This window comes from Pseudomonas sp. SIMBA_068 (assembly GCF_046534705.1).
Lineage (GTDB): Bacteria > Pseudomonadota > Gammaproteobacteria > Pseudomonadales > Pseudomonadaceae > Aquipseudomonas > Aquipseudomonas putida.
This window is the reverse complement of the sequence record NZ_JAWRYI010000004.1, coordinates 1-56,692: the sequence shown is the minus strand read 5'-3', so window position 1 is coordinate 56,692 and position 56,692 is coordinate 1. Positions and strand designations below refer to the sequence as shown.

The following is a 56,692-nucleotide window of genomic DNA, read 5'->3' as shown; positions in this document are numbered from 1 at the left end:
TGCAGATGAAACCGCGAACCTTAGGATGAATGATGGCCAATGTCTGTACCTCGTCAGGTTTATGCCGGGGAAGCGCCGCTTGGGGCGATTCCGATTGATCAGAGGGTGAGACTACCCCCGCAGGTTATCCGACACATATTACGGGGTGATCAAAAGGATGCAAAACCAAGGTTCTCCTGTGCCGGCCTATTCGCGGGCTCGCCCGCTCCCACAGATGGTTCACAACCTCAAGGCCGGTGCAGTACCTGTGGGAGCGGGCAAGCCCGCGAAGAGGCCAATACAGGTCCCCTCAATCGCGACGTCGGCGACGCCCGGTGATCATCGACAACGGCAGGTTCTCGCGCAGGCGCACACTCTCGTAGATGGCCGCCAGCACATGCACACACACCAACGCCAACACCGCATCGGCCAACCAACTGTGCAGGTCGGTCGGCCAATCTGCGCCCCACAGCGCATCCACCTCCTGGGACGCCCAGCCGGTCAGGACCAGCCCTGCGATACCGGTCAGCATCAAAAGCATCACCAGGGCGCCAATCGGCGAATGCCCCAGGCGATGACAAGGCTCGCCGCGCAGCAGCGCACGGGCATGCCCTGCAAGGCGCGCAGGGGTTGGCCAGAAATCGGCCCAGCGCGCGCTGGGTGGCCCGACAAAGCCCCAGACCACGCGCACCACGACACAGGCCAGTGCGTAGTAACCCAGCCACTGGTGCCAGTCGTCACCTTCTTCGTTGAAAAAATAGTCGGCGAAGAACACACCGGCGATGGAGAGATGGCACAGCCGCAGGAGCGGGTCCCACAGCTGCACCGTGCCGTCGCTGTTCAATCGTGGTACTCGGACTTGACCGCCTTGCCGCTCACCGGGTCATGGTAGATCTCGACCTTGCGGCCATCCTTGTCGAGACCATAGATCTCGTAGCAGTTGCCCTTGGTAACCTTGAACTTGTTGATCTTGTAACCCTGCTCCTTGAGCTGGGCCTGGAACTTTTCCTGGTCTTGCCAGGTGCTTTTGTCTGCGGTGGTGCATTGGGTGGCGGCGAATGCTGTGCTGCTGCCGATCAGTAGCATCAAGGCGATGAGGGTGCGCATGAGTATGAGCTCCATTCAGTTGAGTGAAAACAGCACGGAATTCAGCTTAGTTGGATAGAACGCCGAGCGCCCATTGATTTGTTTTTCACATCAATCCGAAAGAAAAACAAACTTAACAAATGAGCCAAAGCCACCGATGCTTGGGCATTACGCCCATCGCACGGAGAACAACAAATGAACGACGTGGTCATCGTCGCCGCTACCCGCACCGCCATCGGCAGCTTCCAGGGCGCCCTGGCCACGGTACCTGCGGTAGACCTCGGTGCCGCCGTGATCAAGCGCCTGCTGGAGCAGACCGGGCTGGCCCCGGCGCAGGTGGACGAAGTGATCCTCGGCCAGGTGCTCACCGCCGGCGCCGGGCAGAACCCGGCACGCCAAGCCGCGATCAAGGCCGGCTTGCCCTACAGCGTACCGGCGCTGACCCTGAACAAAGTCTGCGGCTCGGGCCTCAAGGCCTTGCACCTGGCCGCCCAGGCCATTCGTTGCGGTGATGCCGAGGTGGTGATTGCCGGTGGCCAGGAGAACATGAGCCTGGCCCCCTATGTGATGCCTTCGGCCCGCACTGGGCAGCGCATGGGCCATGGCCAGCTGATCGACAGCATGATCACCGATGGCCTGTGGGATGCCTTCAACGACTATCACATGGGCATCACCGCCGAGAACCTTGTGGACAAGTACGGCCTCAGCCGTGAGCAGCAGGACGCCTTTGCCGCCGAATCGCAGCGCAAGGCCGTGGCGGCCATCGAGGCCGGCCGCTTCGATGATGAAATCACCCCGATCGTGCTGCCACAGAAAAAGGGTGAGCCCAAAGTGTTAGCCCAGGACGAACAGCCACGCCCGGACACCACCGCTGACTCCCTGGCCAAACTGCGTCCTGCGTTCAAGAAGGATGGCAGCGTTACCGCTGGCAATGCCTCCAGCCTGAATGACGGCGCCGCCGCCGTGCTGCTGATGAGTGCCGTCAAGGCCAAAGCCCTGGGCTTGCCAGTACTGGCGAAGATCGCCGCCTATGCCAGTGCAGGGGTAGACCCGGCAATCATGGGCATCGGCCCGGTTTCAGCGACTCAGCGTTGCCTGGACAAGGCCGGTTGGCAGCTGGCCGAACTGGACCTGATCGAAGCCAACGAAGCCTTTGCCGCACAGGCGCTGGCAGTGGGCAAGGTGCTGGAATGGGATGCTGCGCGGGTCAACGTGAATGGCGGGGCGATTGCCCTGGGCCACCCGATTGGCGCTTCCGGGTGCCGGGTGCTGGTGACCTTGCTGCACGAGATGATCAAGCGGGACGCCAAGAAAGGCCTGGCGACCTTGTGCATCGGGGGTGGGCAAGGGGTGGCGCTGGCGATCGAGCGCTGATCAGCAGGCCCGGCCTATTCGCGGGTTCACCCGCGAACGGGCCGGCACAGGCTGCCGAAAATCAAGCGGCAGCCCGGTTCTCTTCCAGTGCAGCAACCAACACCGCCACTTCCTGGCACTTCTGCACGGCCACTTCCACCGGGCTGCGCGTCAACGAGCAGGATGGTGCCAGCCACAGCCGCTCTCCCAGGCGCTCATGGGCATCGTGCAGCAGGTCCAAGGTCTCTCCCAGATTGCAAGGCGCGGCGTTGACGCCATCGACCAGGCCCAGCGACAGCACTTTGTAGGCCGGCAGGCGATCGAGAATGGTCACGTACTGGTCGGGTGCCTGAACCAGGTCGATGTGCAGGCCATCGACCGGCAGGTTCGCGGCCAGGCCGAGGTTGCCTCCAAGGCCACCAGAGTAAGTGGCAATCAGCTTCTTCAAAGGCGCGCGTTGAAGGATGTTATAGACGCGCTCGAAAGCGTTTTTCCAGTCCTGTGGAAGGTCTTCGGCGAGAATCGGCTCATCGATCTGCACCCACTCGACACCCAGGGTAGCCAGGCGGTTGAGATGCTGGTCATACAGCGGCAGCAGGCGTTCGAGGCGCTCCAGCGTGTCGATGCCGTCGTTGGTTTCGCCCTGCCACAGATAGGTCAATGGGCCGATCACCACTGGCTTGACCGCATGACCCAAGGCCTTGGCTTGCGCCACTTCGTCGAAAAGTTGCGCCCAGCCCAGGTCGAACGGTTGGTCAAACCAGGCAAAGTCGCCCACTGGCAGCAGTTCGATGCCGGCCTCTCTCTGCACCTGCCAGTGGCGGGCACGTAGCTCGCTGTCGTGGTCGATGCGTGGAAAGCCCAGGTTGTGTGCCAGTGCCATGTATTGTCCCTTCAGCCTGCATAAATGAATGAGGGGATTGTCCGGTTGAGACCGGTTTGAGACAAACTCATTAAATTTGAGATGAACCCAAGATTTTTTCATGATCATGATGATGTCTCATTCAGAGCACCGACCTGCGCATCCGGACATGACCCCGCCCGCCTTCTGCCGCACAATGCCACCCTGACCACACCAGGTGCCCGGCCACATGAGCCTGCTGAAAACCGCGCTGCGCGAACAGAACTTCGTCTGCGTCATGGAGTTCGTCCCCAAGCCTTCTGCAGAACGCTTCGCCGCCATGGAAGCGATCATGGCCCGCGCGCACCTGTGCGGCTGGCCAATGACCGTGGCCATCGGCGATCGCGTCGGCAGCCCGCTGGACATGTCGCCGCTGGACGCCCTCGCCTCGTTCAGCAACCCGGTACCTGCCCTGCCGCATTTTTCCGGCAAGGACCGCGAGCGTCACCACCTGCTTGCCCAACTGCAACGCATGGACGCCGCAGGCCTCGACCAGCTGTTGCTGCTGACCGGCGACCGCCTGCCCGGCCACGAGCCTGGCCAGCGCCCGGTGCGCTACCTGGAATCGGTCGCCGCCCTGCTGGTTGCCCGCCAGGCTTGCCCGCACTGGCTGCTGGGCGCTGCACTGAACCCGTTCAAGTACTGTGAGGAAGAAGGCGGCGCCCAGTATTTCAAGGCCGAGAAAAAACTCGCAGCAGGCGCCGACTTGCTCACCCTGCAACTGGGTTTCGATGCCGCCAAGCATCAGGAAGCCATGCACTGGATGCGTCGCCAGCCCACGCCCAAGCCGATGCTGGCCTGCCTGATGAGCCTCACCCACGGGCGCGCGGCAATGCTCGACCACGTGGCCGGGGTCACTGTTACACCGTCCATGCGTGACATGCTCGAAGCGGAGACTGCGCAGTCCAAGGCCTTTGCCCAGGCACGCAGCGTCGACCGCCTGGCGTTGCAGATCATTGGCGTGAAACTGATGGGCTACGCCGGTGTGCACCTGTCGGGGGTTCACGAACTGAAGCAGCTGCTGGCCCTGGAAGCCCGTGTCGAGCACTGGCAAACCCAGATCCACACGCTGGAGCAGTGGGCGCCCGCCTGGCAGGCCAGTTGGCAGATGCCCGGGCTGCCGGCCGTGATATTCCACCCGCCACAAGCGGCCTGGCGCCAGGGCGAGTCGCGGGTCGATGCCTCGTTCAAAGAGAAAGCACGCTATCACCTGATGCACGGCATGCATTCACTGCTGTTCAGCCGCCGCAACAGCCTGAGCAAGGCATTTGGCTGGGCGGTACGCCGACCGCTGTGGGCTACGCACCTTGGCGCACAAGTGCTGCACAAGGTGGAACGTGCGGTGAAACGGCCGCTGGTGGGTTGCGATACCTGCGGCCGCTGCCGCCTGGAAGACACCCTGTACGTCTGCCCGGAAACCTGCCCCAAAGGCCTGGCCAATGGCCCCTGCGGCGGTACCGCGCTGAACCGCTGTGAATTCGGCGACCGCGAGTGCATCCACAGCGTCAAATACCGTACGGCAAAGGCAGTGCGGCAAACGTCGGTGCTGACCGAACGCCTGATCCCGTGCATCGAGGTGGAAACCCGCCACCGCAGCTCATGGCCGCAGTGGTTCCAGGCCGCAACGCCGCGCCGGCTCAGCCCGCAGCCAGCGCCTCGAAGCCAGCCCGAATCGTAGCCTCGGGCAGTTCATCGGCGATGAACACCATTACGCTCTCGCGGGCTTCACCCTCGGCCCATTCTGCATCCCAGTCGAAACCGTAAAGCTTGAGCACGCCCTGAAACACCAGCTTGCGGTCTTCACCGGCAATGTTCAGCACGCCCTTGTAGCGCAGCAGCTGTTTGCCGTGGGTTTCCAGCAACTCATTCATGAAGCCGCTGAGGCGGTCGATGTCCAGCGCGGTTTGCGTGCGCAGCACCATGGTGGAGATACGGTCGGGGGTGGCGGGCTTGAGCACCGGGCGAAGCATCGGTTTCAGGTTCGCGCCCAGGTCGGGGTTGAGGTTGAAACCACGCACATCCAGTAGCTCAGCCAGGTCGATGCGGCCGTGTTCGACAACGCGGATGGCGGCCCGGCCATTGATGCGCGCCAGGCGCTCGCGCAGGGCCTGCACCGCAGCCGGCTCGGCCAGGTCGGTCTTGCTCAGCAGCAGGCGATCGGCAAAGCCGACCTGGGCCTGGGCGATGGTCTGGGTCAGGTGCAGTTCGGCATGAACAGCGTCGACCAAGGTGATGATGCCGTCGAGGATGTAGCGCTCACGCAAGTCCTCGTCGATAAAAAAGGTTTGCGCCACCGGCGCCGGGTCGGCCAGGCCGGTACATTCGATTACCAGCCGGTCAAAGGCAATCTCGCCTGCGTCCAGGCGCTCGAGCAACAGGTACAAGGCGCGGGTGAGGTCACCGTGGATGCTGCAGCACACGCAGCCATTGGCCAGGGTCATCACCTGCACCGGCTCGTCGCCCAGCAGTTGGCTGTCGATGCCGGCCTCGCTGAATTCGTTTTCGATCACGGCAATCTTCAGGCCGTGCTCGGCCTTGAGCATGTGCTTGAGCAAGGTGGTCTTGCCAGCACCGAGGAAGCCTGTAAGTACGGTTACGGGAATGGGCGTCTGCACGCAGAACATCTCCTGTGCGGAAAAAACAGTGGCCCCATCGCCGGCAAGCCAGCTCCCACAGGAGCTGCACAGACCTTGTGGCCTATGCAGTACCTGTGGGAGCTGGCTTGCCGGCGATGAGGCCGGACAGGTCAACGCTTAGGGTTCAACAGCATTTGGGCCCGGACTTGCCACCGTAACGGGCTTCCTGGCGCTCGCGGAAGAACGCCTCGTAGCTCATCACCGGCTTGTCCGGATGCGTCTTCTGCATGTGTTCGACATAGTTGTCGTAGTCGGGCATGCCGACCATCAGGCGGGCTGCCTGCCCCAGGTATTTCCCCAGTCGACCCAAGTCGTTGAACATTATTGCAGTCCTCTCGATTACGCGTCAGGCAAGGCCTGGAACGGGGTTTCCTTGTCGCTGCGCTCCTTGCGGCCCCAGGCGCCGTAGCCGACCTTTATGGCGAAGAACAGGATGCTGAAGACCACCAGCAGGAACAGCATGGTCAGGCCCGCGTTGGTGTAGGCGTTGAAGATCACGTGCTGCATCTGCCCGATGTCCTTGGCCGGGGCCAGTACCTGGCCGGCGTCCAGCGCGGTGCTGTACTTCTTGGCCAAAGCCAGGAAGCCAACGGCCGGGTTCGGGTCGAAGAGCTTGATCAGGCCTGCAGCAGTGGTACAGATCAGCAGCCACACGGCCGGCACCAGGGTGACCCAGATGTAGCGCTGACGCTTCATCTTGATCAGCACCACAGTACCGAGCATCAAGGCGATACCGGCGAGCATCTGGTTGGAGATGCCAAACAGTGGCCACAGGGTGTTGATGCCACCCAGCGGGTCGATCACGCCCTGGTACAGCAGATAGCCCCACATTGCCACGCAGCCAGCGGTGGCGAGCAGGTTGGCCCCCCACGATTCGGTGCGTTTGAGTGCCGGTACGAAGCTGCCCAGCAGGTCTTGCAGCATGAAGCGCCCGGCACGGGTACCGGCGTCCACTGCGGTGAGGATGAACAGCGCCTCGAACAGGATCGCGAAGTGGTACCAGAAAGCCATGGTGTTTTCACCTGGCAACACCTGGTGCAGGATCTGCGCGATACCGACTGCCAGGGTTGGCGCACCGCCGGCACGGGCCAGGATGGTGTGCTCACCAATGTCACGGGCGACGGCTTCAAGCTGCTCAGGGGTAATCAGGAAGCCCCAGCTGCTGACCGTCTGCGCCACCGACGCAACGTCTGCACCCACCACGGCGGCCGGGCTGTTCATGGCGAAGTACACGCCCGGTTCGATCACCGAAGCGGCGACCATGGCCATGATGGCCACGAACGACTCCATCAGCATGCCGCCGTAGCCGATGTAACGGGCGTTGGTTTCGTTGTCCAGCAGCTTGGGCGTGGTGCCCGAAGAGATCAGGGCATGGAAGCCCGACACCGCACCACAGGCGATGGTGATGAACAGGAACGGGAACAGGGTGCCCTTCCACACCGGGCCTGTGCCGTCGGTGAACTGGGTCAGCGCCGGCATTTTCAGCTCGGGCGCAATGATCAGGATACCGATGGCCAGGCCAACGATGGTGCCGATCTTGAGGAAGGTCGACAGGTAGTCACGCGGCGCCAGCACCAGCCACACCGGCAGCACTGCGGCGACGAAGCCGTAGCCCACCAGCATCCAGGTGATCTGCACGCCGGTGAAGGTGAACGCCGGGCCCCAGACCGGATCCGCAGCGATCACGCCGCCCAGCCAGATCGAGGCCAGCAGCAATACCACGCCAACCACCGAGATCTCGCCAATGCGGCCCGGGCGGATGTAGCGCATGTAGATGCCCATGAACATCGCGATCGGGATGGTCGCCATCACCGTGAACATGCCCCACGGGCTCTCGGCCAGGGCCTTGACCACGATCAGCGCCAGCACCGCAAGGATGATGATCATGATCAGGAAGCAGCCGAACAGGGCGATGGTGCCCGGAATGCGGCCCATCTCCTCGCGCACCATGTCGCCCAGCGAACGGCCGTTGCGGCGGGTGGACATGAACAGGACCATGAAGTCCTGCACCGCACCGGCCAGCACCACGCCGGCGATCAGCCACAGCGTGCCGGGCAAGTACCCCATTTGCGCGGCGAGCACCGGGCCGACCAGGGGGCCTGCGCCGGCGATGGCAGCGAAGTGGTGACCGAAGAGGATGTGTTTGTTGGTCGGGACGTAGTCCAGGCCGTCGTTGTTGAGCACCGCCGGGGTAGCGCGGCGCGGGTCCAGTTGCATCACCTTGGTGGCGATGAACAGGCTGTAGTAACGGTAGGCAACCAGGTAGATGGCCACTGCCGCGACCACGATCCACAAGGCGTTGATTGCCTCACCGCGACGCAGGGCGACCACACCCAGCGCGCAGGCCCCTATGACTGCCAGCGCCAGCCACGGAATGTGGCGTAGCAGGCTATTATTGTTGTTCATGGTTAGCTTCCAGCTGGTGGATTGGAAAGACCGCCCACCGAGTCTAGGGCGAGTCAAGGCGCATTGCCACACTTGCTTTGGTCTAGAGCCTCTGCGGCCAGATTGCGGTACCTGATGCACATACCCTTCTAACTATAGTCAGGATGTCACTTTAGGACCTACCCGAGGATCCACGCCATGAGCGATCACGACGAACGCCGCCGTTTCCAGCGTATCCAGTTCGACGCCCCGACCAGGCTGTGCCAGGGCGAACGTTGCTGGGAGGTGAAACTGCTCGACCTGTCCCTCAAGGGCCTGCTGGTCGAAAGGCCTAAACCCTGGGATCCCGACCTGAGCCAGGATTTCGAAGCCTACATCCTGCTCAACGACGAAGTGACCGAGGTGCAGATGCAGGTCGAACTGCGCCACGAAGAACCGGACCGGCTAGGCTTCATCTGCCTGTACATCGACATCGATTCGATGAGCCACTTGCACCGTCTTGTGGAATTGAACGTGGCCGACAGCACCGAAATGATGCGTGAGCTGCGCGAACTCATCGAATAATGAAATCTCTTAGCTAGCTAATAGCCTCCCCCCGATGTGTTTCCTGTCTACCCAGACAGCTTTAAGCCTGGGTAGCAGCACTTTGTACACACCCCTCTAATACAGCATTTGGTGAGTTGGTACGCCTTCTGCATTGGGTTTTCGCACATCCGGCGACCGCCCTTGTGCGCGCTCCGATCAAAATATTGTATACAATTCTTGTGGTAATCATTTGCCGGAACTGTCTACAGTAGCGACACAAAAATAAACAGAGAGCCTGCTCCATGACTACGTCCCCTAGCACGTCTCCCGCCAAGCGCCCCGAGGATGAAAACCTCGGGCTTGGTGCCAACCTGGCTTACGGTTTGCAGCATGTGTTGACCATGTACGGAGGGATCGTCGCGGTACCCCTGATCCTGGGCCAGGCAGCAGGCCTCAACGGCGCCGAAATCGGCATGTTGATTGCTGCCTCGCTGTTTGCCGGTGGCCTGGCCACCCTGCTGCAAACCCTCGGCCTGCCGTTCTTCGGCTGCCAGTTGCCGCTGGTGCAGGGCGTGTCGTTCGCCGGTGTGGCCACCATGGGGGCGATCCTCAGCAGCGAGGGCGGCGGTGGCCTGCCAGGCGTGCTCGGCGCGGTCATGGCAGCATCGCTGATCGGCTTCCTGATCACCCCAGTGTTCTCGCGCATCACCAAGTTCTTCCCACCGCTGGTGACCGGTATCGTCATCACCACCATCGGCCTGACCCTGATGCCGGTGGCTGCACGCTGGGTGATGGGTGGCAACAGCGCCTCGCCGGAATTCGGCAGCGTGGCCAACATCGGGCTGGCGGGGCTGACCTTCGCCATCGTGCTGCTGCTGAGCAAGCTGGGCAGCGCGACCATCTCGCGCCTGTCGATCCTGCTGGCCATGGTGCTCGGTACCCTGATCGCCTGGGCACTGGGCATGACCGATTTCAGCAAAGTCACCGAAGGTGCGATGTTCGCCTTCCCCACGCCGTTCCATTTCGGCATGCCGGAATTTCACATCGCCGCGATCCTGTCGATGTGCATCGTGATCATGGTTACCCTGGTGGAAACCTCGGCCGACATCCTCGCCGTGGGTGAGATCATCGACACCAAGGTCGACTCCAAGCGCCTGGGCAACGGCCTGCGCGCCGACATGGCATCGAGCATCCTGGCGCCGATCTTCGGCTCGTTCACCCAGAGCGCGTTCGCCCAGAACGTTGGCTTGGTGGCCGTGACCGGGGTCAAGAGCCGTTACGTGGTGGCCACGGGCGGTGTGATCCTGGTGGTGCTCGGCCTGCTGCCGGTCATGGGCCGGGTGATTGCTGCAGTACCCACCCCGGTACTGGGCGGTGCGGGCATCGTGCTGTTCGGCACGGTGGCGGCCAGTGGTATCCGCACCCTGTCCAAGGTCAGCTACAAGAACAACGTCAACCTGATCATCGTCGCCGCTTCGCTGGGCTTCGGCATGATCCCGATTGCCGCGCCAACCTTCTACCACCACTTCCCGAACTGGTTCGAGACCATCTTCCACTCGGGCATCAGTTCGGCGGCGATCATGGCCATCCTGCTGAACCTGATCTTCAACCACTTCACCACCGGCAACTCGGAAAACCAGTCCGTGTTCGCCGCAGCGTACGAACGCACCATCCAGTACTCCGACATTTCCGCACTGCGTGATGGCGACTACTTCAAGGATGGCAAGCTGTTCGATGCCGAAGGAAACGAAGTGCCATTGCTGGAACTGGACGAGCATGGCAACCAGACGGTCAGGCGTGCGGCAGTTGCCGAGCATTGACCGCTGACTGAGCGGTGAGAGGGGGGCCGACGCGCATCGTCGGCCCCTTTTTCGTTTGACTGTACTGGCCCTTTCGCGGGCTTGCCCGCTCCTTGTAGGAGCAGCCTTGTGCTGCGAAGAGGCCATTGCTGCCCATACAAATCTGCTGGCCATATCGGCCTCTTCGCAGCACAAGGCTACTCCTACAGGTACCGCGCCATCCTGAGGCGGCGAGTCCCCTGACAGGTCATGAATTACTCGAACAATGCATCCAGGGCCTGTTCCAGGCGGGTGACGGCAATAACCTGCAGCCCCGCCGGCGACTCTTTCGGCGCATTGCCCTTGGGCACGATGGCGCGCTTGAAGCCATGCTTGGCCGCTTCCTTCAACCGCTCCTGGCCACTGGGCACCGGCCGCACCTCGCCCGACAGGCCGATCTCGCCAAACACCAGCAGCCCATGGGCCAGTGGCCGGTTACGCAAGCTGGACATCACCGCCGCCAGCAACGCCAGGTCCGAAGCCGTCTCCAGCACCTTGACCCCGCCCACCACGTTGAGGAACACGTCCTGATCGTGGGTGGGAATACCGCCGTGGCGGTGCAGCACCGCCAGCAACATGGCCAGGCGGTTCTGGTCCAGGCCCAGGGTTACCCGGCGCGGGTTGGCCAAGTGGCTGTCGTCGACCAGTGCCTGTACCTCGACCAGCATTGGCCGGGTGCCCTCCCAAGTCGCCATCACAACACTGCCCGGCACTTCTTCCTGGGTACGGTTAAGGAAAATCGCCGACGGATTGGACACCTCTTTCAGGCCCCGGTCGGTCATGCCGAACACGCCCAGTTCGTTGACCGCGCCAAAACGGTTTTTCACCGCTCGCAACAGGCGCAGGCGGCCGTCGGACTCACCTTCGAAATACAGCACGGTATCGACCATGTGCTCCAGTACCCGCGGGCCGGCCAGCGAGCCTTCCTTGGTCACGTGGCCGACCAGGAAGATCGCCGTGCCGCTCTGCTTGGCGTAACGCACCAGCAGCGCCGTGCTCTCACGCACCTGGGCCACGCCGCCGGGTGCCGACTGCAACTGCTCGGTGAAGATGGTCTGGATCGAGTCGATCACCATCACCCGCGGTTTCTCGACGCGTGCCGTGGCAATGATGGTTTCGATGCAGGTTTCGGTCATCACCTTGAGCTTGTCCTGGGGCAAGCCCAGGCGCCGCGAGCGCATGGCCACCTGCTGTTGCGACTCCTCACCCGTGACATACAGCGCCGGCATGCCCACGGCGATGTTGCACAAGGTCTGCAGCAGGATGGTCGACTTGCCGATGCCCGGGTCGCCACCAATCAGCACCACCGAGCCATCCACCAGGCCGCCGCCCAACACGCGGTCCAGTTCGGTGCTGCTGGTGGTGAAGCGCGGGATTTCCTCGACGCTGACTTCGGCCAGGGTCTTGATCTGCGCTTGCTGCCCGGTCCAACCGGCGCGGCCAGTACTGGGCGCAGCGGCACCGCCGCTCTCGATCATGGTTTCGACCAAGGTGTTCCAGGCCCCGCATTCGCCGCACTGGCCGGCCCATTTGGGGAAGGTCGCGCCGCACTCGGTGCAGCCATACAAGCGCTTGGCCTTGGCCATGGATGGGGTCTCCTGGAAAAAAACCGCCATGATAGCCGAGCCGGACGTGTCTCGAACGCTTCGGGATGCGACAAAACTATTCGTTCTAAGCGCAGTCAGTAGCCCTGAACACAACGCATGAAGCGTTTTAGTGGCTTACACTGCGTTAACCTTACCTTTTGTTACAAGGAACCAAACATGGGCATGATCAGTGAGTTCAAGGCCTTCGCGGTCAAAGGCAATGTCGTCGACATGGCGGTCGGTATCATCATCGGCGCAGCCTTCGGCAAGATCGTCTCGTCCTTCGTCGGAGACGTGGTCATGCCGCCACTGGGTCTGTTGATCGGCGGGGTGGACTTCAGCGACCTGGCCATTACCCTGAAGGCTGCCGAAGGTGATATTCCGGCAGTGGTGCTGGCCTATGGCAAGTTCATCCAGACCGTGATCGACTTCGTGATCGTTGCCTTTGCCATATTCATGGGTGTGAAGGCAATCAACAGGCTCAAGCGTGAAGAAGCTGTGGCACCGACTGTGCCGCCAGTGCCTTCGGCTGAAGAAACCCTGTTGACCGAGATTCGCGATCTGCTCAAGACGCAGAACCAGAATCGGCTGCCTTGAGGTTGCTGGGGGCCGCACAGCGGCCCCAAAAGCATTACCAGTAGTTTTCCACAGCCACCTGTCCCGGCCGCTTGCTCAGGCTCAGTTGCAGGTCACGCGCCTTCAGCACCTTGCGCGTCTCGTCGATCATCTCCGGGTTGCCGCACAACATCACCCGCGAATGTTCCGGCGACAGCTCCAGCCCTGCTGCCTTCTCCAGGTCGCCATTCTCGATCAGCGTGGTAATGCGCTCATTCAGTGCCCCCGGGTGCTGCTCACGGGTCACCACCGGAATGAACTGCAACTTGCCGGCGTACTCAGCCAGGTAATCGCGCTGCTCCAGCCCGGCGATTTCATCCACGTAAGCCAGCTCTTTCGCCTCGCGCACCGAATACACCAGCTTGATGCGGTCGAAACGCTCCCAGGCCTCGAAGTCCTGCAGGATCGACATGAATGGCGCAATTCCGGTGCCGGTCGCCAGCAGCCACAGGTCGCGGCCACCTACGAAGCGGTCAAGGGTAAGGAAGCCAAAAGCCTGGCGGTCGATCAGCAAGGTATCACCCGCCCCCAGGCGGCTCAGCTCACTGGTGAACTCCCCGCCTGGCACCACGATAGAGAAGAAGTCGAGGTGCTCGTCATGGGGTGCACTGACCATGGAATAGGCGCGCCACACCACGCTGCCATCGGCTTTGGTCACGCCAAGGCGGGCAAACTGGCCGGACCGGAAGCGGAACCCCGCATCGCGCGTAACCCGCAGGCTGAAGAGGTTCGGCGTGAGCGGCTGAACATCGAGCAGGGTCTGGCGGGTGAACTTTTCGGCGCTAGCGGTCATATCGGGCTCCAGGTTTGACGTGCGCACAGTGTCGCGCAAAGTGGCCCGGATAAAAACCACTGCTTTGTAGGGCCTCATCAGGGGTGATCGTGCCGAAGTTGCAGAAAAACCAGATCGCTATAACAAAATAATCCCAACGCCATGGTAGGTCTTTTCCTACAATGTTCCGGGTACCCAAATGGATTGGATCCGAGACCCCGAGGAGCTTCAGATGCTTCACTGGAATCCCGAACACCTTCATGCGTTCGTCAACGAGCGCAGGCCACGGAAGTTGTTCGACATCGCAGTACATCTGGCACAAGACCTGGGCATGGAATACCTCGGCTTGAATATGCGCATCCAGATCGCCACCCAGACACCCAGGGTGTACCTCTACAGCAACTACCCGGATGAGTGGATCGAGTGCTACCAACGCGATGAGTTCTACAAGCAGGACCCGGCCGCCAACGTCAGCCATAGCTCGACCATGCCGGTGCTGTGGACCGACGAACTGTATCGTGAAGCCCCGCAGTTTCGCGAAGCGGCCTGCCTGCACGGCTTGCGCCATGGCTGGACGCAATCACTGCACGACCTGCAGCACAACGAGAGCCAGATCAGCGTGGCCAGGCCAGCCGAAAAAATCGACATCGTCGAGCTTTACGACAAGGCCGGCAGCGTGCAGTGGCTGTGCCATACCCTGCATGCGGTACTCGGCGAACACCACCTGAATGCACTGTGCCCATCGCAACCGAAAATGAGCGAGCGTGAACTGGAAGTGCTGAAATGGTCGGCCGCCGGCAAGACTGCAGCCGACGTGGCCTGCATCCTCTCACTGTCGCAGAGCACGGTGAACTTCCACATTCGCAGCGTGATCACCAAGACCAACGCCGCCAACAAAGCAGGCGCCATCGCCATCGCCGCCATGCGTGGCTGGATCTGACCTTCAAACCTGCGACCTTGGGCAAAGCCCTGTAGAATTGCCCGGCAAAGCCCGGGGCGAACCGCATCGGGCAGTTTATACCCGAGCCAGACGCCATGCCCCTGTTGACCACCCCCTACGCCGAACTCGACCTGATCCGCCAGCCGGAACAGGCCAACGACCCGTTGCAGGCTTTCGATGCCGCCGACGAGTACCTGCTTGCGCAGTTGCACGAACAGGCACCCGACGCCAACTGCCGGGTGCTGGTGCTCAATGACAGCTTCGGTGCCTTGGCGGCCAGCCTGGCAGGCCGGCTGCAGGTGGTCAGCAGCGGCGATTCGCACCTGGCGCACCTGGCCCTGGAAAAGAACCTGGCGCGCAACGGCTTGCCGTTCGACAGCGTGCCCTTCGTACCGGCCAGCGAACGCTGGCAAGGCCCGTTCGACCGGGTGCTGGTGCGCGTGCCCAAGACCCTGGCCTTGCTTGAAGAACAACTGATCCGCCTGCAGGGCCACCTGGCGCCTGGCGCGCAAGTGATTGCCGGGGCGATGATCAAGCACTTGCCACACGCAGCCGGCGACCTGATGGAAAAGTACATTGGCCCGGTGCAGGCCTCGCTCGCCCAGAAAAAGGCCCGTCTGCTGACCGCAACGCTCGCCGAACGGCCGGTTGCCCGCTCGCCCTACCCGAGCCGCTACCGTCTCGACGCGCCGGCACTGGAGCTGGTCAACCACGCCAACGTGTTTTGCCGTGAAGGCCTGGATATCGGCACCCGGGCATTTCTGCCGCATTTGCCACGCGACCTGGGCAACGCGAGGGTTGCAGACCTGGGCTGCGGCAATGGCGTGCTGGCCGTTGCCAGCGCCCTGACCAACCCGGATGCCCAGTACACGCTGGTCGACGAATCGTACATGGCGGTGCAATCGGCGCAGGAAAACTGGCAAGCCGCGCTGGGCGAGCGCCCGGCGACTTTTGTCGCGGCTGATGGGTTGGCAGGGGTGGAGAAGCAGTCGCTCGATGTGGTGCTGTGCAACCCGCCGTTCCACCAGCAGCAGGTGGTGGGCGATTTCCTTGCCTGGCGCATGTTCCAGCAGGCGCGTGAGGCGCTGGTGGTAGGTGGGGCGTTGTATATCGTGGGTAACCGGCACCTGGGCTATCACAGCAAGCTGGCGCGGTTGTTCCGGGGGGTGGAGCAGGTGGCGGCGACGCCCAAGTTCGTCATCCTGAAAGCCCGCAAGTAAGCCTGTACCGGCCCTATCGCCGGCAAGCCAGCTCCCACAGGTTCAGCGTTGCCCAAGGGCAGTAGCTAACCTGTGGGAGCTGGCTTACTCAATGGGTGGTAAGGCCCGCAGCCCCCATGAAAAGCCGCATCACCCACGCCGCCACCCCCAGGGCTGCAACGCTCATTGCCCAGATCAGCACCAGCCAACCCAGTCGCTGCCACAGCGGTTTCTTCTCTTCCAGGCCATGTTTGCCGGTCATCATGCGGCCCTCCTAGTGATAGCCGTCTTCATGGGTCACCTTGCCGCGGAACACGTAGTAGCTCCAGAAGGTATACATGAGGATGAACGGCAGGATGAACAGTGTGCCCACCAGCATGAAGCCCTGGCTTTGCGGTGGCGCTGCGGCATCCCAGATCGAAATCGACGGCGGGATGATGTTCGGCCACAGGCTGATGCCCAGGCCGCTGTAGCCGAGGAAGATCAGCACCAGGGTGAGCAGGAACGGCGTGTAGTGCGCATGGCGTGCCACCGCCTTGAGCAGCCCGTAGAAGGTCACCAGTACCAGCAGCGGCACCGGCATGAACCAGATCAGGTTAGGCATGCTGAACCAGCGGTCGGCGATCTGTGGATAAGCGATCGGCGTCCACAGGCTGACGATACCGATCACTACCAGCAGTACCAGCGCCAGAGGCCGGGCCAGGTCATGCATCTTTTGTTGCAGCGGCCCTTCGGTCTTCATGATCAGCCAGGTGCACCCCAACAGGGTGTAGGCAACGATCAACCCCACCCCACAGAACAGGCTGAACGGCGTGAGCCAGTCGAGTGTGCCACCGGCAAAATGGCGGTCGACCACCTTGAAGCCTTCGAGGAAGGCGCCCAGGGCCACGCCCTGGAAGAAGGTGGCGACCAGTGAGCCCCCGATGAACGCCTTGTCCCAGATATGACGCTTGTCGGCCGTGGCCTTGAAGCGGAACTCGAAGGCCACGCCACGGAAGATCAAGCCGATCAGCATCAGGATCAGTGGCAGGTACAGGGCTTCGAGCACCACGGCATAGGCCATCGGGAACGCCCCGAACAGCCCGGCGCCGCCCAGGACCAGCCAGGTTTCGTTGCCGTCCCACACCGGGGCGACGGTATTCATCATCACATCACGGTCCTGCTCGCCCTTGACGAACGGGAACAGCATGCCGATGCCCAGGTCGAAACCGTCCATCACCACGTACATCATGACGCCGAAAATGATGATCACGGCCCAAATCAGCGGAAGGTCGATACCCATGGCTCAGTCCTCCTTGCTCAGGCTGGCAGTCTTGGCCTCATGGCCATCATCGGCGGCAGACAATGGCCGCGCCGGCGTGCGTTTCTGGCCAGGGCCGCCCGGTGTGTGCTCGTCGCCTTCGCCGGTCTGCGGCCCTTTGCGCACCAGGCGCATCATGTAGCCAAGGCCGGTGCCGAACAGGGCGAAGTACACCACCACGAAGGCCACCAAGGTGAAACCAAGCTGGGCGTAGCTGTGGTTGGACACACCGTCCGCCGTGCGCATCAGGCCATACACCACCCAGGGCTGGCGGCCGATCTCGGTGGTGAACCAGCCGGCCAGCAACGCAATCAGCCCCGAAGGCCCCATCCATAGCGCCACATACAGGAACGGGCGCGAGGTGTAGAGCGTGCCGCGCTTGCGCAGCCAGAGGCTCCACAGGCCAACGAAGATCATCAGCAAGCCGAGCCCGACCATGATCCGGAACGACCAGAAGACAATGGTCGAGTTAGGCCGGTCCTCAGGCGGAAATTCCTTCATCGCCGGCACCTGCTTGTCCAGGCTGTGGGTCAGGATCAGGCTGCCGAGCGCCGGGATCTCGACCTTGAAGCGCGTGGTCTCGGCCTTCATGTCGGGGATACCGAACAGGATCAGCGGGGTCGGCTCGCCAGGCACATTCTCCCAGTGGCCTTCGATTGCCGCGATTTTCACCGGCTGGTGCTTGAGCGTATTGAGGCCGTGGAAGTCGCCGATCACCGCCTGGATCGGGGCAACGATCAACGCCATCCACATGGCCATCGACAGCATCTTGCGTACCGCCGGGTTGTCACGCCCGCGCAGCAGGTGCCAGGCCGCCGAGGCGCCAACGAAGAACGCCGTGGAAACGAACGCGGCCGTGGCCATGTGCATCAGCCGGTAGGGGAACGATGGGTTGAACACCACCGCAAACCAGTCCACGGGCACCACCCGGCCATCGATGATTTCGTGGCCTTGTGGGGTCTGCATCCAGCTGTTGGAGGCCAGGATCCAGAACGTGGAAACCAGCGTACCGATTGCCACCATCACCGTGGAGAAGAAGTGCAGGCCGCGGCCGACACGGTTCCAGCCGAACAGCATGACACCGAGGAAACCGGCTTCAAGGAAGAAGGCAGTGAGTACTTCGTAGGTGAGCAGCGGGCCGGTGACGGCGCCAGCGAAGTCGGAGAAGCGGCTCCAGTTGGTACCGAACTGGTAGGCCATGACCAGGCCCGAGACCACGCCCATGCCAAAGTTGACGGCAAATATCTTTGACCAGAAATGATAGAGGTCACGGTAGACCTGCTGGTGGGTCCGCAGCCAGAGGCCTTCGAGGACTGCCAGGTAGCTCGCCAGGCCAATGGTGATGGCCGGGAACAGGATGTGGAACGAAACGGTAAAGGCAAACTGCATTCGGGCGAGCTCTAAGGCCTCTATTCCGAACATGGTGCTTCCTCTTCAGATAATCCGGCGTCCGGGCTTGTGGCCCAAGTCGCCCACTGCCCCCACTTGGTCGAGTACGGCGCGTTGGAATTGTTCTGTTCGATCGCAGGGATTCCGGCCCAGAGGGCCAATTCGTTGAATCTGGAACGATTGACCCAGATCAACGAATGCTAGAAAGCATAGTCCCGAATAGACCGGCGGGCCGTGTGGCTGTTTGCCGCGTGACCGGTTGCCCCACCCTCTTTCATAACGCGTGAAAAAGTGCAGATCCGGGCAAACAGTAACCGCTTGTTACAAACAGGTGATACGCTGCGCCCCCCTCTACTGCGCCGAGGCCCCTGGTTTCCGATGTCCGATTCCGCACCGCAGTTGTTGCGTCACCACCGCCCCTTCCTGGCCTTCTGGCTGGCCCGTGTATTCACCGCCAGTGGCTTCCAGATGCTCACCGTGGCCATTGGCTGGCACCTCTACCAGTTGACCGGCAATGTGCTGGACCTGGGCCTGGTCGGCCTGGTCGAGTTCGCCCCGCGAGTGCTGTTCATGCTGCACACCGGGCATGTGGCCGACCGCTATGACCGGCGCAAGGTCGCCGCCCTGTGCCAGAGCCTGCAGGGGCTGATCGCCCTGGCGCTGGCGGTGGGCAGCGCCACCGACAACGTCACCCGCGAGCTGATCTTCGCCCTCGCCTTCCTGCTGGGCGCCACGCGCTCATTCGAAATGCCGGCGACCCAGGCGCTGTTACCTAACGTGGTGCCGCCCGGGCTGTTCCCGCGAGCGGTGGCGGCTTCGGCGTCGGCTACCCAGTCGGCAACCATCGTGGCGCCGGCGGTGGGCGGCTTCCTGTATGCCTTTGGCAGCCTCTGGGTGTATGGCCCCACCGTGGCCCTGTATGCCATCGCCTGCGTGCTCACCCTGAGCCTGCAGGCGCGCGGCCAGGTGGTGCAGCGCGGGCGTGCCAGCATCGAATCGCTATTGGCCGGCATCCGCTTCATTCGCAGTCGTCCCGACATCCTCGGCGCCATTTCGCTGGACCTGTTCGCCGTACTGCTGGGTGGGGCCACCGCGCTGCTGCCGGTGTTCGCCAAGGACATCCTGCTGACCGGCCCGCTGGGCCTGGGCCTGCTGCGTTCGGCGCCAGCGGTGGGGGCATTGTGCATGTCGCTGTGGCTGGCGCGCTTCCCGTTCGAGCGCAACGTCGGGCGAACCATGTTCACCGCAGTCGGCGTGTTCGGCGTGGCCACTATCGCCTTCGGCCTGTCGACCTCGTTCTGGTTCTCGCTGGCGGTGCTGGTGGTGCTGGGCGCGGCGGACATGATCAGCATGGTCATTCGCAGTTCGTTCGTGCAACTGGAAACCCCGGACGAAATGCGCGGGCGCGTGAGCGCGGTCAACGGCTTGTTCATTGGTGCCTCGAACCAGCTCGGCGAGTTCGAATCGGGGGTGACGGCGCACTGGTTTGGCACAGTGCCGGCGGTGGTGATGGGCGGGGTGGGCACACTGGTGGTGACGGGGCTGTGGATAAAAATGTTCCCGACACTGGCCAAGCGGGACCGGTTGCATAACGGTTGATCAGTTGCCTGTGCCGGCCTCTTCGCGGGACAAGCCCGCTCCCACAGGGCCGGTACCGGCCATGGAAACCCATTCCCCAACGGCCATAGGCCCCTGCCAAGCATGCTGGTATGATGCGCGGCTTTTTTCCTCCCCACACAAAACCACGGCAACCGGTACGGTCTGTGCTTTGCTGATGGGGTCGATACATTCATGGCGCCGGGGGCGCCTTGGGGAGCGGGCATGCTGGAAAGGCTGTTTCAACTAAGAGCACACAACACCAACGTGCGCACCGAGATTCTCGCGGGCGTCACCACCTTCCTGGCCATGGCCTACATCCTGTTCGTCAACCCGAGCATCCTCGGCGAGACCGGCATGGACAAGGGCGCGATCTTCGTCGCCACCTGCCTGGCAGCGGCCATCGGCTCTGCGACCATGGGCCTGATTGCCAACTACCCGATCGCCCTGGCGCCGGGCATGGGCCTGAACGCGTTCTTCACCTACACCGTGGTGCTGCACATGGGCCACACCTGGCAAGTGGCGCTGGGCGCGGTGTTCCTGTCGGCGGTGATGTTCTTCCTGTTGTCGATCTTCCGCATCCGCGAGTGGATCGTGAACAGCATCCCGCTGCCGCTGCGTTCGGCTATTGCCGCCGGCATCGGTCTGTTCCTGGCATTGATCGCCCTGCATAACGCCGGCATCGTCGTTGATAACCCGGCCACCTTGGTCGGCATGGGCGACCTCAAGCAGCCGTCGGTGATTCTCGCCACCCTGGGCTTCTTCCTGATCGTCGGCCTTGAGTCGCTGAAGGTGCGCGGCGCGGTGTTGATCGGCATCCTGGCCGTCACCGTCGCATCGATCGCGATGGGCGTCACGCCGTTCGGCGGTATCGTGTCGATGCCACCTTCGCTGGCACCTACGTTCCTGCAGCTGGACATCGCCGGTGCCCTCGATGTAGGCCTGATCAGCGTGATCTTCGCGTTCCTGTTCGTCGACCTGTTCGACAACTCCGGCACCCTGATCGCCGTGGCCAAGCGCGCCGGCCTGATGGGCAAGGACGGCCACATGCCGAAAATGGGCCGCGCCCTGATCGCCGACAGCACCGCCGCCATGGCCGGTTCCCTGCTGGGCACCTCGACCACCACCAGCTACATCGAGTCCGCTGCGGGCGTGAGCGCCGGTGGCCGCACCGGCCTGACTGCCATCGTGGTTGCCGTGCTGTTCCTGCTGGCGCTGTTCTTCGCCCCCCTGGCCGGTAGCGTGCCGGCGTTCGCCACCGCGCCGGCGCTGCTGTTCGTCGCCGTGCTGATGGCCTCGGGCCTGGCAGAAATAAACTGGGACGACGTCACCGAAGCCGCACCGGTGGTGGTGACGGCCCTGGCCATGCCGCTGACCTACTCGATCGCCAACGGCATCGCCTTCGGCTTCATTTCCTGGACCGCCGTCAAGCTGATCTCCGGCCGCCACCGCGACCTGAACCCGGCCCTGGTGATCCTTTCCATCCTGTTCGTCATCAAGCTGGGCTGGTTCAACGCATGAGTGCTGCTTTCGACCCCTCCTCCTACGCCACCCAGCTGGACGCCAAAGTGGCCCGGCTGCGCGAGCTGCTGGCGCCATTCGGCGCGCCGGAACCGGCTGTTTTCGACTCGCCGCGCGAGCACTACCGCCTGCGCGCCGAGTTCCGCCTGTGGCGCGAGGATGGCCAGCGCCACTACGCCATGTTTGCCCCGGGCGAGAAGCACAAGGCGATCCTGATCGAGGATTTCCCCATTGCCAGCCAGCGCATCAATGCACTGATGCCGCGCCTGAAGGCGGCATGGCAGGCCAGCGAGGAACTGGGCAACCGCCTGTTCCAGGTAGAGTTCCTCACCACCCTGGCCGGCGATGCGATGATCACGATGTGCTACCACCGCCCGCTGGACGAGGCCTGGGAAGTAGAAGCGCGGCAACTGGCTGAAGCGCTGGGCGTGAGCGTCATCGGCCGCTCCAAGGGCAAGCGCCTGGTGATCGGCCGCGACTACGCGGTGGAAAAACTCGACGTGGCTGGCCGTGTGTTCAGCTATCGCCAGCCGGAAGGCGCGTTCACCCAGCCCAACGGCGCGGTGAACCAGAAGATGCTGAGCTGGGCCTTCGAGGCCATTGGCGAGCGCCAGGACGATTTGCTGGAGCTGTACTGCGGCAACGGCAACTTCACCCTGCCGCTGGCCACCCGCGTGCGCCAGGTGCTGGCGACCGAAATCAGCAAGACCTCGGTCAATGCCGCGCTCAGCAACCTCGACGAGAACGCTGTGGATAACGTCCGCCTGGTACGCTTGTCGGCCGAAGAGCTGACCCAGGCGCTGAATGAGGTGCGGCCGTTCCGTCGCCTGGAAGGCATCGACCTGAAAAGCTATGACTTCGGCACTGTGTTTGTCGACCCGCCGCGCGCGGGGATGGACCCTGACACCTGCGAGCTGACCCGGCGTTTCGAGCGGATCCTGTACATCTCCTGCAACCCCGAGACACTGGCGCAGAACATCGCCCAGCTGCAAGATACCCACCGTATCGAACACTGCGCGCTGTTCGACCAGTTCCCGTATACCCATCACATGGAAAGCGGCGTGTTGCTGGTGCGGCGCTGATCTGCTACCCGGTGGGGCCTGCAAGGCTCCACCGGGCGCTTGAGGGGAGCTGTACCGATGGACCAGTTGAACGCCATGCAGGCCTTTCGCCGGGTCGTCGACCTCGGCAGCTTCAGTGCCGCCGCCAGCCAGGCAGGCCTGTCCCACACCGTGCTGTCACGCCAGGTGAAACAGCTGGAACGCCAGCTGGGCACGCAACTGCTCACCCGCACCACCCGCCGCCTGCACCTGACCGAAGCAGGAACACTCTTCTACCGCCACTGCGTGCAGATCCTCGAACAGATGCAGGCGATGACCCTGGAGCTTTCGGAGCATCAGCAGCAACCCGCGGGTACCCTGCGCCTGGGCGTGGCAACTGCGTTCGGCGAACTTGAACTGGGGCGCTGGCTGCCGGACTTCGTCGAGCGCCACCCACAGCTGCAGGTCGAGCTCAATTGCAGCGATCGCTTCATCGACCTGCTGGAAGAGCAAATCGATGTCTGCCTTCGGATTACCGAACATCTGCCCGACTCCAGCCTGGTAGCCCGCCTGCTGGCCCACAGCGAGGTGCTACTGGTGGCGGCACCTCGCTACCTGGAACGTCACGGCACGCCAACTTCCCTCGACACACTGGTTGACCATCCCCTGCTCGGCTACAGCAATCTGCCTCACCCACAGCGTCTGTATCTGACCAACCCAGAGGGTGAACAGCGCAACATCCTGATGCCCCGGCGCCTCAGCGCCAACTCGCCGATGGCCCTGCGCGCTGCTGCCATTGGCGGGCTGGGCATTGCCAGCTTCGATCGTTTTATCGTGCATGACGCCTTGCTGGACGGGCGCCTGGTGCCGGTACTAAAGGACTGGAACCTGCCACCACGCAACCTGTATGCGGTGTACCCGCAAAGCCGCTACCTGGCACCCAAAGTGCGGGCGTTGCTGGACTATGCCCAAACCTACTACGCGCAGCCGAGATGGCAGGCCTGATCTGTGCAAATCAGGAACAAGTCATGCGCACCGAGACCCGTATTTGTGCAGAAAGTGTTTGGTTAGGCTTCGTTGCACTGTCACTCAACGAAGGAACACCACCATGAAGGCATTGCAGGCAATCATTGCGGGCGTGGCGCTCGCCACCCTGGCCGTTGGCATCAACGCAGCAGAAAAAACCGTGTCAGTACCCGATAGCGCAGCATTGAAGTGGCAGGACGTACCCAACACCAACGGCGCAGTCAGCTACGCCAACGTTGAGGGGGACATTTTCGGCAAGGGGCCTTACTCGGCCTATGTGAAATTCAGGAAAGGGACCGACAACGGTCTACACCAGCACAGCCAGGCACTGCCGACCGTGGTGCTGAAGGGTACTTTCTACGCGGTAATCGATGGCAAACGCACCGAGTTTTCAGCCGGGTCCTACTACAGGCTGCCGGCCGACCTGGTGCATGAAAGCGGATGCACTGCGGCGGCCGATTGCCTGCTGTTCCAGTACCAGGCGGATGCGTTTGACCTGAAGCCTGTGAACGGCTGATAGCCCCGGGGCCGCTGTGCGGCCCCGGGTTTCCATCAGAAGTCGAAGAACACCGTCTCGCCTTCCCCCTGGATACGGATATCAAAGCGATACGCCGTCTTCCCGTCCACTTCGCAACGCTTGGCAATCAAGGTTTCACGCCGCTGTGGCTGCTCGATCAGGTTGAGCACCGGGCACTTGGCGTTGGCCTGGGCTTCGTCATCGAAATACAGGCGCGTGTGCAGGTGGATGTTGATACCACGGGCAAACAGGCTGATGTTGATGTGCGGCGCCATCGGTACGCCAGCCGCGTTGTTCACCACACCCGGCTTGACCGTGTGCAGGGTCCATTCACCGGCATCGAAGGTGGTAGCGGTGCGGCCAAAGCTGTTGAAGGCGTTTTCCAGGTTGTAGGCATCCTGGTACTCGCCATTGGCGTCGGCCTGCCACACTTCCAGGAACGAGTCGCGCACCAGGTGGCCGTTACCGTCATACACCTGGCCGAGCAGCAGGATGTGCTCGCCTGGCGCGTCTGGCTTGGCCAGGCGGTTCCAGATTTCCTGATCGCGGGTCGGGTTGCCGGCCGCTTCCAGGGCCAAGCCGATGTGCACGTAGGGGCCGGCGGTCTGCGAAGGGGTTTCCGGCAGCAGTTCGATTGGCATGGCGGGTTCCTCAGCAGTTTTCGAAGTGGGTCTTGCGCTGGCCGCGCAGCACGATGTCAAAGCGGTAGGCCAGGCAGTCCATCGGGTTGGCGTTGCTCATGTCGAGCTTGGCGATCAACTGCTGTACAGCTTCAGGGTTGGCGATCGACTTGACGATCGGGCACATCGGGATCAGCGGGTCACCCTCGAAATACAGCTGGGTGATCAGCTTGGTGGCAATCGACGGGCCGCTGATGCCGAAGTGGATGTGCGCCGGGCGCCAGTCGTTCGGGCCGTTGCGCCATGGGTACGGGCCCGGCTTGATGGTGCGGAAGCTGTAATAGCCGTCGCTGTCGGTCAGGCAACGGCCGACACCACCAAAGTTCGGATCCAGCGGTGCCAGGTAACGGTCGTTCTTGTGCCGATAGCGGCCACCGGCGTTGGCTTGCCACATCTCCACCAGGGTGTTCGGCACAGGCTTGCCGTACTGGTCGACCACGCGGCCGGCAACGATGATGCGCTCGCCGATTGGCAGGCCACCGTTGTTGAAGTTCAGCAGCAGGTCATGGTCGTGGGCGCCGAAGCCCAGGTGGGAGAAGTTCGGACCAGTGGTTTCGCTGATCGACTGTGGAATGCTGACCAGGGCCTGGCGCGGCGAGCGGGTAATGGACGTTTTGTAGTCAGGCGTAAGGGCTTTGGGGTGCCAGTTGCGATCACGGATCACGAAGCGGCTGTTGTCCTGTGCGGGCATGCCGGATTCCTCTCTTGGAATTATGTGAACGCCTGGGCGTGGCAGGCGGACTTACAGTTTCCGGGAGGTCGCGCGCAATTAATATTGAAATCGACCACTCCATACATAACCAAATGGTTATGGATTAACACCTTGGCCTGACAGTTGTGCAGTTCCTGAACTAATCTTTGTCTTCTTGTTTCACGCTCGGGAGAGCACTCATGGAATGGCGAAAAGGCCGACGCAGCGACAACGTGGTGGATGCCCGGGGTGAAGGTGGCGGTGGCGGCATGCGTTTCGGCGGCGGCAAAGGGCTGGGGCTTGGGGCGATTCTGCTGATCGTTGGCATCGGCTGGCTCACCGGGCAGGACCCATTGCAGATTCTTGGCCAGCTCACCGGCCAGATGGAACAGCAGCAACAGCAAACGGCACCCAGTGGCACAGGCGCCAAGGCGCCACCGGCCAACGACCAGCAGGCCGAGTTCGTCGCCTCGGTGCTGGGCGATACCGAGGACACCTGGAAAGCGCTGTTTGCCGAAGCCGGCAAGCAATACCGCGACCCCAAGCTGGTGCTGTTCAGTGGCCAGGTCAATTCGGCCTGTGGCTTTGCTTCGGCGGCGGTGGGGCCGTTCTACTGCCCGGCTGACCAACGGGTGTACCTGGACATGTCGTTCTTCCGCGAAATGGAAACCCGCTTCGCTGCGGCGGGCGACTTCGCCCAGGCCTACGTGATCGCCCACGAAATCGGCCACCACGTACAGACCCTGCTGGGTGTTTCGGCCAAGGTCGATGCCGCACGCCGCAACGGCCAGCGCATGGAGGGCGACAACGGCCTGTTGGTGCGCCAGGAACTTCAGGCCGACTGCCTCGCCGGCGTGTGGGCTTACCAGGCGCAAAAGCGCCTGAACTGGCTGGAACCGGGTGACGTCGAGGAAGCGCTGAACGCCGCCAACGCCATTGGCGATGACCGCCTGCAACAGCAAGGCCGTGGGCGCGTGGTGCCGGACTCGTTCACCCATGGCACTTCGGCGCAGCGGGTACGCTGGTTCAAGGCCGGGTTTGCCCAAGGCGAGGTGAACAGCTGCGATACCTTCAGCGCGCGCAGCCTCTAACATCTGCCGCATGCAGGTGCGGTCCTTGTAGGAGCAGCCTTGTGCTGCGAAGAGGCCATTGCAGCCGAAGACAATCTTTAGCCTTACCGGCCTCTTCGCAGCACAAGGCTGCTCCTACAAGGTGAGGCGGCAGCCTGAGTGATGGTGCAAGACCGTCTTTTGCTGAAAAAGCGTTTCAGCTTCCCTGATCATTGCCGATAACCCCTGCACGAATCAGCGGGCAGCCAGAACAACAACGCCTTGCGATCGAAGATCAAGAGAGCGAAAACTACTTCTGGAGAGCGTGCATGAACAGCTGGTTCGCTAACATCAGCGTCAACCTCAAACTTGGCCTGGGCTTCGGCCTGGTGCTGATCCTCACCGGCCTGCTGGCTCTGACCGGCTGGACCAGCCTGGGCAGCCTGATCGACCGTAGCAACTGGATGGGTGACATCGGCCAGCTCAACAAAGACCTGACCGACCTGCGCATCGCGCGCCTGCAGTACATGATCGCCAACGGCGACGATGCTGCCGCCGCCAACACCCAGACCAAGCTGGATGCCTTCAGCAAGCAGCAGGCCTACCTGGCCAGCACCTTCACAAGCCCGGACAACGTCAAGCTGCTGAATGAGCTGGGCGCAACCATCAGCGCCTACAAGGTGTCGCTGAACAAGATGCGCCAAGGCTACGACGCTACCCGCGCTGCGCGCGTTGCCATGGACGGCTCGGCCACCCGCGCCGACCAGGCCATGGACGCCCTCAGCCAGGAAGTCATGGCGCGCCCAGAGGCCGACAGCGTGCGCCTGGCCCAGTACCAGCTGATCAGCAAGGCCCGCCAGCAACTGCTGCAGGTGCGCATCGACGTGCGCGGCTACATTGCCGACAACAGTGCTGCCAACGAGCAGGCCGCCCTGCGCCAGCTGGATGCAGCGCTAGCCGATATCGACAACCTCAAGCGCCAGCTGCCCGCCGAAGACGCCCGCCTGCAACAGTTCGAAAGCTCGGTACTGGCCTACCGTGATGCCGTGCGCCAGTTCCGCGACGCGGTCGCCAACATCACCACCTCACGCGCCGAAATGACCGTGCAGGGCGCCGATATCGTCAAGCGCAGCGATGCGCTGTACCAGATCCAGCTGGAACGCCGCGACATCGAAAGCACCCAGGCCCGCACCCTGCAGGCCATCGCTACCCTGCTGGCACTGCTGGTCGGCGTACTGGCAGCGGTACTGATCACCCGCCAGATCACCGGCCCACTGCGTGAAACCCTGGCAGCGGTAGAAAAGATCGCCAGCGGCGACCTCACCCAGCATGCGCGCATCACCCGCCGCGACGAACTGGGCGTGCTGCAGCAAGGCATCGCGCGCATGGGCACCACGCTGCGCGAGCTGATCAGCGGCATCCGCGATGGCGTCACCCAGATTGCCAGCGCCGCCGAAGAGCTGTCGGCAGTGACCGAACAGACCAGTGCCGGCGCCAACAGCCAGAAGGTCGAGACCGACCAGGTGGCCACCGCCATGCACGAAATGGCCGCCACCGTTCAGGAAGTGGCGCGCAATGCCGAGCAGGCCTCGCATGCCGCCACCGGTGCCGACGACGAAGCCCGCGCCGGCGACCGCGTGGTAGGCGAGGCGATTGGCCAGATCGAGCGCCTGGCCGAGGACATGCACCGCTCCACCGAAGCCATGAACCTGCTGCAGCAGGAAAGCCAGAAGATCGGTAGCGTGATGGACGTGATCAAGTCGGTGGCCGAACAGACCAACCTGCTGGCGCTCAATGCGGCAATCGAGGCGGCGCGTGCCGGCGAGGCCGGTCGTGGTTTTGCCGTGGTCGCCGACGAAGTGCGCGGCCTGGCCCAGCGCACGCAAAAGTCCACCGAAGAAATCGAAGCGCTGATTGCCAGCCTGCAGGATGGTACCCAGCAAGTGGCGAACGCCATGCAGGGCAGCCGTACCTTGACCGACAGCAGCGTCGAACTGGCACGTAAGGCCGGAGCCTCGCTGGAGAACATCACCAGCACGGTGTCGAGCATCCAGTCGATGAACCAGCAGATTGCTGCGGCGGCGGAGCAACAGAGTGCAGTGGCGGAAGAGATCAGCCGCAGCATCCTGAATGTGCGTGATGTGTCCGAGCAGACGGCGGCGGCCAGTGACGAGACGGCAGCGTCGAGCGTTGAGCTGGCGCGGTTGGGTGGGCAGTTGCAGACACTGGTCAGCCAGTTCCGCGTCTGACCTGGGTAACCCGGGGCCGCTTTGCGGCCCTTTCGCGGCACAAGGCCGCTCCTACAGGAGATCGCGTTCCCCTGTAGGAGCGGCCTTGTGCCGCGAAAGGAGGGCAAAGCCCTCCCAGCAATCTGGCAGGCATTACTTGACGATCATCCCCACCCCACGCCCCCGCGGATCGGAAGCAGTCTCAAGCTTCGCCCCGTCCACCCGGATCGCCTGGATATCGCCCATCTCCCAGCCTTGGTCCTCAAGCACGTAGCCCATCTTCTTCAGCTCATCCGCCACCGGCCCGGTCAGGGGTGCATAGCTGTCAAAGTAGATAGTGTCCTTGGGCAGCAACTGATGGTGCACGCGCTGTGCCGCCACCGCCTTGTCCAGCGGCATACCGTAGTCGTACAGGTTGTTCATCACCTGGAAGATCGAGGTGAAGATCCGCGAACCGCCCGGGGTACCGATGACCAGCTCGACCTTGCCATCACGGGTCATCAGGCTGGGGCTCATCGAGGACAGCATGCGCTTGCCCGGCTCGATTGCGTTGGCATCGCCACCGACTACGCCAAAGGCATTGGCAGCGCCGGGCTTGGCGCTGAAGTCGTCCATCTCGTCGTTGAGCAGGAAGCCTGCGCCCTTCACCACCACGCCACTGCCGTAGTCGAGGTTGAGGGTGTAGGTGTTACTGACCGCGTTGCCCTGCTTGTCGACGATCGAGAAATGCGTGGTCTGATGCGGCTCCAGGCCCGGCTTGACCTTGTCGGTGTCGGAAATGGCTTTCGGGTTGACCTGCGCGGCGCGCTTGGCCAAGTAGTCCTTGGCCACCAGTTGGTCCACCGGCACCTTGGTAAAGGCCGGGTCGCCCAGGTAGTCGGCACGGTCGGCAAATACGCGCTTCTCGATTTCAGCCAGCAGGTGGATGTACTGCGCCGAGTTGTGCGCCACCCCCTTGAAGTCCGCCGCGCGGTCTTCCTTGATGCCCAATAACTGGGCCAGGGCGACGCCGCCAGAGCTTGGCGGTGGTGCGGTGTAGACCACGTTACCACGCCAGCTCACCGCCATCGGCTCACGCCATACGGCTTTGTAATCCTTCAAGTCATCCTTGGTGATCAGGCCCTTGTCAGCCTGCATCTGCGCCACCAGCAGGTCGGCAGTCTTGCCCTGGTAGAACTCGCTCACGCCCTTGTCGGCGATGCGTTCCAGGGTCTGGGCCATTTCTGGCTGCTTGAACAGCTCGCCGACCTTCATGTTGCCGAAGTAGTCATTGAAGTTGGTCGCAGTCTTGAACATGCCCTGGGCATCGTTGCGGTACTGGTACTGCTTTTCCGCCACTTTGAAGCCGTTTTTCGCATAGCCGATGGCCGGGGTCAGCAGCTCGCTCCAGGGCAGCTTGCCGAACTTCTGGTGCGCCTCCCACAGGCCCATCACCGTGCCAGGCACACCCGCGGCGCGTACCCCGACCAGGCTGAGGTTTTCGATGACCTCGCCCTTGTCGTTCAGGTACATGTTGCGCGTGGCAGCCTTCGGCGCGACCTCGCGGTAGTCCAGGAAGTAGGGCTTGCCGTCGACGAACAGGGTCATGAACCCACCACCGCCGATGTTACCGGCCTCCGGGTAGGTCACAGCCAGGGTGAAGGCGGTTGCCACGGCGGCGTCCACCGCGTTGCCGCCCTTTTTCAGAATATCGGCGGCTACCTGTGCACCATATTGATCGGGCGCAGCCACTGCGCCGCCCTCCAGCGTGGCGGCATAAACCGAGGAACAGCTCAGGATCGCGGCTGCGAGAGCCAGGTACGGGAACGGGACGATACGCATGACACTTCCTTGGTGTTGTTTTTGTTGAGCAGTCAGTAAGGCCGAAGCGTTTCGACTGTGCAATCAACCATAGGAAATTTCGCCGCCTGTGGACAGGATCTGTCGCGTTCAGGCAACTCAGCAGGCGTACATCGCCAGCTTGCGCTGGATGAAATCGAGGAAGCACTGGATACGCAGCGCCAGCTGGGTATTGCGGTAGTACACCGCGTGGATCGGCTGGCGGTAGCCATTGTTGGCCGCGGCCAGGACCACTTGCAGGCGCCCGGCGCGGATGTCCTCATGGGTCATGAAGTGCGACAGGCTGACGATGCCCTCGCCGGCCAGTGCCAGCTGGCGCAGGGTCTCGCCACTGGAGGCGATCAGTGCCGGCCGGATGCTGAAGCGGTCACCCTGGGCGTGGCGCAGCGGCCAATGGTTGAGCGATTCGGGCTGGCTGAAGCCGAGCAGGCAGTGGTTGGCCAGGTCCTCGACCCGCTGCGGCGTGCCGTGCTGCGCCAGGTAGGCCGGGCTGGCCAGTACCTGCACCGGGCTGCAACCCAGGTTGCGCGCGTGCAGGCTGGAATCGGCCAGTTCGCCGATGCGGATCGCCACATCGGTGCTTTGCTCCAGCAGGTCGATGATCAGGTCATCGGTGTTCAGTTCCAGCTCGATGCCCGGGTACTCGCGACGGAATTCACCGATCCACGGCAGGATGGCATGCAGCATGAACGGCGCAGCGGCGTTGATGCGAAGGCGCCCGGTGGGCGTCTGGTGGTTCATCGACAGGCGCTCTTCCATCTCGTCCATCTGCTCCAGGATCAGCCGTGAGCGCTCAAGGAAGTAGCGGCCCTCTTCGGTGAGGTCCATGCGCCGGGTGGTACGGTTGACCAGGGTGGTACCCAGCTTGCCCTCCAGGCGCGACAAGGTGCGGCTGACGGCGGACGGGGTCTGGCCCATCTGCTCGGCAGCGGCAGAAATCGAGCCGCAGTCGATGACGGCGACGAATACCTGGAGTTCTTCGGATCGGGTTTTCACATTCGCGCCTGTGATGGGTACCTGCCTGGATTAGATCGCCTTGCCGAACACCTTGTCCAGATGTGCCTCATAAGCCGCCAATGCCGCGGGCACATCCGGGCGCTTCATCACATCCACCGCCAGGTAAGTCGGCAGGCCGGTCATGCCAAGGAACTGGTTGGCCTTGTGGAACGGGAAGTACACGGCATCCACACCCTTGCCTTCGAAGAAATCACTCGGGTCATCGAACGCCTGCTGCGGCGCATTCCAGGTCAGCGACAGCATGTACTGCTTGCCGTGCAACAGGCCACCGCTGCCGTACTTCTGCGAATGATCCGAACGGGTACGGCCATCGTTGGCATAAAGGCTGCCATGGCCAGCGGTAAAGACTTCGTCGATGTACTTTTTCACGGTCCAGGGTGCGCCCATCCACCAGCCCGGCATCTGGTAGACGATCACATCGGCCCAGAGAAACTTCTCTACCTCGGCTTGCACGTCGTAGCCGCCGTCGATAAAGGTTTGCTGCACATCGAAGCCGGCGCGGTCCAGGTGAGCGATGGCTGCTTCGTGCAAGGTCGCGTTGAGGCGGCCCTCGGAGTGAGCGAACTGTTTACCACCATTGAGCAGAAGGATCTTTTTCATGCTGGCCTCCCGGGCCGAGTCAAAATTTGATGCCGGCAGGTTAGAGGCTCGCGGGAGCGGGATACAGGGGTGACTGGGCAAAATACAATTGACCGGAAGTCACGAATGATCGAAGTATTATTGCCGTAGAATCGACTCACCACCCATCACCGAGTAGCGCCCCATGAGTGAGCAGTTCGCCTTTATCCTCAAAGCCAAGACCCGCCCGGAAATGGCTGATGCGTTCGAAACCCTGTTCCGCCCCTTCGTCGAGCCCAGCCGCCAGGAGCCGGGCTGCATCGAGTACCACATGCTGCGCGACCAGCAGGACCCGAGCCTGTTCGTGTTCTTTGAAGTGTGGGCCGACCAGGCCGCGCTGGATGTGCACTCGGCCTTGCCGCACATGACCGCGTTCTTCGAAAAGCGCATGGACTACCTGGAGCGCGATTTCGATATCCAGCGGGTCGACATGCTCAGCGCATCAAGCGCTAGCCGTTGATCAGCAAGTGGCCGCCCAGGGCGGCCAGGCCGATGAAGAAGCAACGTTTGAACAGCAGCGCGCTGATGCGCTGACGCAACCACTGCCCGGCCAGCATGCCGAGCAAGGCGGGCGCCAACATCAGCAGCGAAGCCCCCAACGCCTGGCCACCAAGGGCATCCTGCCCGGCCAGGCCAACGGCCAGCGCCAAGGTCGACACCGTGAACGACAGGCCCAGGGCCTGGATCATCTGTTCACGGCTCAGGCCCAGGCTTTGCAAGTAGGGCACAGCAGGTATCACGAAAACCCCGGTTGCCGCCGTGACCACCCCCGTCAACAGCCCACAGACCGGCCCCAGCCAACGCTCGTGCGTCAGCGCCAGCTGCAAACCCGGGCCGACCAGCCCGTACAACGCATACACCAGCAAGGCCGCACCCAGCGCGTGCACGGCCCATGGGCCACTGTCGATCCCCAGCCAGGCACTGCCCAGCAAGGTGCCAATGAAGATCAGCGCCAGCATCGGCCCCAGCCGCACCAGCAACGCTCGCAGGTGCCCGCCGCTGGCCAGTTGCCAAAGGTTGGTGAGGGTCGACGGCACGATCAGCAGCGCAGCTGCCTGCGCCGGCGGCATAGCCAGCCCCAGCAGGCCCATGGCGATGGTCGGCAGGCCCAGGCCGATCACCCCCTTGACCGCGCCGGCCAGCAGGAAGGTAAGCACTACCAGCAGCGAAAGGGCTGGGCCAATGTCCTGGTAGAAAGCTAGCAAAGTAGTCATGGGCTGATGATGGCGGTTTCCGGCCAGCGGGAAAATCTGCCATATACTCAGCCAGACTCTTGTAAAGACAGAGCCACATGCATTTCGACCTGATCGACCTCAAGCTGTTCCAGCACACCCTGGAGTGCGGCAACATCACTGCCGGCGCCAGCCGCAGCCACCTGTCGCTGCCGGCAGCCAGCGCACGCATCCGCGCCATGGAGGCATCGCTGGGTATCCCGTTGCTGCAGCGCAACCGCCGTGGCGTGCAGCCGACACCGGCGGGTCAGGCACTGCTGCAGCATGCACGCCTGATAGCGCAGCAGGTCGAGCGCCTGCAGTTTGATCTGGGCCAGTACGCACAAGGGCAGCAAGGCCAGGTACGCCTGCTGTGCAACACAGCAGCACTCACGGAGTACCTGCCAGAACTGCTGGCCAGCTACCTGGCTGCAAATCCCGGGGTCAGCGTAGATGTGCAGGAGCTGCCGAGCCTGCGCATCGTGCAGGCGATTACCCAGGGCATGGCGGACCTTGGCATCGTTTCGACCGCAGCGCCCAACGAACACCTGCAAACCCGGCCGTTTCGCGACGACCCGCTGGTACTGGTGACGCCCTTGGGCCACCCGCTGGCCGGTGCGGTCGCGCCCAGTTTCATCGACAGCCTGGTGCATGGCCATGTCGGGCTGGGTGCTACTAGCGCGTTGGCGTTGTACCTGGAAGAACAGGCCCTGCGTGAGGGGCGCCGTATGCAAGTGCGGGTACGGGCCGAGGGTTTCGATGGGGTGATCCGCATGGTTGCAGGCGGGGCCGGGGTCGGGGTGGTACCGCTGGCAGCCGTGAAGCGCTGGCAAGGCGTGCTGCCGTTGCACTGGGTGGCGCTGGAGGAGGCGTGGGCCAACCGCAAGTTGCTGGTGTGCGCGCGGGACTTTGCGGCGTTGCCGGGCTATGCCGCAGCATTGGTGACCACCCTCACCCGTTGAAGCGTCAGTTCCTGCACAGTGGGTGCATTTTTTCGGCCGGTCGCACACAATCCCCTCATCGCACTACGAAAAAGGATTTTCCAGTGGCATCGATCTACCAGCTCAAACCGCGCTTCCAGGCCCTGCTGCGCCCAGCAGTCCAGCGCCTTTACGACCGCGGTGTCACCGCCAACCAGGTTACCGTCGCCGCCGCCGTGGTGTCGGTCCTGCTGGGCCTGCTGCTGGCCGCCCTGCCCCACGTCACCTGGCTGTTCATCCTGATACCGGTGTGGATGCTGTTGCGCATGGCACTGAACGCCGTCGACGGCATGTTGGCCAGGGAGTTCGGCCAGCAATCTACCCTCGGCGCCTACCTCAACGAACTCTGCGACGTGATCGCCGACGCCGCCCTGTACCTGCCCTTCGCCCTGCTGGCCGGGGTTTCTCCGGTGCTGGTGGTGCTGGTGGTGCTGTGTGCCACCTTCAGCGAATACGCCGGCGTCATGGGCCCGCTGGCTGGCGCCTCGCGCCGTTACGACGGCCCCATGGGCAAAAGCGACCGGGCCTTTGCCTTCGGCGTGCTGGGCACCGGGGTCACCTTTGGCCTGCTGAATGGCAGCTGGATCAATGGCCTGCTGCTGGTCATCCTCGCGCTCTCGCTCTATACCCTCTACAACCGGGTTCGCCAGGGGCTGGCCGAAACCCGCTGAGCCCAAAGCCGCCGCAAAAAGGACGTTGATAATGCGCCAAGCGCAAGCGCTGCACTTCTCCACCCATGACGGTGTCGAGTTGCACTACCGTCATTGGCCTGCCACCCGCAACGAGCACCAGCCACGCCGGGCCGTGGTGATGTTCCACCGCGGCCATGAACACGGCGGGCGCATGGCCCACCTGGCCGATGAACTGGACATGCCGGGCTATGACTTCTTCGCCTGGGATGCCCGCGGCCATGGCCAGTCGCCAGGCGCACGCGGCGACAGCCCGGGGTTCGCCACCAGCGTGCGCGACGTGCAAACCTTCATCGAACACATCCAGGCCCATCACGGCATCGCCGAGCACGACATGGTGGTGCTGGCGCAAAGCGTCGGCGCGGTGCTGATTGCCACCTGGGCCCACGACTACGCGCCCAAGGTACGCTGCCTGGTGCTGGCCTCGCCCGCGTTCAAGGTCAAGCTGTACGTGCCATTCGCCCGCCCTGGCCTGAAGCTGCTCAAGGCCTTGCGCGGCAACTTCTTCGTCAACAGCTACGTCAAGCCACGCCTGCTCACTCACGACCCCGAGCGGGTGATGTCGTACGTAGCCGACCCGCTGATCAGCCGGCCGATTTCGGTGACCATGCTACTGGGCCTGTACGAAGCCGCTGACCGGGTAGTGGCGGATGCCCAGGCCATTCAGGTACCCACCCAGTTGCTGGTATCTGGGGCCGACTTCGTGGTCGAGCGCCAGCCGCAGGAGCGCTTTTTCGAACGGCTGGGCAGCACGCGCAAGGAAATGCACATTTTGCCGGGCTTCTTCCACGACACCCTCGGTGAGCGTGACCGGGCCCACGCCCTGAAGCGCATCGAACGGTTCGTAGAGCACTGCTTCGCCAGCCCCGCCGCCCTGCCGTCACTGCTTGATGCCGACAAGACGGGCGCCAGTTGCGCCGAAGCCGAAAGCCTGGCCGCACCGTTGCCGCGCCACTCGCCGCGTGACCTTTACTGGCGCGCCACCCGCGCCGGGCTTAGCCTGGGCAAGGGGTTGTCTGCGGGGGTGAAACTGGGCTTCGACACCGGCTTCGATTCGGGCAGCACGCTCGACTACGTGTACCGCAACCAACCGACCGGCAAGGGCAAGCTGGGCCGCCTGGTCGACCAGAACTACCTCGACGCCATCGGCTGGCGTGGCATTCGCCAGCGCAAGCTGCACGTCGAGGAACTGCTGAGCCTGGCCATCGCCCGGCTGCGCGAACAACAGCGGCCCGTGCACATTGTCGATATCGCCGCCGGCCATGGCCGCTACATCCTCGAAGCACTGCAAGACCTTGAGCAGTTGCCGGACTCGATCCTGCTGCGCGACTACAGCGAGCTTAACGTGCAGCAAGGCAGCGCGCTGATCACCGAGAAGGGCCTGGCCGACATCGCCCGCTTCGTCCAGGGCGATGCCTTCGACCGCCAGAGCCTGGCCACCCTGGAGCAACCGCCGACCCTTGCGGTGGTCTCGGGGCTCTACGAACTGTTCCCCAGCAACCAGCTGGTTGGCAACTCGCTGGCCGGCCTGGCCGATGCCGTGGAAGATGGCGGTTATCTGGTCTACACCGGCCAGCCGTGGCATCCGCAACTGGAGATGATCGCCCGCGCCCTTACCAGCCACCGGGGTGGCGAGGCCTGGGTGATGCGACGCCGCAGCCAGGCCGAAATGGACCAGTTGGTAGAGGCGGCCGGTTTCCGCAAGCTGGCCCAGCGCATCGATGAATGGGGGATTTTCAGCGTCAGCCTGGCACAACGGGTGCGCTGAATGAACCCATCACGCGAGCCTGGGCTGATCCGCCGGGGCGTGTTCTGGCTTCTGCTGCTGGGGCCGTTGTTTTTCCTCAGCTATGGGCTGGCGAACAACCATACCGCCGGGCGTAGTGATGTCGGCAGCCTGGTGTTCGGCTGGGAGCGCAGCATGCCGCTGTGGCCCTGGACGATCATCCCGTACTGGTCGATCGACTTGCTCTACGGGCTGTCCTTTCTGCTGCCGCGCACACGCCAGGAAATGGACCGGCACGCGCTGGCACTGCTCAGCGCACAGGTGATCAGTGTCACCTGCTTCCTGCTGTGGCCGCTGCGGTTCACCTTCGAACGGCCAGAGCTGGGTGGGCTGTTCGGCTGGCTGTTCGATGTACTGATGGGCTTCGACAAACCGTTCAACCAGGCGCCATCGCTGCACATTGCGCTGCTGGTGATCATCTGGACGATGTTTGCCCGGCATGTGCAGCGCCAGCCCTGGCGATGGCTGATGCATGGCTGGATGGCGTTGATCGGAGTGTCGGTACTGACCACCTGGCAGCATCATTTCATCGATGTACCCACGGGTGCATTGGCGGGGTTTGCCTGCGTCTGGCTGTGGCCGCATCAGGGGGGACTGCCCTGGCAACAGGCGCGCCTAGCACAGGATGCCAAGCGCTGGCGGGTGGCGTTTTATTATGCCGTCGGCGCTGTTTTGTGCGCTGTGCCTGCCATTGTGTCGGGCGGCGCCTGGTTGTGGTTGGCCTGGCCGGCCGTGTCGCTGGCACTGGTTGCGCTGAACTATGGTGTGTTGGGTGCAGGCGGGTTTCAGAAAGGCGCCGATGGGCGCTTGTCGAATGCGGCCAGCTGGCTGCTGGCACCGTATTTGGTCGGAGCGTGGGTCAATTCGCGGCTATGGACCCGGCACCACCCACAGGCCGATGAAGTGTGCGATGGCGTGTATCTGGGGAGGATCCCTGGGCGCAGCACGCAGTTCGCTGCGCTTGTCGATTTGTGCGCCGAGCTGCCGTGCGCTGTCAGCCGCCCTACTGCGGACATTTGTGGGAGCGGCCTTGTGTCGCGAAAGGGCTGCGCAACAGCCCCGGCAATGTCTGCCGCGAAGCTGAAAAACCGGGGCCGCTTCGCGCCCCTTTCGCGGCACAAGGCCGCTCCTACAACGGTCGCGCAAGCCTTTGAGTATCAGTGTTTCCCTACCCTGGATCTGATAGCGCCGGACGTTGCCCTGTTACAACAGGCCGCCAACGCCATCGAACGCCTGCACGCCCAAGGCCCTGTACTGGTCTGCTGTGCTCTGGGCTATTCGCGCAGCGCCAGCGCCGTGGCCGCCTGGCTGCTGCTCTCTGGCCGCTGCAGCAACGCCCAGCAGGCCGAAGCACTGATCCGCAAAGCCCGCCCCGGCATCGTTCTGCACCCGGCACACCGCCTGGCCTTGCAACAGCTTGGAGCACAGCCATGAACATGCGTGTGGTGGCCAGCCTGCTGGGTCGCGGCAAACAGCTGGAACGCTTGTCCGACGGCCTCACCCTGCTGGCCCTGGCCTACGGCCTTGCACCTTTGTTGGGTGCCCCACTTCAACCGCTGGCCAGCCTGCTGTGCGGCGTGCTGCTGGTGCTTGGCGTGGTGCACAAGTACTGGGCCATCCGCGTGGCCATAGATGCCGAACTGTTCACCCACCTCGCCAGCAGCAACCACCTGGCAGCGGACACCCAGGCCCTGGACCGCGCCCTGTTCGAGCTGAAACTGAAACCGCAGGCCACGGACGCCCGCGCCTGGCCTGACCGCAGCCAGGCCGCACTGAACCTGTTGCGCCGCCAGGCACTGTGCCTGGGCCTGCAGTTGTCGCTGGCCTTGGCTACCCTGCTGACACTGCCTTTGAAGGGATGACCACCGATCCATGCTCGCCAACCTGACCGCCTACCTCATCACCTCCGCCGCCCGTCTGATCACGGGTGCCCGCGCCCTGTGGCTGGGTTGCACGCCGCTGCCAGTGCAGCGCCTGTACTTCGCCAACCACAGCAGCCACGGTGACTTCGTGCTGCTGTGGGCTTCACTGCCGCAGCCCTTGCGCAAACGCACCCGTCCGGTGGCCGGCGCGGACTACTGGGCCAAGCCGGGCATCCGCGATTTTCTCATTCGCAAGGTGTTCAACGGCGTATTGATCGACCGCCAACGCAGCGAAGGCCAGGGCAGCCCGCTACAGCCGATCCTTGAAGCCGTGGCTCAAGGCGACTCGCTGATCTTCTTCCCGGAAGGCACGCGTAACCTGGGCGACGAGCCACTGATGCCGTTCAGAAGCGGGTTGTACCACCTGGCCGCGGCCAACCCCGACGTCGAGCTGGTACCGGTATGGATCGCCAATCTCAACCGGGTGATGCCCAAAGGCCGCGCCCTGCCCCTGCCGTTGCTGTGCACACTGAGCTTTGGCGAACCGCTGCACCTGCACGCTGACGAAAGCAAGCAGGCCTTTCTCGAGCGGGCCAGCCAGGCCCTGCTGACCCTGGCCCCGAAGGATGCCTGACATGGACGACAACACCCTTTCCCTGTTCGCCGGCATCGGCGCCCTGCTGCTGCTCGCCAGCGTGACCGGCCGCCTGCTGAAGTGGCGCGCCGGCCCCGCGCCACACGCGGTGATCGACAACCTCAACGCCCGCATCAACGCCTGGTGGGTGATGGTGCTGGTGATCGGCATCGCCTTCCTCTTCGGTAAATACGGCGTGATCGTGCTGTTCTATGGCGTGTCGTTCTATGCCCTGCGCGAATTCATGACCCTCACCCCGACCCGGCGCAGCGACTACCCGGCGCTGGTGGCAGCGTTTTATGTGGCACTACCGGTACAGTACGTGCTGATCGCCATGGACTGGTACGGCCTGTTCAGCATCTTCATCCCGGTGTACCTGTTCCTGCTGCTGCCGATTTTGGCCAGCTTCGGCGGCGATACCACGCGTTTTCTCGAACGTGCGTCAAAGGTGCAGTGGGGGCTGATGATCGCGGTGTACTGCGTATCGTCGGTGCCCGCCTTGATGACCCTGGACATCCCCGGCTACGAGGGGCGGAACCTGCTGCTGATCGCCTGGCTGATCCTGGTGGTGCAGATCAGCGACGTGCTGCAATACGTGTGCGGCAAGCTGTTTGGCAAGCACAAGGTGGCCCCCAACCTGTCACCGTCCAAGACCGTAGAAGGGTTGGCCGGCGGCGTGGCACTGGCCACCCTGATCGGCGCCCTGTTGTGCTGGATCACCCCGTTCACCTTCTGGCAGGCCGCGCTGATGGCGTTGGCGGTCAACGCCATGGGCTTCTTCGGCGGGCTGGTGATGTCGGCGATCAAGCGCGACCGCGGGGTGAAGGACTGGGGCCACATGATCGAAGGCCACGGCGGCATGCTCGATCGCATGGACTCGGTGTGCTTTGCCGCGCCGGTGTTCTTCCACTTTGTGCGGTACTGGTGGGCGTAGCCAATATCAAACGTCTGGCATAGCGCGAGCAGACAGCTGGACGTCGAGCCCAGGCAACTGCGGCTCGGCCGATGGCCCTATGGTGACCAGTCATTCAGCCAGTCACCAGGAGTTGTCCCATGTCCGATTTCATCACCGTCCTGCGCGAAACCTGCCCGACGCCGGTCGTGGACGCCACCAAGTGGAAGCGCATCGGCGGCGATCCGCACACCGTCAACCTCAATGCCTACCTGTCGGCCGACGGCAGCAAGATCATGGGCACCTGGATCTGCACCCCGGGCAAGTTCGAGGTCAACTACGAGAAGTGGGAGTTCTGCCACTTCCTCGATGGCTACTGCATCATCACGCCGGAAGGCGAAGAGCCGAAGCACCTGAAAGCCGGTGACGTGTTCGTGATCGAGCCCGGGATGAAAGGCACCTGGGAAGTGGTCGAGACCGTGCGCAAGTATTTCGTCTTCGCCTGATCCCTGAAGCTACACATAGCCCTGTGTAGGAGCAGCCTTGTGCTGCGAAGAGGCCAGTTCAGACACAGCAGTTGTGTTGTCTTGGCTGGCCTCTTCGCAGCACAAGGCTGCTCCTGCAAATCTCTAGCCTGAAGTACGGGCAAAAAAAATCGCGGGGCAGGTGCCCTTCCCTCTGGTGCGCAGTTACAGAGGGAAGGCCGCCTGGCCCGCGATGAAGCCCACCTCTTGCGTCAATCTTTCTTGCGATAACCCTCGACGATGGCCGAGAAGTCCTTGCCTCCCTCGCCACGCAGGCTCATGGCCTGATACAGCTGCTGGGCCACGGCGCCGAGGATCACCGGTTGGTGAGCCTGGCGTGCCGCTTCAGTGGCCAGCCCCAAATCCTTGAGCATCAGGTCGGCGCCAAAGCCGCCGGTATAGCCACGCGATGCCGGTGCCGTTTCGATAATGCCCGGCCACGGGTTGTAGGTGTCCGAACTCCAGCAACGCCCGGTCGAGCTGTTGATAATGCCGGCCAGCACCTTGGTGTCGATGCCCAGCGCGTTGCCCAGGGCCATGGCCTCGGACACGCCGATCATCGAAATACCCAGCAGCAGGTTGTTGCAGATCTTGGCGATCTGCCCGGTACCAACTTCACCGCAATGCACGATGTTGCGGCCCATCTGCTCCAGTACCGGCTTGAGCGTGGCGAACAGCTCGGCGCTGGCACCGACCATGAAGGTCAGGGTGCCCGCCGCCGCGCCGCCAGTGCCACCGGACACCGGCGCGTCGCCCAGGTCCACGCCTTTGGCCGCTGCCGCCTTGGACACATCACGGGCGGTCTGCGGGTCGATGGTGCTGCAGTCCACGGTAGGCGTACCGGCACGAATACCGGCCAGCACGCCATCTTCGTTCAGGTACACGCTGCGCACATGGGCCGCAGCTGGCAGCATTGTGATCACCAGGTCGCTGTTGGCCGCCGCGTCCTTGGGCGACGGGCTGATCTGCCCACCCAGTTCTGCCAGCTCGGCCAGCACGGCCTTGTTGAGGTCGAACAGGTTCAGTTGGTGCCCGGCCTTGATCAGGTTGCGGGCCATGGGCGCGCCCATGTTGCCGAGGCCGATGAATGCGATACGCATGACTTCTCCTTAGCGCAGGCTGATGGTGGTGTTCACACCGTCATTGATGCTGTCGTCATCAAACCAGCGGGCGGTAACGGTCTTGGTCTGAGTGTAGAACTGCACCACTTGCTTGCCGTACGGGCCGAGGTCGCCGAGCTTGGAGCCACGGGAGCCGGTGAAGCTGAAGAACGGTACCGGTACCGGGATCGGGATGTTGATGCCAACCTGGCCGATATCGATTTCGCTCTGGAACTTGCGCGCTGCCGCGCCGCTCTGGGTGAACAGGCCGGTGCCGTTACCGAACGGGTTGGCGTTGACCAAGGCGATGGCCTCGTCGAGGGTATCGACCTCCAGGGTGACCAGCACCGGGCCGAAGATTTCCTGGGTATACACCTGCATGTCGGTCTTCACGCCCGAGAACAGGGTTGGGCCAACGAAGTTGCCTTGCTCGTAGCCCGGCACCGTGACCTCGCGGCCGTCGAGTTCCAGCTTGGCGCCTTCCTTGATGCCGCTTTCGATCAGGCCCAGCACACGCTCCTTGGCGCGTTTGGAAACCACCGGGCCAACGTCGGTGCCCGGTTCGCAGCCGGCATTGACCTTGAGCTTGCTCGCCGCGTCCTTGATGTCGGGCAGCCACTCACGGGCCTTGCCCACCAGCACCGCCACCGAGGTGGCCATGCAGCGCTGGCCCGCCGCGCCGAAGGCGGCACCGACCAGGGCGTTGACGGTTTGCGTGCGGTTGGCATCGGGCAGCACTACCGCGTGGTTCTTGGCGCCCATCATCGACTGCACGCGCTTGCCGTGCTGGCTGCCGAGGTTGTACACATGGGTGCCGACTTCGGTAGAACCGACGAAGGAAATTGCCTTGATGTCCTGATGCGTGCAGATGGCATCCACCACTTGCTTGCCACCGTGCACCACGTTGAGCACGCCTGCCGGTACGCCGGCTTCCAGCGCCAGCTCGACCAGCAGCATGGTCGACAGCGGATCCTGCTCGGAAGGTTTGAGCACGAAAGTGTTGCCGCAGACGATGGCCATGGGGAACATCCACAGCGGGATCATGGCCGGGAAGTTGAACGGAGTGATACCGGCGCATACGCCGATTGGCTGGCGCAGGGTGTAGGTATCGACACCGCCGGCGACGTTCTCGGCGAACTCGCCCATCTGCAGGGTACCAATGGACGCGGCGTGTTCGACCACCTCCAGGCCGCGGAAGATATCGCCTTCGGCATCGGCCAGGGTTTTGCCCTGCTCGGCGCTGAGCACCTGGGCAATGCGTTTGGTGTGTTCGCGGATCAGCGCCTGCAGCTTGAGCATGATGCGCATGCGCGCGCCAATCGGGGTGTTGCGCCAGGTCTGGAAAGCGCTGTGGGCAGCAGCCACGGCAGCGCCGACTTCCTCGACGGTGGCGAACGGCACGCGCGCCAGCACCTCTTGGGTGGCCGGGTTGACGATGTCGCGCCACTCGGTAGTTTTCGATTCGACCCACTGGCCGTTGATCAGCAGCTTCACCTGCTCGACCTTGGTGCTGTTAGGGGACTGCGGTGCGTTCATCTGCGTTCTCCTTGGAATTATTGTCGGGACGAGATCGCCAGCGCCAAGCAAACGCGAGGTGGCGTCCTGAGGCTTATTTCGAGTATAGATGTGCAAACATCCAACAAGAACGCACAAAAAAACCGGATCATCATGCAAAAAGACCTCACATCCCTGAGCGCGCTCAACTGGGACGACCTGAAGTTTTTCCTTGAAGTGGCCCGCACCCGCAAGGCCAGCAGCGCCGCCAAACGCCTGAGCGTGGACTACACCACGGTGTCGCGGCGCATCAGCTCGCTGGAGGGGGCGCTGGGCACGTTGCTGTTCGAAAAGTCGCGGACCAACGGCTTTGTCCTCACCGCCGAGGGCCAGCGCTTGCTCGGTTATGCCGAGTCGATCGAAAGCACGCTGCACATGGCGTGCGAGCAGGTGTCCGGGTCGGGCGTGGCGTTGTCGGGGCATGTACGCATGGGCTGCACCGAGGGCTTCGGCAGCTTTTTCATCACGCCACAGCTAAGCCACTTCGTTGATGCCTACCCGGCGATTTCTGTGGATATCCTGCCACTGCCGCACTTCATCAGCCTGTCCAAGCGCGAGGCGGACATCGTCATTGCCCTGGAGCGGCCGGAGCATGGGCCTTATGTGTGCTGCAAGCTGTGCGATTACCGCTTGCGGCTGTATGCGACCCAGGATTACCTGGACAGCCATGCGCCGATCCGCCAGGTAGCGGACTTGGCCAAACACCCGTTCATCAGTTACGTGGATGACCTGGCGTTCAGTTCGGAGCTTTTGTACCTGGCCAACCTGATTCCCGGTGCCAGCGCGCACTTGCGCAGTACCAGTGTGATTGCGCAGTACACCGCCGCGTTGCAGGGGCGTGGGCTGGCGATACTGCCGTGCTTCCTTGCGGCGCAAGACCCGCGGCTGGTGACGGTGCTGCCCGAGGAGATCGAGGTGACGCGGCAGTTCTGGATGTACTGCCGGGAGGACTTGCGCAAGTTGAAACGCATTACCTTGCTGTGGGATTACATCCGTGGGGTGACCGAGGCGAATGCACCGTTGTTGATGGGGGAAACCCGCGACATGCGCTTTGCTCAGGAGTGATGGTGCTGCGTAGCTCCTTTGCAGGATCAGCCTTGTGCTGCGGAGGGGCCAGTCATGGCAATACAACTGCTGTGCCTGGTCTGGCCTCTTCGCAGCACAAGGCTGATCCTACAGAGAAATGTGATAGCTCAGCGGACAGCGGTCAGTAGGACGCCACCACTATCGACACCCGACGGTTCTCGGTGCGCCCCGCACTGGTGCGGTTGTCCGCCACCGGTTGTGTGCTGCCCAGGCCGCGGCTTTGGATGTTCTGCGCCTGCATGCCAACCCCGACCAGCGCCCTGGTCACGCTCTGCGCACGGCGCTCGGACAACTGCTGGTTGTACGCCGCTTTGCCCGACGAATCGGCATGGCCGTCCACCCGCACGCCCTGGATGCCAACGCCAAGCAGCGCCTTGCCAATGCGCTCGACAATTGCCTGGCTCTGGCCGTTGAGGCCATCCAGATCGCTACCGAACAGCACTTTGCCGGACAAATCGTAGGCCCAGCCTTCATCGGTGGGGGTAAAGCCTTCACGCTTGAGCACGGCGATCTGTTCGGGGGTCAGGCCTTTTTGGGGGGGGCTCTGGCAACCGGTCAGCGCCAGCACGGCGAGCAACAACGCCCAAAGGGGGAAACGCAAAGCGTGTATCACGGGTTCAACTCCTGTTTTTGATTTCATTGGCGGACCGTTCCGTCTGCGCCACTTGCCAATGGCCACGGCGTTTGCGCTTGGCCTGGTACATCGCCGCATCGGCGGCATTGAGAAGACTGGCGGGGTCAGCGCCGTCATCCGGGTAATAGGCAATACCGACACTCAGTGAGGTGGCGATACTGCGGCCACTGTCCAGCTGCACGGGCAGCTTCATGCTGGCAACAATCTTCTCGGCAATGAGCTCGGCGTCCTCGCGCGACTGCAAAGGTGTGAGCAGTACCGCGAACTCATCACCGCCCAGGCGTGCCACCAGGTCGTGCTCACGCAGTTGGGCACGCACGCGGTCGGCCACGCTGATCAGTACTTCGTCACCCACGGCATGGCCGAGGGTGTCGTTGATCTGCTTGAAGTGGTCGCTGTCGAGGAACAGCAGCGCCAGGTGGTCTTGCTGCCGCGCAGCGTTTCGCACGCTGCGGTTCAGGCGCCCTTCGAAGAAGGCGCGGTTGGGCAGGCCGGTCAGGCTGTCGTGGCTGGCCTGGTGGGCCAGGGTCTGGTTTTCGTTCTGCAGGTGGCTGTGCCATACCTCCAGTTCGTCGAGCAGGGCATTGAAGTCGTTGCCCAGTTCGTTGAGTTCGGCAATCGGTGCTTCCGGCACGCGCCGGTCGAAACTGCGCTCGCGGCGGGCGGCGTGGGCGACGCTGGCCAGGCCACGCAGCGGGCGGACGATATCGCTGAGCAGTCGCCGCGACAGGTATTGCGCCGCCAAGGCACTGAGTATTGTGCAGAACAGGATGCCGGCCAAGCCGCTCAGCAGGAACAGCAACAGGCTACGGCCCTGGCCGACCAGTTCGATGTGCCCGACCTGCTGTTGCTGGTGCAGGATCGGCAGGTTCACCGGCTCATCCAGCAACGCGGTGGCAACCTGCACTTCAAGCTTGGCAAGCATGCCAGTATCGGCGCGTTGCCAGTGCGCCAGCAGCTCGCCTTCGTCGTTGAAGACCTTGGCCTCGGCCACCTCCTCGCGACTGGCGATCAGCGCCAGCGATTCATTGGCCGCAGCACTGTCATCGAATACCACCGCCGCTTCCACGGTGTAGTTGATCGACCGGGCGATCAGGTGCAGGTTGTGATTGGCGTAGACGCGCAGGGCGAGCACGCCCAGCAGCGTGAGTGAAATACCGGCCAGGCCCACGGCGAGCAAGGCAACGCTGAGGTGGCCACGGCCCAGCACCGAGCGCAGGGTCGGGCGCACGCCCTGCTTGCGGGTCGGCTTCATGGCTGCACCGCCCGGCGCCGCGACAACTGCAGCACACTGGGGTGGATGCGTACGCCGGAACGCGCCACCGAGTCGAGGTTGACGTCAAAGGCCACCTGCTGGTCGCTGACCCGCAGGCAGAACAGGCTGCCAACCGTACACGGGTCGTTCGCTTCGCTGATGCTCAATACCGGGTGGCCGCTGACGCGCTCGAACAGTCGGTCACGCTGGCCCTGGTCGAGTTTGCCGATGTAGATGGCATCGCAGGCTTGGGCGACCTGAGTGTCTTCTGCCAGCAGGCGCCGCACCTGCAGCGGGCGGCCGGACTCCTGCACATGGCCTTTGATCAGGTCATCGGCGTATTCGGTCGGGCCGACCAGGCACAAGCGCAAGGGTGAAGGTTCGACAGGCCAGCGGGCGTAACTGAAGATGCCGAGTACCACTTGGGTGACGGCCTTGGCGCGTTGCTGCACCTGGGCGGCGGTTGTGGCGGTTTCTGCCTGGGCGGGGCCTGCAGAAAGGAACAGGACGGCCAGCAATAGCGAAAGCGCACAGCTTGTCACTCGCCTTGCGGCCACATTCATGTGGGAAATCTCTTAAAGTCCTTACCACTATCGGCGCAAAGATAGCACATGGCCGCATCGTTGTAGGAATGAGCTGCTTCATGTATCGGGGTTGATGGCTCAATCGCCGGCAAGCCAGCTCCCACAGGTGCAGCACAGCTTTCAAAGGCTGTGGAATCCCTGTGGGGGCTGGCTTGCCGGCGATTGGGCCTCGCGGTCTTACACCTGTTCCAGCATCAACCCGGAAATACGCCGCACCTTGCGCGCCACCGCTTCTTCGAAAATGCCCTGGCGTGGCTCGACCAGGCTGAAGCAGTGCTTGGCCCGGGTGATGCCGGTGTATACCAGCTCCTTGGTCAGCACCGGGTTGAGCGCATCTGGCAGCACCAGGGCCGTGTGGCTGAACTCCGAGCCCTGGGACTTGTGCACGGTCATGGCAAAAACCGTTTCCACTTCATTGAGCCGGCTGGGCAAGACGAAACGCACACCACCACTGCCGTCGTTCCGCGGGAAGGCCACCCGCAGCAGCGGCTCACCGCGCTCGTCCGGCAGGCGCAAGGCAATGCCGATATCACCGTTCATCAGGCCCAGGCCGTAGTCGTTGCGGGTCACCAGCACCGGGCGCCCTTCGTACCAGGGCTGCTGGCTGTCGATCAGGCCGGCATTGTGAAGCACCCGGGCCACCCGTTCGTTGAGGCCTTCGACACCCCAGGCACCCCGGCGCACCGCGCATAGCAACTGGAAGTCTTCAAAGCTGTGCAGCACCTTGCCCGCCCATTGTTCCCACGCGGGGTCATCAAAGGCGGTTTCCAGTGCAGGCCGGTAGCGGCCAAGGGTGCGCAGGTAGCTGCGATAGCCCTGCGGGCCTTCGGCACCGCGGTTCAGGCCGTCGAGTAGCAGGCGGTCGAAAGCACGGTCCTGCTCGTGCTTGAGGGCAAGGCTGTGCACGTCGGCCGGCGGCTTGGCCAGCAGGTTGCGCGCCGCGTGGGAATCCTGGCGATTGACCAGCCGCGCCAGCTGGCCAATGCCGCTGCCTTCGCCGAAGCGCCGCGAGAAGCGCAGCATCACCAATTGCTGGGCCAGCGGATTGCGCTGCTCATCACCGGCCTTGAGGCCGCTGGCGGCCAGCGACTCGCCACTGATCTGCTCCAGCCACGCTGCGGTCGCTGGCGAGTAATAACCCTCTTCGGCATCCCGGCACAGGTCGCCCAGTACCGCACCGGCCTCGACCGAGGCCAACTGGTCCTTGTCGCCCAGCAGCACCAGACGCGCCCGGGGTGGCAAGGCGTCGAGCAGGTTGGCCATCATTTCCAGGTCGATCATCGATGCTTCGTCGACCACCAGCACGTCCAGCGGCAGCGGGTTGCCGGCGTGATGGCGGAAGTGCCGGGAACCGGGGCGGCTGCCGAGCAGGCGGTGCACGGTGCTGACGTCAGTGGGGATTTGCCCGCGTACTTCGGCACTGACTTGCAGGCGCTCGACTTGCTGGCCAATGGATTCGGTCAGGCGCGCAGCGGCCTTGCCCGTCGGCGCGGCCAGACGGATGCGCAGCGGCCTGCCCTGCTCCACTGCCGGCCCTTGCAGCAAGGCCAGCAGGCGCACCACGGTGGTGGTTTTACCCGTGCCGGGGCCACCCGTGATGATGCTGAAACCGGCACGGGTGGCCAGCGCACAGGCGAGCTTCTGCCAGTCCACCTGGCCATCTGGTGCACCGCCCTCGAACAGCTGTGCCAGGCGATCTGACAGGTCGGGCAGCGGTGCTTCGGCCTGGGTCAGGCGCTGACGCAAGGTATGGTCGATACGCCGCTCGTAGCTCCAGTAACGGCGCAGGTACAAGCGCTCACCGCTGAGTACCAGTGGCCGGGCTTGTTGGCCCGGGGTATCGCCAGCGGCCACCAGCGAGCTGGCGGCGATGCGCTGGCGCCAGGCATTCAGATCGAGGTTGGCCAGCAACTGCGACGGCAGCAGCAAGGGCCCGATCAGGGCATCGCCTTCAGGCGGCAGCGACAGGGCGAAGTCGGGCTCGGCCAGGGTTTGCTGCAGGTCGAGGCAGACATGGCCGTGGCCCAGTTGGTGGCTGGCCAATGCTGCCGCCAGCAACAGCAAGGGATCACTGCCGGGGGCGCGCTCTTCGAGGAACGACACGAACGCACGGTCCAGGGCCCGCAGCCAGCCCCGCTCTACCCAGCGGTCGAGCAGTTGCAGCAGGTCACCGCTGTCATGCTGCGGCGCCAGCGCCAGCAAGTGCTCGGCGTGCAACGGGGTGGGCAACAGGTCAACCAGGTTTCGGCTCATATCTCGGCTCCGGCAAACAGGTCCTGCTGTGCCGGTGGGTGCTCGCCACGGAACAGCGCATCAAGGCTTTCGATCAGCTCGCGCGGTGGCTTGGTGTGGTACACGCCGTGGCCGCTGCTGCTCGCGCCGCGCAGGAAGATGAACAGGGCGCCGCCGACATGGCGGTCGTAATCGTAGTCCGGCAGGCGAGCGCGCAACTGGCGGTGCAGGGCCAGCAGGTACAGCACGTACTGCAGGTCGTAGCGGTGCTCGATAATGGCCTTTTCCATGGCCATGGCGTCGTAGGCCTGGATGTCCGGGCCCAGCCAGTTGGACTTGTAGTCGGTGACGTAGTACCGCCCGTCCAGCTCGAACGCCAGGTCGATGAAACCTTTGAACATGCCGTTGAGCACGGTCGGCTGCGCCGCCGGGCGTGCCAGGCCCGGATGGGTGTGGCGTGCCACCAGGCGGTCGAGTTGTTCGGCGTCGACCTGGTGGCTCGCGAACCAGAACTCCATTTCGATCTGGTAATGACACAACTGCCCCAGCGTCACGCCCTGGTCGCTGCCCGGCAACGGGAGCGCCTCGCCCAGCAGGCGTCGCATCCACTGGCTGAGGGTGGGGATCCAGCCGGTCCAGTCGCGGCGGTTGCAGCGCTGGCCAACGGTGCGCTCGATCAACTGCGGGTCACTGCTGACCTGGCTGAAGCCCTCGCGCCCCGCCCATTCCAGCAAGCCATGCAGGAAGGTGCCGGGGTTCGGCCCCCGCGGGAAGCGGTGAATGTCGCCACTGTCGGCCGGCACATCGCGCAGTACCTGGGCATCGACCACTTCGTCATCCAGCAGTTGCTGGGCCTGCGAACTGTCGGCAACCAGCGCCTGATCGCCGATACGCAGGGCGCTGTACGAAGCGATCCACCAATGCTCGGCCGCTGCGCGGCGCGGCTTGCGTGCGGGCAGCAGCTCACGGTCGGCATGGGGCATGCGATATACCTGCTCATCTGCCGGCGGCAGGCCAGGGCAAGCGATGTGCGGGCATGTCGCCGCCAGCGCCTGCAACCACTGGGTAAGCTGCTGCGAGCCTGCCAGGGCAAGGCCACCACCCAACAGATAGCCAAGTGCCGAGCGGTGCAGTTGTGAACTCTTTTGATTGCCGCGCTTCAAGTCGGCAACACCCAGCCAGCAAGCATGCTGGGCACGGGTCAGGGCCACGTAGAGCAGACGCAGGTCTTCGGCCAGGCGCTCGTCGTCGGCCCGCTCGATCTGCGCCTGGTCCGGGGTCAGGGTGAGGTGGGCGTCGCCGTGGCTGTCATGCCAGGCCAACGGCAGGCGGCTGCCGTCCACCGGTTTGCTGGTGCAGATGAACGGCAGGTAAACCAGGGGATACTCCAGGCCCTTGGACTTGTGGATGGTCACCACCTTGACCAGCTGTTCGTCGCTCTCCAGGCGCAGGATCTGCTCTTCACCGGCCTGCCCGGAACTGGCCAGGTGCTCGGCCAGGTGGCGGATCAGCGCCTGTTCACCGTCCAGCTCACCCGCCGCCTGCTGCAGCAGTTCGGCCAGGTGCAGCAGGTTGGTCAGCACACGTTCGCCGTCACTGCGACGGATCAGCGTGCGCGGCAGTTGGAAGTCGTGCAGCAGGAGCCGCAGCATGGGCAGTACACCTTGGCGTTGCCAGGTATCGCGATAATGGCGAAAACGCATGACCCAACCTTCCCAGACCCGTTCGTCCTGGTTCAGCCGGTCCAGCGCGGCCAGCGACAGGCCCAGTGTCAGGCTGGCCAGTGCGGCCTTGAGCAGGCGCTCCGAGTCTGGCTCGGCGCAGGCCTTGAGCCAGGCCAGCAGGTCGTGGGCTTCCTGGGCGGAAAACACCGAGTCCTTGTCGGACAGGTACACACTGCGCACATCGCGTGCGGCCAGCTCGGCACGGACCATCTGCGCTTCATGGCCGTCACGCACCAGGATGGCGATGTCCGAGGGCAGGCACGGGCGCAGTTCGCCTTCGCCATTCTGGAAGCCCGCTGTGCCCTGCTGACCGCCATTGAGCAAGGCGACGATATGGCTGGCGCAGCTGGCCGCCAGCTGCTGGCGGTAGACACTGCTGGAGACTGGCTCTTCGCTTGCCAGCTGCCAGCATTGCAGGGCTGCGCTGGCTTCCCCGTCAATCAGCAGCTGTTCGCCACGGCCCTTGGCGCGGACTTCGATGAACGGCAGCGGGTTGTCATCGGGCTCGCGGAACAGGAATGCCCCGCGCCCCGCATCACGCGCCTCGGCCTGCAGGAATACCTGATTGACCGCCGCGACCATGGCCTTGCTGGAGCGGTAGTTGGTATCCAGGCTATGCAACCGGCCGCTGGTGGCGCGCCGTGCAGCGAGGTAGGTGTAGATGTCGGCACCGCGGAAGGCGTAGATCGCCTGCTTGGGGTCACCGATCATGAACAGGCCGGTTTCTGCGCGGTTTTCGCTGATCTGGTAGATACGCTCGAAAATGCCGTACTGCACCGGGTCGGTGTCCTGGAATTCGTCGATCAGTGCTACCGGGAACTGCTCGCGGATCAGCCCGGCCAGGCGTTCACCGGCCTCGCTGGCCAAGGCGTGCTGCAGGCGCACGAGCATGTCGTCGAAGCCCATTTCCGCACGCCGGCGCTTCTCGATTTCGAACCGCGCCGATACCCAGTTGGCGGCATGCTCGAGCAAGGGCGCCTCCGGGCTGTCCAGGGCCTGCAATTGTTGCTGCAGTGTCTGCATCGCGTTGAGGGCCGGGTGCTCGGGTGGCTCGCCCTTCCAGGCTTCGGCCATGCCGTCTGGCGTCAGGCGGGTGAAACCGGTACCCAGGTCGAGCTCCACGAGTTGCTCGTCGCCGGCCCAGGCACAGAGCTTGTCGAACCAGGGCTCGAAGTAACGGGCCTGCATCTTGCGGCCATCGACCTGCTTGGCGGCCAGCGCATCGCGGCAGATTTGCCGCAGTTCGTCGGCCCACTGCGCCCACGGCGCCTTGAGCCGGGCCAACTGTTCGCCACGTTGTTGCAGCGATGCCTGGATCAGGGCTGCGGGCTCTGGCCCGTCCTGATGGGCGCGCACGCGGCCGAACAGTGGGCGAATGCGCGGCAGCAAGGCATCGGGGCTGCCCCAGTTGCCACGCACCCAGACCAGTGCGTCACCTTGCATGCCATAGCAGAAGCGCCGCCAGTAATCACGCATGACTTGGCCGAGCAGTTCACTGTGGTCGGTTTCCAGGGTCTGGGTGAACAAGCTGCCGCTGTCGAAGGCATGCTCGCGCAGCATGCGCTGGCACCAGCCGTGAATGGTCGATACCGCAGCCTCGTCCATCCACTGCACGGCGATTTCCAGGCGGCCTGCACAACGCGGCCAGGCCTCTTGCGGATAATCGTCACGCAGCTGATGCAGCAGCGGGTCTGCGCGTTCCAGTTCGCCACGGAAGAACCGTGCAGCCTCTGCCAGACGGGCGCGGATACGTTCGCGCAGTTCCTTGGTGGCTGCGTCGGTGAAGGTCACCACGAGGATCTGCGGTGGCAGCAGCTCGCGACCAAAACCCTGCTCACCTCCGTGGCCGAGGATCAGGCGCAGGTACAGCGCCGAAATGGTAAAGGTCTTGCCCGTACCGGCGCTGGCCTCAATCAGCTGGCTGCCGTGCAGGGGGAAACTCAGTGCCAGAGGACGGTCCTGGGTCATGCGCCTTTCTCCGGGTTGCCCAGGGTCTGCCAAGGGGCGGTGAACAATGGGCGGTACAAGGTTTCGCACCAGCCTTCAAAGGTTTCGTCAGCGGTGAGTGCGGCGAAGTCGCGGTACTGTCGGGCCAGGGCGATGCTTTCATTGCGCTCACCGAAACTGGTGCGCTCGTCGCCCTCATAGGCACGGGCAGCTGTGGCCAGGGCTTTGTCGGCATCGTCCTGGGCCAGCCAGGCGAACGCGGTCTTGGCTGCAACCGGCAGCGGCGCGTTCATCGCCGCCTGGCGGGCCACCAACAGGTCGCCAAGCAGTTGGGCGGCCTGGTCTTGCGGCAGCGGTGCGAGCAACAAAGTCAGGTCACTGGCCACCAAGGCACTGTTGTAGTGGTAGCCCGCCGCGCAGGCCGCCAGGTGCGTAACCCAGGGCGCAATCAGGCGGTGCCACTTGAGGTTGTTGCGCCCGGCGCTGATGGTGTTAGGCACGGTGGTGATGCTCAGCAGGCTCTTGTCATCCGCCTGGAACACACGGCCCAGCCAGCCTTCGAGCCGATGTTGGCCGTGCTCGAAATGCACCGGCAACGCGCCCTCGACCAACTGGGGCCAGCGTTGCAACAACTGGCGGTGGCGTTGCAGCAAATCTGGTAGAGGTTCGATCAACTCGCTTTGCAGCAACTCGCCAAAGCCGGCCAGCGGCAGCAAGCCACAGGCCTGCAGACGTCGGGCCTGTGCCTTCAAGGCTTGCTCCGCATTGTCCGGCTCGGACAGCGCCGCACCCAGCAGGCTTTCGCTGGCGCCGTAGCGTTGCAGGGTATCGAGAACGAACGGTTCTTCATCTGGGGTTGGCGCTTCCAGCGCTTCGAAATACACCTTCAGCCGCTGACTGAAGAAATGCCGCACCGGGTGGCGCAGAAAGTCATTCAGTTGGGTGAGGCTCAAGGCTTCATCGTCCTGGTAAGGCGGCAGGTCGGAGTCGCTCTGCTCATCCTCCTCACTCTGCCGGTGCAGCACCTGCCATTCGTGGGCAAAGCTGAACAGCGGGCTGCCCTTCTCGAAGTAACGCGAGCTGAACGGTTGCAGCGGGTGCTCCTGGGTCAGGGCGTGTAAAAACTGCTCGCCCGGTTGTGCGGGCTGCCCTTGCTCTGCGCCGGCCAGATGCCAGCCGGCGGCGAGGTGATCGCGCAACTGGCCGATCAGTACCGAGGCCGGGCGTTCGCTGTTGTCGCGGATACTGCGCCCGATCCAGCTGATATACAGCTGGTCACGTGCCGACAGCAGCGCTTCGAGCAGCAGGTAGCGGTCATCTTCGCGGCGCGAGCGGTCACCGGGTCGGTAGTCGCTGGCCATCAGGTCGAAGTCCAGCGGTTGCTGGGCGCGAGGGTAGTCGCCATCGTTCATGCCCAGCAGGCAGACCACGCGAAACGGGATGGCGCGCATGGGCATGAGGGTGCAGAAGTTCACCGAACCGGCGAGGAAACGTTGCGACAGCTTGCCTTGGTCGAGGCCCGACAGCCAGGCTTCACGGACTACGGTCAGCGGCAGCGGGTCTTGCAGGTCAACGGCCTCGCACACTTCAAGCCAGCTATCGCGCAGCTCTTGCAATTGCATCAGCAGGAACTCGTCGTGCTCGCCCTCCGCGAGGAAGAACACTTGCAACAAGGCATTCAGGCGCTCCCCCCACTGGCTGACGGTAGCAGGCTCGGACAAGGCCTGATAGGCCACTTCGAGCGCGTCGAGCAGCGCGGCCAGCGGGCCGATCAATGCCGCGTCCAGGCCACCGATTTCATCGTAGGGTTCGATGCCATCACACGCTTCACCCACGCCCACCGCGTAGCCCAGCAGCATGCGCCGCAAGCCGAAACGCCAGCTGTTCTGTTCAAGCCCTGCGGGCAAGCCCAAGCTGGCCCGCTGCTCGGCATTGAGCCCCCAGCGAATGCCGGCGCCCTCGATCCAGCGGTGCAGGGTAGGCAGGTCATTTTCGCGAATGCCAAAACGTGCACGCACGGCCGGTACGTCCAGCAGGTCGAGCACTTCGCTGACCGCGAAACGGCTGTCCGGCAACTTCAGCAGGTGTTCGAGGGCGATCAGCAGAGGCTCGCGACCGCGCTGGCCCTGGTCGGTGAGGGTGAACGGAATGTAGCGCGGGTCATTGCGTTGCAACTGGCCGAACACCGCGCGGATATGCGGCGCGTAGGTGTCGACGGCCGGCAGCATGACGATCACGTCACGCGGGCGCAAGGTAGGGTCGGCGCTGAAGCGGGCCAGCAGCTGGTCGTGCAGGATCTCCACTTCGCGTTGCGGGCTGTGGGCAATGTGGAAACGTACCGAACGGTCTTTCACCGTGTCGACTGCCGGCCAAAGCTCGCGGGTTTCGGCGAGCGGGCGTAGTTCGAGAATGTCGTCCTGCAACTGGTTTAGCAGCGTTGTGGGCGAGCCATCACTGAACAGGTCGATGCGGCCATCGCTGAACACACCCTGGTAGCTGCCTGGGTCGTCATAACTGTCGAGCAGGTTGATGTAGTCGCGGCCTTGTTTGCCCCAGGCTGCCAGCAACGGGTGGGCATGTTGATGCAGCGACTGGTCGTCCAGTTGCAGGGGCATGCCCTGCTTGCGCTGCTGGCGCTTGTACTGATGGCGCAGCAAATCCTTGTCGGCAACGATATCGGCCCAGTGGTGGCGGCAGGGGTTGTGCACGCACAGCAGCACCTGACTGAAGCGGGCCAGGCCCGCCAATGCTTCCAGGGCCTGGGCTGGTAGCGAAGAGATACCGAACACGATCACCCGCGGTGGCAGCCCGGCCGGTGCCTGCTGCAGGCTGTTGATACGTTCGATGAAGCGCTGATGCACCCCGGCGCGGCTCTGTGCCATGCCCGCTTCACCGACATCATCCAGCAGCGCACGCCACAATTCGGCCTGCCAGCGATTGCCTGGGGGCAGCGCTTTGCGCTCGCCGCGGGCGGTGTTGAGAATGTGCTCGCCCGCCGCCCAGTCCTTGAGCCAATCAGCGCGGTAGACCTGGTACTGGTCAAACAGGTCGGCCAACCGCTCGGCGAGCTGGTAACGCTTGCGCAGGTCGCTGTCGTCGGTAAGGAAGCGCCGCAGCGGTTCGAAATGCGGGCGCTCGATCAGGGCCGGCAGCAGGCGCATCAGGCGCCAGGTCAGCGGGGCCTTGTCGAGCAGGGAAACTTCAGGAATTTCGTCGCGGCCCAACACGCTTCGGTATAACTGCCACATGAAGCTGCCGGGCAGTTGCACATCGATTGCGGCGGCGATGCCACAACCACCCTGGTCGTCTTCAAGGGGGTCTTCGGCCAAGGCGAGCTTGAGCCATTGGGCGATGCCATTGCTTTGTACCAGGGCGATTTCGTTTTCCAGCGGCGCCAAGGGGTAGCGACGCATCCAGCTCACCACCAGACTGCGCAGGTCGTCGAGGCGGTTGCCGTGGACGATCATGAAGCCGGGGTGGAGAGTGGTAGTAGCCATTGAGCATTCCCTGGGAGGCGGTTGATTCCGATGCGGAACCATATCACGGGGCATGCCGTGGACCATGGCATGCATGGAGACAAATCTTTTCCTAGGCGGAAAAGACAAAACCCCTACCTGCATGCGCAGATAGGGGTTTTGCGAAATGAATCTTGACGATGACCTACTCTCACAT

General features: G+C 63.4%; 50 protein-coding genes and 1 pseudogene (1 of these 51 cut by a window edge). 25 read left to right on the top strand and 26 right to left on the bottom strand.

Features of this window, described 5'->3' with window-relative positions:
• The 3 genes from fabV to SB756_RS11855 form a co-directional block, all read right to left on the bottom strand.
• Positions 1-40 carry the start of an enoyl-ACP reductase FabV gene (gene fabV, locus SB756_RS11865; RefSeq protein ID WP_016497939.1) on the bottom strand. It extends 1,172 nt beyond the left edge of the window, so only the first 40 of its 1,212 coding nucleotides appear in the window; the start codon lies at positions 38-40; the stop codon falls past the left edge of the window.
• A gap of 249 nt (positions 41-289) precedes the next feature.
• The gene (locus SB756_RS11860) at positions 290-823 is read right to left on the bottom strand and encodes a cytochrome b/b6 domain-containing protein (protein WP_016497938.1); all 534 of its coding nucleotides are present in this window, start codon (positions 821-823) and stop codon (positions 290-292) included.
• Positions 820-1,086 carry a PepSY domain-containing protein gene (locus tag SB756_RS11855; protein ID WP_016489091.1) on the bottom strand — a complete coding sequence of 89 codons (267 nt, stop codon included), beginning with the start codon at positions 1,084-1,086 and terminating at the stop codon, positions 820-822. The genes SB756_RS11860 and SB756_RS11855 overlap by 4 nt, the downstream gene beginning before the upstream one ends.
• A gap of 174 nt (positions 1,087-1,260) precedes the next feature.
• Between SB756_RS11855 and SB756_RS11850 the strand changes: the two genes are divergently transcribed.
• Positions 1,261-2,439 (top strand): acetyl-CoA C-acetyltransferase, encoded by a 1,179-nt coding sequence (locus SB756_RS11850; protein WP_410910878.1) that lies wholly within the window; start codon positions 1,261-1,263, stop codon positions 2,437-2,439.
• Positions 2,440-2,500: 61 nt separating this feature from the next.
• Here SB756_RS11850 and SB756_RS11845 read toward each other — a convergent pair whose 3' ends face one another.
• Positions 2,501-3,301, bottom strand: coding sequence for a 5-methyltetrahydropteroyltriglutamate--homocysteine methyltransferase (locus SB756_RS11845; RefSeq protein WP_341796774.1), 801 nt, complete (start codon positions 3,299-3,301; stop codon positions 2,501-2,503).
• A gap of 208 nt (positions 3,302-3,509) precedes the next feature.
• Between SB756_RS11845 and SB756_RS11840 the strand changes: the two genes are divergently transcribed.
• Positions 3,510-4,997, top strand: coding sequence for a methylenetetrahydrofolate reductase C-terminal domain-containing protein (locus SB756_RS11840; RefSeq protein WP_410910877.1), 1,488 nt, complete (start codon positions 3,510-3,512; stop codon positions 4,995-4,997).
• Here SB756_RS11840 and yjiA read toward each other — a convergent pair.
• The 3 genes from yjiA to SB756_RS11825 all read right to left on the bottom strand — a co-directional run bounded on the left by yjiA (position 4,957) and on the right by SB756_RS11825 (position 8,361).
• Positions 4,957-5,934, bottom strand: a complete 978-nt coding sequence (yjiA, locus tag SB756_RS11835; RefSeq protein WP_410910876.1) for a GTPase — start codon at positions 5,932-5,934, stop codon at positions 4,957-4,959. The genes SB756_RS11840 and yjiA overlap by 41 nt on opposite strands.
• Before the next feature lie 145 nt (positions 5,935-6,079).
• Positions 6,080-6,277, bottom strand: a complete 198-nt coding sequence (locus SB756_RS11830; RefSeq protein WP_003251633.1) for a YbdD/YjiX family protein — start codon at positions 6,275-6,277, stop codon at positions 6,080-6,082.
• Between the two features lie 17 nt (positions 6,278-6,294).
• Entirely contained in the window at positions 6,295-8,361 is a 2,067-nt protein-coding gene (locus SB756_RS11825) for a carbon starvation CstA family protein (RefSeq protein WP_410910875.1), read from the bottom strand.
• Positions 8,362-8,538: 177 nt separating this feature from the next.
• On the opposite strand from SB756_RS11825, the gene SB756_RS11820 reads away from it, so the two are divergent.
• Positions 8,539-8,904, top strand: a complete 366-nt coding sequence (locus SB756_RS11820) for a PilZ domain-containing protein (RefSeq protein WP_341796777.1) — start codon at positions 8,539-8,541, stop codon at positions 8,902-8,904.
• 263 nt (positions 8,905-9,167) lie between these two features.
• Complete coding sequence (locus tag SB756_RS11815) at positions 9,168-10,685, top strand: nucleobase:cation symporter-2 family protein (RefSeq protein ID WP_016497930.1); 1,518 nt, start codon at positions 9,168-9,170, stop codon at positions 10,683-10,685.
• 233 nt (positions 10,686-10,918) lie between these two features.
• Here the strand turns inward: SB756_RS11815 and radA are convergent, their stop codons facing one another.
• Positions 10,919-12,289 carry a DNA repair protein RadA gene (radA, locus tag SB756_RS11810; protein WP_016497929.1) on the bottom strand — a complete coding sequence of 457 codons (1,371 nt, stop codon included), beginning with the start codon at positions 12,287-12,289 and terminating at the stop codon, positions 10,919-10,921.
• 177 nt (positions 12,290-12,466) lie between these two features.
• On the opposite strand from radA, the gene mscL reads away from it, so the two are divergent.
• Positions 12,467-12,886 (top strand): large-conductance mechanosensitive channel protein MscL, encoded by a 420-nt coding sequence (mscL, locus tag SB756_RS11805; protein ID WP_043197833.1) that lies wholly within the window; start codon positions 12,467-12,469, stop codon positions 12,884-12,886.
• A gap of 34 nt (positions 12,887-12,920) precedes the next feature.
• Here the strand turns inward: mscL and SB756_RS11800 are convergent, their stop codons facing one another.
• Entirely contained in the window at positions 12,921-13,697 is a 777-nt protein-coding gene (locus tag SB756_RS11800) for a ferredoxin--NADP reductase (protein WP_341796779.1), read from the bottom strand.
• Between the two features lie 211 nt (positions 13,698-13,908).
• Here SB756_RS11800 and SB756_RS11795 point away from each other — a divergent pair, with 211 nt between their 5' ends.
• Both SB756_RS11795 and SB756_RS11790 read left to right on the top strand, forming a co-directional pair.
• Complete coding sequence (locus tag SB756_RS11795) at positions 13,909-14,616, top strand: autoinducer binding domain-containing protein (RefSeq protein ID WP_410910874.1); 708 nt, start codon at positions 13,909-13,911, stop codon at positions 14,614-14,616.
• Between the two features lie 95 nt (positions 14,617-14,711).
• On the top strand, positions 14,712-15,836 hold the full coding sequence (locus SB756_RS11790) for a methyltransferase (RefSeq protein ID WP_341796781.1): 1,125 nt from the start codon (positions 14,712-14,714) through the stop codon (positions 15,834-15,836).
• 88 nt (positions 15,837-15,924) lie between these two features.
• Here SB756_RS11790 and SB756_RS11785 read toward each other — a convergent pair whose 3' ends face one another.
• From SB756_RS11785 to SB756_RS11775, 3 genes are read right to left on the bottom strand one after another with little or no spacing between them, the layout of a single operon-like run.
• A complete protein-coding gene (locus tag SB756_RS11785) occupies positions 15,925-16,080 on the bottom strand; it encodes a DUF2474 domain-containing protein (RefSeq protein ID WP_016489104.1) in 156 nt (51 codons plus the stop codon).
• A 9-nt stretch (positions 16,081-16,089) separates the two neighbouring features.
• Complete coding sequence (cydB, locus tag SB756_RS11780) at positions 16,090-17,097, bottom strand: cytochrome d ubiquinol oxidase subunit II (RefSeq protein WP_132842577.1); 1,008 nt, start codon at positions 17,095-17,097, stop codon at positions 16,090-16,092.
• Between the two features lie 3 nt (positions 17,098-17,100).
• Positions 17,101-18,537, bottom strand: coding sequence for a cytochrome ubiquinol oxidase subunit I (locus SB756_RS11775; RefSeq protein WP_049275004.1), 1,437 nt, complete (start codon positions 18,535-18,537; stop codon positions 17,101-17,103).
• A gap of 345 nt (positions 18,538-18,882) precedes the next feature.
• Between SB756_RS11775 and SB756_RS11770 the strand changes: the two genes are divergently transcribed.
• From SB756_RS11770 to SB756_RS11750, 5 genes are all read left to right on the top strand, one after another.
• On the top strand, positions 18,883-20,103 hold the full coding sequence (locus tag SB756_RS11770) for an MFS transporter (protein ID WP_410910873.1): 1,221 nt from the start codon (positions 18,883-18,885) through the stop codon (positions 20,101-20,103).
• 222 nt (positions 20,104-20,325) lie between these two features.
• Positions 20,326-21,621 (top strand): NCS2 family permease, encoded by a 1,296-nt coding sequence (locus tag SB756_RS11765; protein ID WP_016497921.1) that lies wholly within the window; start codon positions 20,326-20,328, stop codon positions 21,619-21,621.
• The gene (trmA, locus tag SB756_RS11760; RefSeq protein ID WP_341796783.1) at positions 21,618-22,703 is read left to right on the top strand and encodes a tRNA (uridine(54)-C5)-methyltransferase TrmA; all 1,086 of its coding nucleotides are present in this window, start codon (positions 21,618-21,620) and stop codon (positions 22,701-22,703) included. Before SB756_RS11765 ends, trmA begins: the two co-directional genes overlap by 4 nt.
• 57 nt (positions 22,704-22,760) lie before the next feature.
• Positions 22,761-23,666, top strand: a complete 906-nt coding sequence (locus SB756_RS11755) for a LysR family transcriptional regulator (protein ID WP_410910872.1) — start codon at positions 22,761-22,763, stop codon at positions 23,664-23,666.
• A gap of 103 nt (positions 23,667-23,769) precedes the next feature.
• The gene (locus tag SB756_RS11750; protein WP_410910871.1) at positions 23,770-24,204 is read left to right on the top strand and encodes a cupin domain-containing protein; all 435 of its coding nucleotides are present in this window, start codon (positions 23,770-23,772) and stop codon (positions 24,202-24,204) included.
• 35 nt (positions 24,205-24,239) lie between these two features.
• On the opposite strand, the gene pcaG is transcribed toward SB756_RS11750, so the two are convergent.
• Both pcaG and pcaH read right to left on the bottom strand, forming a co-directional pair.
• The gene (gene pcaG / locus SB756_RS11745; RefSeq protein WP_003251601.1) at positions 24,240-24,845 is read right to left on the bottom strand and encodes a protocatechuate 3,4-dioxygenase subunit alpha; all 606 of its coding nucleotides are present in this window, start codon (positions 24,843-24,845) and stop codon (positions 24,240-24,242) included.
• A gap of 10 nt (positions 24,846-24,855) precedes the next feature.
• Positions 24,856-25,575 carry a protocatechuate 3,4-dioxygenase subunit beta gene (gene pcaH / locus SB756_RS11740; protein WP_410910870.1) on the bottom strand — a complete coding sequence of 240 codons (720 nt, stop codon included), beginning with the start codon at positions 25,573-25,575 and terminating at the stop codon, positions 24,856-24,858.
• 200 nt (positions 25,576-25,775) lie between these two features.
• Between pcaH and SB756_RS11735 the strand changes: the two genes are divergently transcribed.
• The 3 genes and pseudogenes from SB756_RS11735 to SB756_RS11725 all read left to right on the top strand — a co-directional run bounded on the left by SB756_RS11735 (position 25,776) and on the right by SB756_RS11725 (position 28,873).
• Positions 25,776-26,666, top strand: coding sequence for a neutral zinc metallopeptidase (locus tag SB756_RS11735; protein ID WP_410910869.1), 891 nt, complete (start codon positions 25,776-25,778; stop codon positions 26,664-26,666).
• Between the two features lie 287 nt (positions 26,667-26,953).
• Positions 26,954-28,018, top strand: a pseudogene (locus SB756_RS11730) (methyl-accepting chemotaxis protein); the annotation flags it as partial.
• Entirely contained in the window at positions 28,010-28,873 is an 864-nt protein-coding gene (locus SB756_RS11725; RefSeq protein WP_410910965.1) for a methyl-accepting chemotaxis protein, read from the top strand. The pseudogene SB756_RS11730 and the gene SB756_RS11725, both read left to right, overlap by 9 nt.
• Before the next feature lie 132 nt (positions 28,874-29,005).
• Here the strand turns inward: SB756_RS11725 and ggt are convergent, their stop codons facing one another.
• From ggt to SB756_RS11710, 3 genes are all read right to left on the bottom strand, one after another.
• A complete protein-coding gene (ggt, locus tag SB756_RS11720; RefSeq protein WP_410910868.1) occupies positions 29,006-30,673 on the bottom strand; it encodes a gamma-glutamyltransferase in 1,668 nt (555 codons plus the stop codon).
• A 117-nt stretch (positions 30,674-30,790) separates the two neighbouring features.
• A complete protein-coding gene (locus SB756_RS11715; RefSeq protein ID WP_016497915.1) occupies positions 30,791-31,687 on the bottom strand; it encodes a LysR family transcriptional regulator in 897 nt (298 codons plus the stop codon).
• Between the two features lie 30 nt (positions 31,688-31,717).
• Positions 31,718-32,308 carry an NAD(P)H-dependent oxidoreductase gene (locus SB756_RS11710; RefSeq protein ID WP_049274996.1) on the bottom strand — a complete coding sequence of 197 codons (591 nt, stop codon included), beginning with the start codon at positions 32,306-32,308 and terminating at the stop codon, positions 31,718-31,720.
• A gap of 163 nt (positions 32,309-32,471) precedes the next feature.
• Here SB756_RS11710 and SB756_RS11705 point away from each other — a divergent pair, with 163 nt between their 5' ends.
• A complete protein-coding gene (locus SB756_RS11705) occupies positions 32,472-32,786 on the top strand; it encodes a putative quinol monooxygenase (RefSeq protein WP_341796788.1) in 315 nt (104 codons plus the stop codon).
• Here SB756_RS11705 and SB756_RS11700 read toward each other — a convergent pair.
• Positions 32,776-33,540, bottom strand: a complete 765-nt coding sequence (locus SB756_RS11700) for a sulfite exporter TauE/SafE family protein (RefSeq protein WP_410910867.1) — start codon at positions 33,538-33,540, stop codon at positions 32,776-32,778. The two genes, SB756_RS11705 and SB756_RS11700, sit on opposite strands and share 11 nt — an antisense overlap.
• Positions 33,541-33,617: 77 nt before the next feature.
• On the opposite strand from SB756_RS11700, the gene SB756_RS11695 reads away from it, so the two are divergent.
• The 8 genes from SB756_RS11695 to SB756_RS11660 all read left to right on the top strand — a co-directional run bounded on the left by SB756_RS11695 (position 33,618) and on the right by SB756_RS11660 (position 40,886).
• A complete protein-coding gene (locus tag SB756_RS11695; RefSeq protein WP_410910866.1) occupies positions 33,618-34,499 on the top strand; it encodes a LysR substrate-binding domain-containing protein in 882 nt (293 codons plus the stop codon).
• 83 nt (positions 34,500-34,582) lie between these two features.
• Complete coding sequence (locus tag SB756_RS11690) at positions 34,583-35,188, top strand: CDP-alcohol phosphatidyltransferase family protein (protein ID WP_410910865.1); 606 nt, start codon at positions 34,583-34,585, stop codon at positions 35,186-35,188.
• Between the two features lie 31 nt (positions 35,189-35,219).
• Positions 35,220-36,974, top strand: a complete 1,755-nt coding sequence (locus tag SB756_RS11685; RefSeq protein ID WP_410910864.1) for a bifunctional alpha/beta hydrolase/class I SAM-dependent methyltransferase — start codon at positions 35,220-35,222, stop codon at positions 36,972-36,974.
• Positions 36,975-38,426 (top strand): phosphatase PAP2/dual specificity phosphatase family protein, encoded by a 1,452-nt coding sequence (locus SB756_RS11680; protein WP_410910863.1) that lies wholly within the window; start codon positions 36,975-36,977, stop codon positions 38,424-38,426.
• Positions 38,423-38,854: a hypothetical protein gene (locus tag SB756_RS11675; protein WP_410910862.1), complete on the top strand. Its 432-nt coding sequence runs from the start codon at positions 38,423-38,425 to the stop codon at positions 38,852-38,854. The genes SB756_RS11680 and SB756_RS11675 overlap by 4 nt, the downstream gene beginning before the upstream one ends.
• A 10-nt stretch (positions 38,855-38,864) precedes the next feature.
• Entirely contained in the window at positions 38,865-39,488 is a 624-nt protein-coding gene (locus SB756_RS11670; protein WP_016497906.1) for a lysophospholipid acyltransferase family protein, read from the top strand.
• A gap of 1 nt (position 39,489) precedes the next feature.
• Entirely contained in the window at positions 39,490-40,422 is a 933-nt protein-coding gene (locus tag SB756_RS11665) for a phosphatidate cytidylyltransferase (RefSeq protein WP_016489124.1), read from the top strand.
• Positions 40,423-40,541: 119 nt separating this feature from the next.
• Positions 40,542-40,886, top strand: coding sequence for a cupin domain-containing protein (locus SB756_RS11660; protein WP_003258412.1), 345 nt, complete (start codon positions 40,542-40,544; stop codon positions 40,884-40,886).
• A 230-nt stretch (positions 40,887-41,116) separates the two neighbouring features.
• On the opposite strand, the gene mmsB is transcribed toward SB756_RS11660, so the two are convergent.
• Positions 41,117-42,004, bottom strand: a complete 888-nt coding sequence (gene mmsB / locus SB756_RS11655) for a 3-hydroxyisobutyrate dehydrogenase (RefSeq protein ID WP_341796796.1) — start codon at positions 42,002-42,004, stop codon at positions 41,117-41,119.
• Positions 42,005-42,013: 9 nt separating this feature from the next.
• Positions 42,014-43,540 (bottom strand): CoA-acylating methylmalonate-semialdehyde dehydrogenase, encoded by a 1,527-nt coding sequence (locus SB756_RS11650; protein WP_410910861.1) that lies wholly within the window; start codon positions 43,538-43,540, stop codon positions 42,014-42,016.
• A gap of 132 nt (positions 43,541-43,672) precedes the next feature.
• Here SB756_RS11650 and SB756_RS11645 point away from each other — a divergent pair, with 132 nt between their 5' ends.
• Positions 43,673-44,623: a LysR family transcriptional regulator gene (locus tag SB756_RS11645; protein ID WP_410910860.1), complete on the top strand. Its 951-nt coding sequence runs from the start codon at positions 43,673-43,675 to the stop codon at positions 44,621-44,623.
• A gap of 142 nt (positions 44,624-44,765) precedes the next feature.
• Here SB756_RS11645 and SB756_RS11640 read toward each other — a convergent pair whose 3' ends face one another.
• From SB756_RS11640 to recC, 6 genes are all read right to left on the bottom strand, one after another.
• Positions 44,766-45,257, bottom strand: a complete 492-nt coding sequence (locus SB756_RS11640; RefSeq protein ID WP_410910859.1) for an OmpA family protein — start codon at positions 45,255-45,257, stop codon at positions 44,766-44,768.
• A gap of 4 nt (positions 45,258-45,261) precedes the next feature.
• Positions 45,262-46,533: a diguanylate cyclase domain-containing protein gene (locus SB756_RS11635; RefSeq protein WP_016497898.1), complete on the bottom strand. Its 1,272-nt coding sequence runs from the start codon at positions 46,531-46,533 to the stop codon at positions 45,262-45,264.
• Entirely contained in the window at positions 46,530-47,096 is a 567-nt protein-coding gene (locus SB756_RS11630; protein ID WP_016497897.1) for a YfiR family protein, read from the bottom strand. The genes SB756_RS11635 and SB756_RS11630 overlap by 4 nt, the downstream gene beginning before the upstream one ends.
• Positions 47,097-47,294: 198 nt before the next feature.
• The gene (recD, locus tag SB756_RS11625; RefSeq protein ID WP_410910858.1) at positions 47,295-49,370 is read right to left on the bottom strand and encodes an exodeoxyribonuclease V subunit alpha; all 2,076 of its coding nucleotides are present in this window, start codon (positions 49,368-49,370) and stop codon (positions 47,295-47,297) included.
• Positions 49,367-53,041 carry an exodeoxyribonuclease V subunit beta gene (gene recB, locus SB756_RS11620; protein ID WP_410910857.1) on the bottom strand — a complete coding sequence of 1,225 codons (3,675 nt, stop codon included), beginning with the start codon at positions 53,039-53,041 and terminating at the stop codon, positions 49,367-49,369. The genes recD and recB overlap by 4 nt, the downstream gene beginning before the upstream one ends.
• Positions 53,038-56,517 carry an exodeoxyribonuclease V subunit gamma gene (gene recC / locus SB756_RS11615; protein WP_410910856.1) on the bottom strand — a complete coding sequence of 1,160 codons (3,480 nt, stop codon included), beginning with the start codon at positions 56,515-56,517 and terminating at the stop codon, positions 53,038-53,040. Before recC ends, recB begins: the two co-directional genes overlap by 4 nt.
• Between the last annotated feature and the right edge of the window lie 175 nt (positions 56,518-56,692).

Bases quoted from the DNA above. Each gene is read 5' to 3' on its own strand.
- SB756_RS11855 (WP_016489091.1), bottom strand. From the start codon at position 1,086: ATGCGCACCCTCATCGCCTTGATGCTACTGATCGGCAGCAGCACAGCA.
- SB756_RS11850 (WP_410910878.1), top strand. From the start codon at position 1,261: ATGAACGACGTGGTCATCGTCGCCGCTACCCGCACCGCCATCGGCAGC.
- SB756_RS11845 (WP_341796774.1), bottom strand. From the start codon at position 3,301: ATGGCACTGGCACACAACCTGGGCTTTCCACGCATCGACCACGACAGC.
- SB756_RS11840 (WP_410910877.1), top strand. From the start codon at position 3,510: ATGAGCCTGCTGAAAACCGCGCTGCGCGAACAGAACTTCGTCTGCGTC.
- SB756_RS11830 (WP_003251633.1), bottom strand. From the start codon at position 6,277: ATGTTCAACGACTTGGGTCGACTGGGGAAATACCTGGGGCAGGCAGCC.
- SB756_RS11825 (WP_410910875.1), bottom strand. From the start codon at position 8,361: ATGAACAACAATAATAGCCTGCTACGCCACATTCCGTGGCTGGCGCTG.
- SB756_RS11820 (WP_341796777.1), top strand. From the start codon at position 8,539: ATGAGCGATCACGACGAACGCCGCCGTTTCCAGCGTATCCAGTTCGAC.
- SB756_RS11815 (WP_016497930.1), top strand. From the start codon at position 9,168: ATGACTACGTCCCCTAGCACGTCTCCCGCCAAGCGCCCCGAGGATGAA.
- radA (WP_016497929.1), bottom strand. From the start codon at position 12,289: ATGGCCAAGGCCAAGCGCTTGTATGGCTGCACCGAGTGCGGCGCGACC.
- mscL (WP_043197833.1), top strand. From the start codon at position 12,467: ATGGGCATGATCAGTGAGTTCAAGGCCTTCGCGGTCAAAGGCAATGTC.
- SB756_RS11800 (WP_341796779.1), bottom strand. From the start codon at position 13,697: ATGACCGCTAGCGCCGAAAAGTTCACCCGCCAGACCCTGCTCGATGTT.
- SB756_RS11795 (WP_410910874.1), top strand. From the start codon at position 13,909: ATGCTTCACTGGAATCCCGAACACCTTCATGCGTTCGTCAACGAGCGC.
- SB756_RS11790 (WP_341796781.1), top strand. From the start codon at position 14,712: ATGCCCCTGTTGACCACCCCCTACGCCGAACTCGACCTGATCCGCCAG.
- SB756_RS11785 (WP_016489104.1), bottom strand. From the start codon at position 16,080: ATGATGACCGGCAAACATGGCCTGGAAGAGAAGAAACCGCTGTGGCAG.
- cydB (WP_132842577.1), bottom strand. From the start codon at position 17,097: ATGGGTATCGACCTTCCGCTGATTTGGGCCGTGATCATCATTTTCGGC.
- SB756_RS11775 (WP_049275004.1), bottom strand. From the start codon at position 18,537: ATGTTCGGAATAGAGGCCTTAGAGCTCGCCCGAATGCAGTTTGCCTTT.
- SB756_RS11770 (WP_410910873.1), top strand. From the start codon at position 18,883: ATGTCCGATTCCGCACCGCAGTTGTTGCGTCACCACCGCCCCTTCCTG.
- SB756_RS11765 (WP_016497921.1), top strand. From the start codon at position 20,326: ATGCTGGAAAGGCTGTTTCAACTAAGAGCACACAACACCAACGTGCGC.
- trmA (WP_341796783.1), top strand. From the start codon at position 21,618: ATGAGTGCTGCTTTCGACCCCTCCTCCTACGCCACCCAGCTGGACGCC.
- SB756_RS11755 (WP_410910872.1), top strand. From the start codon at position 22,761: ATGGACCAGTTGAACGCCATGCAGGCCTTTCGCCGGGTCGTCGACCTC.
- SB756_RS11750 (WP_410910871.1), top strand. From the start codon at position 23,770: ATGAAGGCATTGCAGGCAATCATTGCGGGCGTGGCGCTCGCCACCCTG.
- pcaG (WP_003251601.1), bottom strand. From the start codon at position 24,845: ATGCCAATCGAACTGCTGCCGGAAACCCCTTCGCAGACCGCCGGCCCC.
- pcaH (WP_410910870.1), bottom strand. From the start codon at position 25,575: ATGCCCGCACAGGACAACAGCCGCTTCGTGATCCGTGATCGCAACTGG.
- SB756_RS11735 (WP_410910869.1), top strand. From the start codon at position 25,776: ATGGAATGGCGAAAAGGCCGACGCAGCGACAACGTGGTGGATGCCCGG.
- SB756_RS11725 (WP_410910965.1), top strand. From the start codon at position 28,010: ATGGGCACCACGCTGCGCGAGCTGATCAGCGGCATCCGCGATGGCGTC.
- ggt (WP_410910868.1), bottom strand. From the start codon at position 30,673: ATGCGTATCGTCCCGTTCCCGTACCTGGCTCTCGCAGCCGCGATCCTG.
- SB756_RS11710 (WP_049274996.1), bottom strand. From the start codon at position 32,308: ATGAAAAAGATCCTTCTGCTCAATGGTGGTAAACAGTTCGCTCACTCC.
- SB756_RS11705 (WP_341796788.1), top strand. From the start codon at position 32,472: ATGAGTGAGCAGTTCGCCTTTATCCTCAAAGCCAAGACCCGCCCGGAA.
- SB756_RS11700 (WP_410910867.1), bottom strand. From the start codon at position 33,540: ATGACTACTTTGCTAGCTTTCTACCAGGACATTGGCCCAGCCCTTTCG.
- SB756_RS11695 (WP_410910866.1), top strand. From the start codon at position 33,618: ATGCATTTCGACCTGATCGACCTCAAGCTGTTCCAGCACACCCTGGAG.
- SB756_RS11685 (WP_410910864.1), top strand. From the start codon at position 35,220: ATGCGCCAAGCGCAAGCGCTGCACTTCTCCACCCATGACGGTGTCGAG.
- SB756_RS11680 (WP_410910863.1), top strand. From the start codon at position 36,975: ATGAACCCATCACGCGAGCCTGGGCTGATCCGCCGGGGCGTGTTCTGG.
- SB756_RS11675 (WP_410910862.1), top strand. From the start codon at position 38,423: ATGAACATGCGTGTGGTGGCCAGCCTGCTGGGTCGCGGCAAACAGCTG.
- SB756_RS11670 (WP_016497906.1), top strand. From the start codon at position 38,865: ATGCTCGCCAACCTGACCGCCTACCTCATCACCTCCGCCGCCCGTCTG.
- SB756_RS11665 (WP_016489124.1), top strand. From the start codon at position 39,490: ATGGACGACAACACCCTTTCCCTGTTCGCCGGCATCGGCGCCCTGCTG.
- SB756_RS11660 (WP_003258412.1), top strand. From the start codon at position 40,542: ATGTCCGATTTCATCACCGTCCTGCGCGAAACCTGCCCGACGCCGGTC.
- mmsB (WP_341796796.1), bottom strand. From the start codon at position 42,004: ATGCGTATCGCATTCATCGGCCTCGGCAACATGGGCGCGCCCATGGCC.
- SB756_RS11650 (WP_410910861.1), bottom strand. From the start codon at position 43,540: ATGAACGCACCGCAGTCCCCTAACAGCACCAAGGTCGAGCAGGTGAAG.
- SB756_RS11645 (WP_410910860.1), top strand. From the start codon at position 43,673: ATGCAAAAAGACCTCACATCCCTGAGCGCGCTCAACTGGGACGACCTG.
- SB756_RS11635 (WP_016497898.1), bottom strand. From the start codon at position 46,533: ATGAAGCCGACCCGCAAGCAGGGCGTGCGCCCGACCCTGCGCTCGGTG.
- SB756_RS11630 (WP_016497897.1), bottom strand. From the start codon at position 47,096: ATGAATGTGGCCGCAAGGCGAGTGACAAGCTGTGCGCTTTCGCTATTG.
- recD (WP_410910858.1), bottom strand. From the start codon at position 49,370: ATGAGCCGAAACCTGGTTGACCTGTTGCCCACCCCGTTGCACGCCGAG.
- recB (WP_410910857.1), bottom strand. From the start codon at position 53,041: ATGACCCAGGACCGTCCTCTGGCACTGAGTTTCCCCCTGCACGGCAGC.
- recC (WP_410910856.1), bottom strand. From the start codon at position 56,517: ATGGCTACTACCACTCTCCACCCCGGCTTCATGATCGTCCACGGCAAC.